Here is a 55,787-nt window from a genome sequence, read left to right as displayed (position 1 = left end):
CCATGGGTCTGGCGGGCCTGCAGGCGCACACGGCGGATTTCGTCGGCCACCTGGTCCAAGGGGCCGCTGATGAGGATTTCATCCGCGGTGCCCAGGTAGGCCCCCCAGTAGATGTCCAGGCCCTGATTGCGCAGGTGGCGGTAGGAGTCCTCGGCGTCGAGCATCACCACCAGGCTGTCGGCGGAACCGGCCTGCCCCGCTGCCAGGCGGCGTCCGGTGGTGATTTCCACGGAGCGGCCAATGCGGTTCAGCGGCACTTTGTGCCGGGCCGTCAGGGCCTGGACACTGGTGACGCCGGGGATCACTTCGTACTCGAACGACGCCGTACCGCTGGCCAGGATCTGCTGCAGGATGCGCAGGGTGCTGTCGTACAGCGCCGGATCGCCCCAGGCCAGAAAAGCGCCGGTTTCACCGTCCGCCAGTTCCTGGTTGATCAGCCGCTCGAAGACCTGCTGCTTGTCGCGGTTCAGGGTCTGCACACTGGCCTGGTAGTCCACGTCGCCGCGCTCGCGCTCGGGGTTCTGCGCCTCGACGTAACGAAAGGGCCGCTCGGTGAGGTAGCGCTCGCACAGCTCGCGCCGCAGGTCGATCAGGGAATCCTTGCTCGGCCCCTTGTCCATGAGGAACACCACGTCGCTGCGGTTCAGCGCCTTGATCGCCTGGATCGTGATGTAGTCGGGGTTGCCGGCGCCGATGCCGATCACCAGGAGGGTTTTCATGGGCTTGCTCTCGCTGTTTTGCCAGCGGGCCAGTATGCGGCGCTTTGGCCTGATGAGAAATGCTTCTGTAGCCCTCTGGGGCGGCGGGCATCGGCGCGGCGAAAGGTGGCCTGGGGCCGTTGCATGTCCGGCTGGAGATGGCCAGGCAAGGCCCCCCGGGCCTTTGCGCAGCCTCGCGGGCTCGGCAGCGGCTACCGGGATGGCGTCGGGGGGCCGGGCAGGCGCAGGCGCCAGCGGCCGGCGTGGCTCAGGTCGAGCCGGGACAGGGGCTCGATGTCGATCTGGTTGAAGCTGGCCAGCGGCGCCTGCAGCACCTGCACCAGCACGGCGCGGATGACGAACGGATGGCTCACCGCCAGCCAGTGGCCCGGGCGCTGCGCCATGACCTCCAGCCATTGCGACACGCGCTGGCACAACCGGGCCAGGGATTCGCCTCCCGGTGGCGCCAGCTGCGGGTCCCTGAGCCAGGCCTGCAGCGCCTCGGGTTCACGCTCTTGCAGTTCATCGATGCGCAGCCCCTGCCAGGCGCCGAAATCACAGTCGCGCAAGGCGTCCTGCACCTCATGCTCGGCGCTGAACAGCTGGGCGCTCTGGCGGGTACGCAGCTCGGGCCCGCACAACACCCGGATGCTGCGCTTGAAATCACCGGCGCGGCTCAGGGCCTGGGCTTGCCAGTCCAGCTCCAGGGGTTCGTCCCGGGGAAAACGCGCCAGCTTCTGGGCGGCGGTACGGGCATGGCAGATCAGGGTCAGACGGGTGGCCTGCACGGTGTTTACTCTGGCGTTATCGATTGGCAAACCTACACGGGCCGGGCAGATGCAACATCTTTGCTGCAACCGCCTCCAAGGTTCATTGCAAAACAGCACGCAGGTGCCTGTCCGGTGCGGTCGCGCCACTGTATTCGGCCTGCTCGGCGTAAGCCAGACCCTGTTGCGATCGCTCCCCTACGTCCCGCACCGCGGCTTCCCGCCCCGCCAACAACAGATTCCCACCTGAAACCGCCCCATTTCAGGGCAATTTGATATCAGAGGAAAATTCACTAGACATGTAGCGTCTATTACATAAATATCCATTTCGCCATTTTATGAAATAAAAACGACATCACTTTCCAAGGCACCCCGATGCCCTCTCTCAGAGACCTGATCACCGACCCCGCCCTCGACCTCACGCCCTCCGAGCGCAAGGTCGTGCGGGCCCTGCTCGATCACTACCCGCGCAACGGGCTGGGGCCGATGTCACGCCTGGCGGAACACGCCGGGGTCAGCGATCCGACCATCGTGCGCCTGGTGAAGAAGCTCGGTTTCAGCGGCTACGGCGAATTCCAGGAAGCCCTGCTCAGTGACATGGATGACCGCCTGCGGTCCCCCAGCACCCTGCTGCGCCCGCGTTCGCAAGTGGCCCAGGGCGATACCTGGGGCCGCTACCTGGCCGACAGCCAGCGCGTACTGCAGGACACCCAGGCCCTGACCCAGCCCGAAGACATCCGCGTGCTCATGGACTGGCTGCTGGACAGCCGGCATTCGGTGTACTGCTTCGGCGGCCGCTTCAGCAGCTTCCTCGCCCTCTACCTGTTCAACCACCTGCGGCTGATGCGCCCGGGCTGTTTCTTCCTTGACGACAACGCCCAACTGCCGGACCGCCTGTTCGATGTCCAGCGCCAGGACCTGGTGCTGCTGTTCGACTACCGCCGCTACCAGTCCCAGGCCATGCGCGTGGCCAGTGCGGTCAAGGCACGCAACGCCCGGGTGGTGCTGTTCACCGATATCTATGCCTCGCCGCTGCGGGAGCTGGCGGACCTGGTCATCAGTGCACCGGTGGAATCCTTGTCGCCATTCGACACCCTGGTGCCGGCGCTGGCCCAGGTCGAGGCGCTGGTCGCCTGCCTGACCCCGCGCAGCCCTCATCTTGATCAACGCCTGGAGGGCATCGATGCCCTGCGGGCGGAATTTGCTACCCATGTGCTGGAGGAAAAATAAGGATGTTCAGCCTGCCCCACCGTTCGCCCCGGGACCTGCCCTTCGTCGTCGACCACACTGCCCTGCTGCTGGTGGACATGCAGCGGGCGTGGCTTGAACCGCAGTTCGACCCGCACCTGCAAGGGCCCGAGGGCGAGGCCTTTCTCAAGCGCGCACGAGAGCGGGTGATCCCCAACCAGCAACGGCTGCTGGCGGCGGTGCGCGAGGCGCGGCAGAACGTGCTGCACACCATTATCGAAAGCCTGACCGCCGATGGCCGTGACCGCTCCCTGGACCACAAGCTGTCGGACATGCACCTGCCCAAGGGCAGCCCCCAGGCGGCGATCATTGCCGAGCTCGAGCCGGTGGAAAACGAGATCGTGCTGCCCAAGACCTCCTCCGGGGTGTTCAACTCCACCAACATCGACTACGTGCTGCGCAACCTGGAAACCCGCCACCTGATCATCGCCGGGATCGTCACCGACCAGTGCGTGGACATGGCCGTGCGCGACGCCGCCGACCGCGGCTACCTGGTGACCCTGGTGGAAGATGCCTGCGCCACCTACGGCGATACCCGGCACCAGGCCTGCCTCAACGCAATCAAGGGCTACTGCTGGATCACCGACACCGACACCGTGCTCGGCCGCCTGCGGGAGATCCGCGGATGAGCCGCGGCCAGGGCATCGAGGCCCTGACCCCGGTGGCCATGACCAGCATCGTCACCACCGACCTGATCGGCGTCACCCGTGGCCGCTCCTTTCCCAGCGATGAGCTGGAGCGCTACAAGGTCGGCGGCTGCGGCTGGGTGCCGGCCAACAGCGCGCTGACGCCCCAGGACCTGATCGCCGAGGACAACCCCTGGGGCGCCTATGGCGACCTGCGGCTGATCCCCGACCTGGACAGCCGGGTCAGTGTCGGCGCCGGGCCGGATGCCAGCGCGGCGCCGCTGGATTTCATCCACGCCGACATCTGCGAGACCGACGGCACGCCCTGGGCGGCCTGCCCGCGCACCCTGCTGCGCAAGGAAATCGAGCGCTACCGCGAGCTGGGCATCCAGATCACCGCGGCCTTCGAGCATGAATTCAACCTCGACACCGGCACCGGCCAGCGCGAGCACCTGGCCTTCTCCCTGGAAGCCCAGCGCCAGGGCGCGGCCTTCGGTGGCTGGCTGCTGGCGGCGTTGCGAGCCGCCGGCGCCGAACCGGAAATGTTCCTCCCCGAATACGGCAAGCAGCAGTACGAGATCACCTGCCGGCCGACCCAGGGCCTGGCCGCTGCCGACCGGGCGGTGAACGTGCGCGAGATCACCCGGGAAATCGCCCGGCAACTGGGGCACCGGGTCAGCTTCGCGCCCAAGACTGCCGACGACGCGGTGTGCAACGGGGTGCACCTGCACCTGAGCCTGCAAAACCTGGACGGCGAGCCACTGCTCTACGACCCCCACGCGGTGAGTGGCGACGACCTGTCGAGCCTGGGCCAGCACTGGGCCGCCGGGGTGCTCAGGCACCTGCCGGCGCTGTGCGCCTTCACCGCGCCGACGCCGATTTCCTACCAGCGCCTGCAGCCCCATCACTGGAGCGCCTCCTACGCCTGCCTGGGCCTGCGCAACCGCGAAGCCTCGCTGCGCATCTGCCCGACCCTGAGCCTGAGCGGCAAGCCGGTGGCGCCGCAGTACAACCTGGAGTTCCGCGCCCTGGATGCCACCGCCTCGCCGCACCTGGCCATGGCGGTCATCCTGATGGCCGGGCGCCTGGGCCTCGAACAGCAACGGGTGCTCAATGCGGTGACCGACAAGGCCCCCTCGGACCTGAGCGCCGAGCAACGCCTGGCCAGTGGCATCGTGCCGCTGCCGGGCTCCCTGCCCCAGGCCCTGGAATGCCTGCGCGGCAACACTGAACTGCTGCAGTTCCTGCCCCAGGACCTGCTGGCCACCTACTTCGCCGTCAAACAAAAGGAAGTGTCCCTGACCGAGCACCTGACCGCTGCCCAACTCTGTGAGCACTATGGACACCTGTACTAAATCCGCCGAGCTGGGGTTCTACACCGAGCCGGCCTACCGCCTGATCCGTGAAGACTCCGAGCACCCGCTGATTCTGGTGTGCGAACACGCCAGCCACTACATTCCACCGGCCCTGCACGACCTGGGCCTGGACCCGCTGGCGGCCCGCGAACACATCGCCTGGGACCCGGGCGCCCTGGAACTGGCCCAAAGCCTCTCCCAGGCCCTGGGCGCGACCCTGATCGCGGCCAATTACTCGCGCCTGCTGATCGACCTCAACCGGCCGCGCCACGCCCCCGACAGCATCCCGCTGCAAAGCGAGATCTATCAGGTGCCGGGCAACCAGCAGCTGGACGAGGCCACTCGCGAGTACCGCCGCCAGCAGCTGTTCACGCCGTTTCACCAGCGCCTGCAAAGGATCATCGACCGGCGCCTGGCCCAGGGCCGTGAAGTGCGGGTGGTGGGGATCCACAGCTTCACCCCGGTCTACTACGGGCAGCCGCGCGCGCTGGAAATCGGCGTGCTGTATGGCAGCGCCACCGACTACGCGGCGCGGATCCTCGAAGGGCTGTGGAGGCTGCCGATCAAGGTGGCGGGCAACCAGCCCTACGAGATCGATCCGTTGAGCGACATGACCGTGCCGGTGCACGGCGACGCCCGTGGCCTGGCGTCGGTATTGATCGAGGTGCGCAACGATCTGCTGCGTACCCCTGAAGCGGTGCAGCACTGGAGCGATACACTGGCGCCGCTGCTGTAGCCGCGGGCGAGAGGAAGGTTTCACCGGCGCGCCCCGAAGGACTCACCCGGCGCGCCAAAACGCTGTTTGCAGGACCGGTACAACAACTAGAAAAACCGCTGTGGTGTGTCTTTAAACCCTGCCAGGTTCAAACACGAAAGCGCGGCCCGAGGTGTCAATGACGACCCGCAGGGCCCCGCCTTTACCCACTTACACAGGCTCAAGGAGAACGGCTTCATGGAGATTGAAGAATTCGGCTACAAACAGGAACTCAAGCGCGGGCTGAGCCTGCGTGACCTGGTGGTCTACGGGATGATTTTCATGATTCCCATCGCCCCGTTCGGGGTCTACGGCTACGTCAACCAGGAAGCCCCGGGCATGGTGCCCCTGGCCTACATCATCGGCATGGTGGCGATGGTCTTCACCGCCCTGAGCTACGGCGCCATGGCCCGCGCCTTTCCCATCGCCGGTTCGGTGTATTCCTACGCCCAGCGCGGCCTCAACCCCCATGTGGGCTTTCTTGCCGGCTGGCTGATGCTCCTGGACTACCTGCTGATCCCGCCGCTGCTCTACGTCTACGCGGCCATGGCGCTCAACCACCTGTACCCGGAAGTGCCCAAGGTCGGCTTCATCCTGGCGTTCCTGGTCAGCGCCACCTTCGTCAACCTGCGCGGCATCACCTTCACCGCGCGGATGAACATCCTGTTCCTGCTGGCGCAACTGGCGGTCCTGGGGATCTTCCTGTTCTACGCCTGGAATGCCCTGCACGGTGGCGCCGGCAACGGCCAGCTGACCCTGGCGCCGCTGTACAACCCGGAGAACTTCCACTTCGGCATGCTGATGCAGGGCGTGTCCATCGCGGTGCTGTCGTTCCTCGGCTTCGATGCCATCTCCACGCTCGCCGAAGAGGTCAAGGGCGACCCGGGCCGCAGCGTCGGCCGCGCCGCGCTGATCACCCTGGTGGTGATGGGCGCGATCTTCGTGGTACAGACCTGGATCGCCACCGACCTGGCCGCCGGCATGGGCTTCAAGTCCGCCGACACCGCCTTCTATGAAATCGCCGAACTGGCCGCCGGCAGCTGGCTGGCGACCCTCACCGGGGTGGCCACGGCGCTGGCCTGGGGCGTGGCGGTGGCCATCACCTCGCAGGCCGCGGTATCGCGCCTGCTGTTCGGCATGGCCCGCGACGGCAAGCTGCCCAAGGTGCTGGCCAAGGTCCACCCCAAGCACAACACCCCGCACATCAGCATCTACCTGGTGGCGGTGCTGTCGCTGCTGATCTGCTACCTGTTCATCAACTCGGTGGACACCCTGACCTCCCTGGTCAACTTCGGCGCCCTGAGCGGCTTCATGCTGCTGCACATCACCGTGATCAATTTCTACTGGCGCCGGCAGAAGTCCGGCCAGGTGGTGCGCCACCTGATCTGCCCGGTGATCGGCTTCGTGATCGTCAGCGCCATCATGTACAACATGGGCGTGGATGCGCAGAAACTCGGCGCCATCTGGATCCTTGCCGGGCTGGTCTACCTGTTCCTGCTGAACAAGCTGGGCAGCGGTGCCGCCCTGCCCGACCCGCTCAAGCACTAGTTGCACCCGCGCGGCGCCCCAGGGCGTCGCGCCAACCCCGGCGCTGCCAGCAAGAGCGGCCCGGGGACTGGCCGCCGGATGCCGCGGCCATGGAACTGCGTGGTAACCGACAGTGATGTCTGGCCAGTGCCTGCCCCCCCGGGGCAAGCGGCCCTTGATACAGGAGTACACCCATGCTGGCCTTGCGTCCGGTGGCGTTATCCGATCTGCCCCAACTGCGGCGCCTGGCCCGCGAACGCCTGCTGGGCGTGACCTCCCTGGTGGATGACGAAACCTGCCTGCGGGACAAGATCCTCGATTCCCTGGCCTCCTTCGCCAAGAGCGAGGCCAGCCAGGGCCCGGAGAACTATTTCCTGGTGCTCGAGGACCTCGACAGTGGCCAGTTGCGCGGCTGCTCGGACATCCTCGCCACTGCCGGTTTTGCCAGCCCGTTCTACAGCCTGCGCAACCGCCCGTTCATCAGCAGTTCCCGGGAGCTGAACATCCAGCACGGGGTGCCTACCCTGTCGCTGTGCCACGACCTCAGCGAACAGACCCTGCTGCGCAGCTTCCATGTCGACCCGCCGCTGGGCGGTACGCCACTGGCCCAGCTCACCTCCCGCGGGCGGTTGCTGTTCATCGCCGCCCACCCCCGGCGCTTCGCCGACAGCTGCATCAGCGAGATCGTCGGCTACAGCGACGCCAACGGCGAGTCGCCGTTCTGGCAAGCCGTGGGCCAGCACTTCTTCGACCTGCCCTATGTCGAGGCCGAGCGCCTGTGCGCCCTGCAGGGCCGCGGCTTTCTCGCCGAACTGATGCCCCAGTACCCGCTGTACATCCCGATGCTGGCGCAGGCGGCCCAGGACTGCATCGGCCAGGTTCACCCGGATGCCCGGGAGGCCTGCCAGATCCTGATCGACGAAGGCTTCGCGCCGACCCAGTACGTCGACCTGTTCGATGCCGGGCCGACCCTGCAGGGGCGCAGCCACCAACTGCGCTCGATCGCCCAGAGCCGGGTCGCCACCAGCTACCCCAGCCCCCAGAGCGGCCAGGGCCAGCAGTGGCTGCTGAGCAACGAGCGGCTGCAGGGCTTTCGCGCCATAGTCGCGGCGCTGGACACCGCCCCGGGCGCTGAAATCGGCCTCGACCCGGCCATGTTCCAGGCCCTGCAACTGGCGCCGGGCGAGCCGGTACGGAGCGTTGCCTTATGAACCGGCCCCTGTTGCCCCCCTGCCCGGCGTCATTGCCAGGAGCCCGCCAATGATCGTCCGTCCGATCCGCGTCACCGATCTGCCGGCGGTCTTGAGCCTGCTCGAAGGCAGCTGTCGCGAACTGAACAACCTGTCCACCGACCCCGAGCGCCTGGCCCATCGGGTGCGCTGGGCGCAGCGAGCCTTCGCCAACCAGGTGGAGCGGGCCGATGCCGACTACCTGTTCGTCATGGAGGATGACGAGCAGCAGGTGATAGGGGTCTGCGGCCTGAGCGGCGCCATCGGCCTGCGCGAGCCCTGCTACAACTACCGGGTCGGCACCACCCACGGCAGCGCCCCGGTGCTGGGCATCGAAAAGCACATCCCGACCCTGTTCCTGTGCAACGAGATGACCGGGCAGTCGCTGCTGTGCTCGCTGTTCCTGCGCCGCGATCACCGCCAGGGCTACACCGGCCGCCTGCTGTCCACCGCGCGCCTGCTGTTTGTCGCCGAATTCCCCCGGCTGTTCGGCGACAAGCTGGTGGCCGAACTGCGCGGCCAGCTCGACAGCCAGGGCCGCTCGCCGTTCTGGGACAGCCTGGGGCGGCACTTCTTCAAGATGGGTTTCCAGCAGGCCAATCGCCTGTCCAGCCACGGCAGCAAATCCTTCATCGCCGAACTGATGCCGCGCCAGCCGCTGTACACCTGCCTGCTCAGCCCCCAGGCACAGGCCGCCATCGGCCAGGCCCACGCCAGCACCGAACAGGCGGTGAGCATCCTGCGCGACGAAGGCTTCAGCCATCAGGGCTGCATCGACATCTTCGATGGCGGGCCGCTGATCGAGGCCGAGGTGGCGAAGGTCCGCAGCGTGCGCGAAAGCCAGACCCTGCCCCTGCTGGTGGGCACTCCGGACGCACAGGCGCCGGTGTGGCTGATCCACAACCGGCGCCTGGAAAGCTGCCGCATCACCGCCGCCCCCGGGCGCCTGGTTTCGGGTTGCCTGCTGGTGGACCGGCTGACCGCCAAGCGCCTGCAACTGCAGCCGGGCGACTCGGTACGGGCGGTGCCGCTGCTGGCCTGCGAGTCACGCACGGCCCTGCACGCACAGCGGCACCTGGCCCCGCAAAGCGCCCTGCTCCTGTAGCCGCTGCCGCAGGCTCGGGCCGCGCTCGGAAGAACGGCCCGCAGGGGCGCGAAATCTCGAGACCGCTGAGGCGCTCGACATGAGACTGCCAAGCAAGGCCCTGCGGGCCTTTGTGCAGCCTCGCGGGCTCGGCAGCGGCTACAGAGGCGTCAGGGCGATGAATCCGGTAACACCTGGCGGCAGGCGCAACGTTGACGAACGCCGGGGCGGATGTTCATATGCCGCCCAGTTTCAGGTGCCTCCTGCCGCCGTGCAGGAGGTGAAACGGGAAACCGGTGCGCCCCTTTTCGGGCAAGTCCGGTGCTGCCCCCGCAACGGTAAGCGAGTGCTGCATTCAACAGGCCACTGTACCCAAGGTATGGGAAGGCGAATGCCGCCAGACTCGCAAGCCCGGAGACCGGCCTGTGACGTCTGTTTGGCAATCCTGCGGTGGGCGGGCATGGGCCGGTATGGTCGCGTGCCCGTGGCCGATACCCTCTCCTGCGTGCTTCCCGAAGACACTTTCGAGAAGACCAACAATGACAACACCTGACACTTTCCTTGCACGCGACTGGCGTGCACCTGGCCGCACCATGAGCGGCGCCCTGCTCGGCTGCCTGTTCAGCCCCCTGCTGCTGGCGGACGACAGCCCCCTGACGCTGGACCGGCAATTTGTTTCCGCCCCCTCGGTGGAGTCCACCACGGTGGCCGAAATGGCCCGGTACGGCAGCAAGGTGGAGATCATCGACCGCCAGCAGATCGAACGCGCCGGCCCCAGCAGCGACATCACCCGGGTCCTGCAGATGTACGTGCCGGGGCTGTATGTGGCGCCCAAGAATGGCCCCTTCGACTACGGCACCTATTCCCTGCTGGGCGGGCGCAACGACGACACCCTGATCCTGCTGGACGGCGTGCGCCTGAACAACCGCCTGTACGGCGGCCTGTACCTGGATACCCTGCCGGCCAACGCCATCGAGCGCATCGAGGTGCTCAAGGGTGGCCAGAGCCTGCTGTTCGGTACACAGGCGGTGTCCGGGGTGATCAACATCGTCACACGCAGCCCGCAGACCCGCGACGTCTCCGGCGAGGTCAACCTGGGCCTGGACAGTTTCATGGGCAGGAGCGGCGACGCCCGCGCCGAGCAGATCCTCAGCAACGGCCTGGGCGAGCTCGGGCTGTTGGCCTATGTCAGCCACAACGTCTCCGATGGCTACCAGCCATTTCGCAACAGCGCCTACAACGCCAACACCCGGGACAAGAAACGCAGCTATGAAGTGACCACCTTCGGCGCCAAGGCGATCCAGGGCCTTGGCGACGCTTCGCGGCTGGAACTGTTCTACCAGTACAGCGACGCCAACCTGGATTTCGCCCGCCCGGTGAACAACCGGAAAACCACCAACGACCGCATCCAGCAGATCGCCACCGCGACCTTCGAGCAGCGCCTGGACGAAGGCTTCAGCTACTTCGTCAAGGGCCATGTCAACGACTGGGACACCCGCTACACCAGGATCGACAGCCTCGACGACGCCAGCCTCAAGGTGCGCAACCACAACGACTACTGGGGCTTCACCGACTGGGGCCTGCAGGCCGAGGGCAAGGCCGAGCTGGACGGCGGCCACGTGCTGGTATTGGGCACCGACAACCAATGGTTCAAGGGCCAGGACGACGTGCTCAAGATCGATAACAAGCAGGCCCAGGCCAATGCCCTGTACACCCAACTGCGCCCGGTGTTCGACGCCCTGCCCGACTGGCACCCGAGCCTGGGCGTGCGCCACGAGAAAATCAGCGGCGGCGAGAGCGCCACCGTGGGCATGCTCACCTCGCTCTACGACCTGACGCCCCACTGGCAACTGCGCGGCCAGTACGGCAGCGCCTTCAAGCTGCCCAACGCCGAGCAGCTGTACGCCAACGAGGACTACGAAAAAGGCAACCCCGACCTCAAGCCGGAAAAGAGCCTCAATGCCGAGCTCGGCCTGGACTACAAGGGCAGCCTGCTGGCCGGCGAATTCAACGCCAGCGTCAGCGCCTTCCACCGCAAGATCGACGACCTGATCACCCTCGACGCCAACGATGTCTGGAGCAACGGCCAGGGCCGGATCAAGGTGCGCGGCATCGAACTCGACGGGCGCTGGCAGTTCAGCCCGCAATGGACCCTGCAGGCGGACATGACCCGCAACCTGGTGGAGTCGCGCAACGGCGTGACCCTGAGCAACATCCCCGGTTTCTTCGCCCGTTCGCGGCTGGGCTTCGAAGCCCCGGACCGGATGTGGGGCGTGGGTGGTGCGGTCCGCTACATCGGCCAGATCGACAGCCCAAAGAACGTCGACTACGGCCACTATTCGGTGGTCGACGCCGATGCCTATCGCTACCTGGATACGGCCCAGCAGCACCGCCTGAGCCTACTGGTGGAGAACCTGTTCGACCGCGACTACAGCACCAGCATGACCAGCACCTCGCCCTCGGTGGACAACCTGGGGCGCCCCTTCACCACCGAAGTGCGCTACACCTACCGCTTCTGAGGCCGACCGACATGCATGAGAACTATCAACGGGTGCTGTTCGTCGGCCCCGGCCTGCACGGCGGCGCCCTCGGCGAAGCCTTTCGCAAGGAGCTCGAGGCCCTGCGCGGCGACGGCGCCGACACCCGGGTGATCGACACCCTGGACGGCTTCGACAGCCTCTGGGCGGCGCTGGGCGAAGCCCTGCCCGAGGACGGCGCGAAGCTGCTGGTGGTGGACCTGGAACCCAGCTCCGACAGTGCCTACCTGGACTGGCTGCGCGATGAGCTGGGGCGCCTGGCCCAGGCCCACCCCCAGGCACCGCGGCTGTGGATCACCGCCCAGGCCCTGGGCCGGCGCGGGCTGGACGCGGCCCTGGCCTGCGCCAGCATCGGCCAGCGCGAGCGCCACCTGGCCTGCGACAACGTCAACGCGGTGCAGAGCGACCCGGACTGGTCGCGGGTGCCGCCCCATGCCCGCCAGGTGTTCCTGTGCACCGGCCCGCGCTGCGTGCGGCGCGGCGCCCTGGCGCTGTGGAAGACCCTGCGCCGCGAACTGCTGCGCCTGGAGCACATGGAGACGCCCGGTGGCGTGCTGCTGACCCGCACCGCCTGCCAGTTCCCGTGCAACCTGGGGCCGGTACTCACCGTGCACCCGGACGGCTGCTGGTACCGGGTGCGCGATGACGGCGAGGTGCTGCGCCTGGTCCAGCAGCACCTGGTCCAGGGCGAACCGGTGGCGGATCTACGGATTCCCGCGCCCTACGGAGGAACCGCGGATGCCTAGCAGACTGCTCGGCCTGCTGCTGTGGCTGGCGGCCCTGCCGGCCCTGGCGCACAGCTACCAGAACTGTGGCCGGACCTGGACGGTGGACGGCCCGCCCCAGCGCATCGTCGCCCTCAACCAGCACAGCGCCGACCTGCTGCTGGCCCTGGGTGCCGGGCCGTCGATGATCGGCGTCGCCTATCTGGACGACGATGGCCAGGCCCAGGCCGAAGGGCTTTACCACGGCGTGCCGGTCATCGCTCGCCAGTACCCGTCGGCAGAAGTGCTCTACAGCCTGAAACCCGACCTGGTGGTGGGCGGCTTCGCCTCGGCCTTCCCGGAAAACTTCAGCTCCCGGCAACGCCTGGGGGCCATAGGCGTGGGCAGCTACCTGCTGGAATCGGCCTGCGCCGGGCATGACCAGGACTACTTCGGGCATATCCGCCGCGACCTGCTGACCCTGGGCCGGCTGCTGCGCCAGGAGGCCCGCGCGCAGCAACTGGTGGGCCAGATGGATGCCGACCTGGAGGCCGCCGCGGCCCTGTACCGCGGGCGCCCGACGCCTTCGGTGTTCTACCTGGACAGCGAAGTCAACGGCCTGGCCAGCCAGGGCCAGCGCGGGTTTGTCGGCGTGCTGCTGCAAGCGGCCGGTGCGCGCAACAGCTTTGCCGCCATCGACCGCCCGCGCCTGACCGTGGACAGCGAGACCCTGCTGGCCAACGACCCCGACGCCATGCTCCTGGCCGACGCCCTGTGGTCACCGGCCCGGCGCAAACGCCAGCTGCTGCACAGCGACCCTGTGCTGTCGCGATTGCGCGCAGTGCGCGAAGACCGGCTGATCGACATCCCCTTCGCCCGACTGGTGCCGGGCATCGCCAGCGGCCGCACCGCCCTGGAACTGGCCCGGCGCCTGCACCCCACCCACGACTGACCCCCACCCCCGCAGGAGCCGGCTTGCCGGCGAAGGGAACACCCCCGACCCCGCGGCGTACCCACAGACGCCTTCGCGGGACACAAGGAACAGCGGCTACAGGGAGTTGAGCAAACGCCTGGACGGCTGCTCCGGCGGGTGGCAGGTGACGTTGTTGCGGCCGCAGGTCTTGGCCGCATACAGGGCCTGGTCGGCATCGTTGAGCCAGCCCATGGCGTCGTCGTGCAGGGGGTTGAAGGCCGCCAGGCCGATGCTCAGGCTGACCTGCAGCGCCGGGCTCTGTTCATAGCCCAGGGCCCCAAAACGACCGCGCAGGGCCTCCATCAGTTCGGCGGCATGGGCCAGGGGCACGTCCGGCAGGATCACGCAGAACTCGTCGCCGCCATAACGCCCGGCCTGGTCGCTGACCCGCAGGTTCTGGCGCAGCAGCTTGCTCAACTGGCGCAGCACCACATCCCCGGCCACATGGCCGTAGGTGTCATTGATGGCCTTGAAGTGGTCGATGTCGATCAGGGCGATGGCGCCACCATGGGCCTGGCGCTTGCAGCGCTGGAACTCGATCTCCAACTGGTCCTTCCAGGCGCCATGGTTGAGCAGCCCGGTCAGGCTGTCGGTGCGGCTCAGGGCCAGCAGCTCGCGCTTGTGCCGGCCCAGGGTCACCGCCTGCTGATAGCAGATGTAGCCCAGGGCCAGCGGGTACAGGGTCAGCATCGGCAGGCAGGCATACACCTGCTCGGGGGTGGTCTGGGCGACAAACGCCGGCCCGAACAGCCACAGGGCAACGCCCATGCCCAGCACTTGGGCCGCACTGCCGGCGAGGAAGAAACGTAACCCGCCCAGGGCCATGTTGTTCATGGCCATCATCCCCAGGGTGGTGGCCAGCGGCAGCGGATTGAAGTGCATGGCGCCGACCCAGAAGCCCCCCAGCAGCGAATCCACCAGCAGGTTGCGGTACTCGGCACGAAACGGCACCCGGGCCAGCCGCGCCCATTGGTAGGCCAGGTGCGGCCAGGCAAATGCATTGAACAGCATGAAGCCCCAGACCCAGGGCGCCGGTTGCAGGGGCGCCATCCCCGCGGCCACGCAGAAAAACCCCAGGGCCAGGCCCAGGGTCCGTGACCGATAAAGCCTCCTGGCCAATGACAGTCCCTTCCCTCTGGTGTCCTGCGCAGGGAGCAAGTCGCCTCCGATCAGCAATGGGTAAAGGTGGAACGAGCGGGTGGCAAGCAACCGGTGAAAGTCTATCAGTCGCGTTTCAAAGCGCCATCACTGCCAACGCCCAGTTTCGGCCTGCCAGCGCCAGCAGGTGGGGAATATTTGGCTATAACTGAGGGGCGGCCGATAACCGACTTCGCAGTGGCGAGCACGGCGCGCGCCGCCCCTGAGCCGATCCACCCTGCCCCTGGAGGCCGCCGATGCTGGTGATCCTGGTCCTGCTGCTTCTTGCCGCACTCTGGTGCTACCGCACCTACCCGCGCATCGGCCACCTGCTGTACGACGCCAGCGTGGCCCTGGAAGCACGCCTGTACCGGCTGCAGAAAGTCCCGGTGCAGATCGGCGAAGAGACCCTGATGACCTACCAGGGCGGCCCGGCCCAGGCGCCGGTGATCCTGCTGCTGCACGGCCTGAGCGCGGACAAGAGCATCTGGCTGCGTTTTGCCCGGCACTTCAACCGCGACTACCGGTTGCTGATCCCGGACCTGGGCGGCCATGGCGAAACCGCCTATGCCGCCCACCAGGACTACCGCGTTCCGGCCCAGGCCCAGCGCCTTTTGCGCTTGCTCGACGCCTGCGGCATCCAGCGGGTGCAGGTGATCGGCAACTCCATGGGCGGCTATATCGCCGCCTGGCTGGCCGCCCATGCCCCGCAACGGATCAGCGGCCTGGCGCTGTTCGACCCGGCCGGCGTCGAAGCCCCCGAGACCAGCGACCTGCAGCACCTGCTAGAACAGGGCAAGAACCCCTTCCTGGTCCGCTCCCGCGCCGACTTCCAGCACTTCTACAGCCTGACCATGGCCGCCCCGCCCTGGGTGCCCGAAGCAGTGCTGGCGGCCATCGCCGAACGCTATCAGGCGCGCCGCGGGCAACTGGCGCGGATCTTCGCCGAGCTCCAGGCCAGCCCGCCCATGGAGCCCGAGCTGGCGAAGATCCAGGCCCCGACCCTGCTGCTCTGGGGCCGCGAGGACCGCCTGCTGCACCCCAGCAGCGCCCAGGTCTGGGCCAAGGGCCTGCCCCAGGCCCAGGTGCAACTCTGGGAGGGCATCGGGCATATGCCCATGGTCGAACGCCCGGTGCGCAGTGCCCGGCTGTACCAGCAGTTCCTGGAACGCCAGCGGCACTGACAGCGGCCCGCTCATGCATTCATTTGCAGAATGAAGTTCAGAGGAAACTTCGTTTGTCAGCCTCGGGCAGGCCCAGCAGAATCGAGGCCGACCCGCCCTTTCACGCCTCGCCCCTCTGCCACGGGAAGCCTGTTCATGAGCAACCAGCACTTCGTCAGCCCGGACCTGATCCGCCAGGGATTTTCCCGGGCGATGTCGGACATGTACCGCGAGGAGGTGCCGCTCTACGGCGCCCTGATGGATCTGGTGGCCGAAGTCAACGCCCAGGTCCTGGAGCGGCAGCCGGCGCTTGCCCGGCACCTGCAGAGCAGCGGCGAGTTGCAGCGCCTGGACCTGGAGCGCCACGGCGCGATCCGCGTCGGCAGCGCCGCCGAGCTGGCGACCCTGGCCCGGCTGTTCGCGGTGATGGGCATGCAGCCGGTGGGCTACTACGACCTGACCCCCGCCGGGGTGCCGGTGCATTCCACGGCCTTTCGCGCGGTGCACGAAGCGGCCCTGCAAGTCAGCCCGTTCCGGGTCTTCACCTCGCTGCTGCGCCTGGAGCTGATCGACAACCCGGAGCTGCGCAGCTTTGCCGAACAGGTCCTGGCCCGGCGCCAGATCTTCACCCCCCAGGTGCTGGAACTGATCCAGCAGGCCGAGGCTGCCGGAGGCCTGGACGCCGAAGACGCCGAGCGCTTTATCCGCCAGGCCCTGGAAACCTTCCGCTGGCACCACCACGCCACGGTGACCGCCGCCCAGTACGCCAGCCTCAGCGCCCAGCACCGGCTGATCGCCGACGTGGTGGCCTTCAAGGGCCCGCACATCAACCACCTGACCCCGCGTACCCTGGACATCGATGAAGTGCAACGGCTGATGCCTGACCGCGGCATCACCCCCAAGGCGGTGATCGAAGGCCCACCACGCCGGGAATGCCCGATCCTGCTGCGCCAGACCAGCTTCAAGGCCCTGGAGGAATCCGTGGCCTTCACCGACCAGGTCCAGAGCCAGGGCAGCCACAGCGCGCGTTTCGGCGAGATCGAACAGCGCGGCGCGGCGCTGACCCCCAAGGGCCGCGAGCTCTACGACCGCCTGCTGAACGCCGCCCGCGACGCCCTGGGCGACTTCCCCAACGAAGCCAATGCCCAACGCTACAACCAACTGATGCAAGAGCACTTCAGGAAATTTCCCGACAGCCACCCAGCCATGCGCGAACAGGGCCTGGCCTACTTTCGCTACTTCGTCAGCGAAACCGGGCTGGCCGCGCGCAACCAGCCCCAGCGGCCCACCACCCTGGCAGCGCTGCTGGCGGCCGGGCACCTGAGCGCCGAACCCCTGGTGTATGAAGATTTCCTGCCGGTCAGCGCCGCCGGGATCTTCCAGTCCAACCTGGGGGACGACAGCCAGAGCCACTACGCCGGGCAATCCAACCGCCAGGCGTTCGAAGCCGCCCTGGGCCGCCCCACCCTCGACGAACTGCAGCTCTACGCCCAGACCCAGCAGCGCTCCCTGGAGCACTGCGCCGCCACCCTGGGCCTGCCGGCGCTCTAAGGCGCAGGGCAGGCCCGCGGGCCGATGCCGGCCTTGCAGCCGGTGCGCTGCCCCCATGGTCATGGACCCGTCGCGGCGTTATTCTGCCGCCACTTGCGCCCCCATCAGCGGCGCGCCACCACCAGGGATGGACACGGCGAATGAGATTCGCGATCGGCCTGTTTTTATGCGCGGCACTCGGCGGCGCACTCACCACCCACGCCGCAGAAACCGTCAACGACATCACCCAGCTCAACCCCATAGTGGTGGACCAGGTGGTGCGCCCCACCCGCCTGGAGCAGATCGTCCAGCTGGTGGCCGGGCACCCCGGCCCCATCGCCATTGGTGGCGGGCGCTACAGCATGGGCGGCCAGACCGCCACCGAACAGGCCTTGCAGATCGACATGCGCGGCTTCAACCGGGTGCTCGACTTCTCCAAGGAACGCAAGGAAATCACCGTGCAGCCGGGCATCACCTGGCGCGCCGTGCAGGACTACATCGACCCCCACGACCTGTCCGTGAGCATCATGCAGAGCTACGCCAACTTCACCGTCGGCGGCGCCCTGAGCGTCAACGCCCATGGCCGCTACATCGGCTACGGCCCGCTGGTGAGCTCGGTGAAATCCATCAAGCTGGTGCTGGCCGACGGCCAAGTGGTGGACGCCAGCCCGCAGCACAACCGCGACCTGTTCTACGGCGCCATCGGCGGCTACGGCGGCCTGGGGGTGATCGTCCAAGCCACCCTGCAACTGAGCGACAACGTGCGCCTGCTGCGTAGCGTCGACGAGATGCCCCTGGGGGACTACCGCCCCTACTTCCAGGCCCGGATCCAGAACAACCCCAAGGTCATCCTGCACAACGCCGTGCTCTACCCCGACCAGTACCAGACCCTGCGCGCGGTTTCCTACAGCCAGACCGACCTGCCGGTCACGGTCAAGGAACGCCTCACCCCCCTGGACCAGAACTACTGGAAAGAACAGAAGGCCCTGAAAGTGGTGAGCCAGTGGCCCGGCGGCAAGACCCTGCGCCAGGAAGTGATCGACCCCCTGGTGCTGAAAAAACCGCAAGTGTCCTGGCGCAACCACGAAGCCAGCCTCGATGTGCGTGAACTGGAACCCGACTCCCGGGCCAAGCGCACCTACGTGCTGCAGGAATACTTCGTGCCCCCCGACCAGCTGGAAAGCTTCGTCCAGGAGATGGGCGCGACCCTGCGGGCGCACAAGGTCAACGTGATCAACCTGTCGATCCGCCACGCCAAGGCCGACCCCGGCACCCTGCTGGCCTGGGCCAAGACCGAGGTCTTCGCCCTGGTGCTGTACTACCAGCAGAGCACCGCGCCAGAGGAACGGGAAAAAGTCGGCGTATGGACCCGCGCCCTGGTGGACAGGGCCATCGAGCGCGGCGGCAGCTACTACCTGCCGTACCAGATCCACGCCACGGCCCAGCAGTTTCGCGCGGCCTATCCACGGGCCGGGGAGTTCCTGGCGCTGAAGGCCCGGGTCGATCCGCAGAACAAGTTCCGCAACAAGTTGTGGGATGCCTATGGGCTGGGGGCCACAGGGGATGGGGCTGCCCAACCTTAAGGCCGGGGGCCATCAATGGGCCGCGGAGCGCAGTGGCGCCAATACCTTGCGTTGCTGCAGGTAAATCACTCCGTCACCGTCGAAGGCCAGCACCTTGTCGGTGGTCAGGGCGCTGGCGTCGCCGTCCTCGTACTTGAGCCAGCCCTCATCCCACAAGTCGCCACTTTCATGACGCACCTGCACAAAGAAATAAGGCGGCTCGGAGCGGGTGATCTCAATGTAATGCCCACCATCGGCCCCCCCCTGCCACCGCGCATCAGGGTGCTCGGCCAATGCATGGGCCGGCGTCGTGGAGAAGCCGTTCTTGAACACGACCACCGCCAGCAATACCAGCGCCAGTACGCCCACCGACATGAGCAAACGTTTTAACCAGATCAATCCAGGATCTCCGCTATCATTCACCGCCCTCGACCTGTCCCGGTCGGGCAATCGCGCATTCTGTTGAAGGCCCGCGCACTGTGCAATAACAAGCGCAGTGGCCGCTTGCCATCCAGGCCGGCCGCCCCCCCGGAAAGCCGGCTGGACGCCTCTTGAACCCGCAGTACCAAGGAAAGGATTGGCCATGCGTATCACCCTCAACACCCTCCATGTAGAAGCCGACCATAGCCTGTGGGTCAACTTCAGCAGTGCGTTCGGCGAAGGCCGGGGCCAATGGCTGGGCACGCCGCCACAGACGGGCCAGGTGCATGAGGTGGAGTTGAGCTTGGAGGACGATTTTGTCTGGGATCACAACCTGTGGGCCGCGACCCAGGACAGGCCACGCATCAGCCGGGAACAGGCGGGGCTGCGGGTCACCGGGCAGTTGCTGCCCCGGGAAGACGAGGCTGTCGCGGCGCTGGCCATAGGTCCGAACATCGTCCTGCTGTCGCTGCAGGGTGGCCACGCGCAGCCAGGCGGCTTCGTCAGCCTGCTTGCACGCCAGGTCAGCTTGAGTCCGGTGGCACTGTAGAGCGAGCACGGCAGGCTCGCGCCGGAGCATCCAGCCAGGGTCGATTCAGGGTGATGTACAGCGGGAAAGTCGCAGGACGCGACAGGGAAAGGTGTTCGCCCAGTGCTCTGGCCTTGGCAATCCTTGCACCGGTAAAGAGCCCTTGCACCGGGCGAACGGTTGGCATTCTAGTGCAACTGGCGGGGAAAGTCCGTGGGCAGATTCTGAATAAAACTGCACAGTGCAGTTAACCCGATTGCCCATTGCCTCCCCCGCTCAGTCCTGCCCCCTCAGCCTTCGTGGGCAGTGCTGACCTGCAGGATGTCGGTGTAGGTCACCAGCACGCTCTGGCCCACCTTGAGGTCCTTGAGGCGCTGCTGGACTTCGGGTTTCTCCACGCTCACCACTTTCTTGTTGCCCGCCGGGCCTTCGAAGGTCAGCTGGTTTTTCTTCAAGTCGATGGCGGTGATCTTCAACTGCACCTGCACCTGGCGATAGGCCGCGCCGCCGGGGTTGGGGTTGTCTGCGGTAGCGCGGACCACGCCGCTGGCTTCGCTGGAATCGGGCTTGCCCTTTTCAACATCGGTGTCGAGCACCGCCACCACCGAGTGGGTGACCGTGACCTTGACCTGATCGCCGACCTTGAGGTGGCCCAGGTCCTTGGCCTGATCGCTCAATTGCACATGCACCGGCTTGCCCCCGGCGCCTTCGAGCACCACCTGGTGCTTGGCGGCGTCCACCGACAGGACCTTGGTCACCACCTGGTCGGCCTCGATGGCCCCGGACAGCGGGATATCGGCGGCGTGTGCGGCAAGGCTGGCGGTGCCCAGCACAGTGGCCAGGGCGATGGCGCGGGCCAGGGTATTGAGGGTTTTCATCATGAACATTCCTTGTGGTTGAGAAACACACTGACTTTCAGTCAGGCCCTTGAGCATAGACGCCCTGCCAGCTTTCACCGGGGGGATGGGTGCAAGCGTCGCGGCGCCCTCAATAACCGGTCATCTCCAGGTAGCCGCTGCCACTGTGGCTGCCAGCGAATTGCAGCGGCCCTTCCCAGTAGGGAATGCTCAGGTTCATCCAGGCCTGGGGGTTCAGGGCCCGAGTGGTGATATCCAGGCCCTTGGCGGGGATCTTCAGTTGCCAGGTGGTGGGCAGGCTGCGGCCCTGGACCCTGGACTGGGCCAGCGGCAGCAACTGGATCTGCTCCTTGCCCAGGCTCTGGGTGTGGCCATCGGTGCTGATCCAGGTGCCGGTGATATAGGGCGCCTTGTCCCGCTCGCGAACCCGGAACAGCATCAGCCGCTCGCCGCTGTCCAGGTGCAGAGAGAACCAGTCCCAGCCGCTCTGGTCGGCGCCCAGGGGCTGGCTGCTCCATTCCCGGTCGAGCCAGGCCGGGCCGCTGACCTGATAGCGCTGGCCATCGATCTGCAACTCCCCCGCGGCCTGGAAGAACGGCTGGCTGTAGTAGTAGGAGGCCTGCCCCTGGTCGGACTTGCGGCTGTAGCCGCCCTCGCCCTGCAGCACCAGCGGCCGGCTGCTGGAAAGCTGCAGGCGATAGGCGAACCCCGGCCCCGCGGCCTGCACCTGCATCCGCGCCAGGGGGTCGCCGGCGCTGTTCAGGGTGCTCAACTGCCAGTCGTCGATCCAGGCCTGGAACGGCTGCGCGATCACCCCGGCCTGGCCGACGCCACCCCGGGCATAGCGCTCGGCGGCGTGGTGGCTCTGGGCCGACGTGGCCGCTGCATGGCCCAGCCACACCAGCGGCGCGCCCCAGCCCGGCTGTTCGGGAGCGGCCCGCAGGGCACTGCGAAACAGCGTCCACTGCACGCCGAAGCGGCGGCCCTGGGCGTCGCTCAGGTCTGCCGTGAGGTACCACCACTCGATGCGAAACCCGTCATGGGCACCGTGGTCGGCAGGAAAGCTGAAACTGCGCCCCGGCAGCACCGGGGTGAAGGCCGCGGCCTCGCTGCCCAGGCCGGCGAAACCCTGGGGCGGCTCGGCGGGCTGTTCACAACCGGCCAGCAGCGCCAGCAGCAACCCCGCCAGGGCCCGGCCCAACACATCAGTCTTCATGGGCAAAAGTCCTCAGCAGGTCCGCCGGTTGCGCGCGGTACAAACGCAGCAGCGGCCAGGCCGATGCCAACAGAGTCGCCAGCATGGCAAGGCCCAAAAGTTGCAGAAGCTGCCCGGGGAACACCCGCAACGGCAGGCGCCAACCAAAGGCCTGGACATTGATCACGCTGTCCAGGCACCAGGCCAGGAGGATGCCCAGCGGCAGCGCCAGGACCAGGGTGAGCAAGGCCAGCAGCCAGGTCTGCCCGAGGTTCAGCAGCATCAGTTGACGCCGCCCCACCCCCAGGGCCCAGAGCGGCGCCAGCTGGCCCAGCCGGCTCTGGCTCTGGGTCAGCAGGCTGATGAACAGCGCCACCCCGGACACCCCCAGGGTCAGGCTGTTGAGGGCGGCGGTGGCGGCGAAGGTGCGTTCGAAGACCTGCTGAGACCAGCCCTTGAGCCGGGCCTGATCGATGATCCGGCTGTCGTCCAGGGCGAACTGCTGTTGCAAGGCGCCGACCAGCCCGGGCATCGCTCCCGGCGCCAGGCGCAGGTTGAAACGGCTCGGCGTCAGCGCTGGCCAATGCGCCAGCAAGTGCCCGGCATTCACCAGCAGGTGGCCCTTGGGGTTGCCATAGTCGGCGTAGATCCCCACCACCCGGGGCGCCCACTGCCCGACGGGCACCGGCAGGCTCAGGCGGTCGCCGGGGCGCACCTTCAGGCGTCGGGCCAGCTGTTCACTGAGCATCAGGGTGTCCTGGCTCGCCAGTTGTGCCCAGGGCTCGGCGCCGTCGCTTTCCAGGAGCGGCCAGTGCTGGCGGTAGCTGGGATGGTCGATCACCCCATACAGGTCCGCCGGCCAACCCTGCACCTGCAACGCCACCTGCCAGCTGGGCAGCACAGCGGCCACCTGGGCCTGTTGCGGCAACCAGTCCAGCAACTGCCGGGCCTGCTCCGGGCTCTGCGGATTGACATACAACTCGGCGCTCAGGCGTTGCTCCAGCCAGTCGTTGAAGGTTTCGCGAAACCCTGCCGTCATGCTGCCGGCGCCGATATTCGCCGCCAGCGCCAGCAGCAGCGCCATCAGGGCCAGGCTCAGGGCCGGCAGTTGCTGGCGGCAATCGGCAAGAAACCACTGCCCCAGCACCCCACGCCGGCGCCCGAGCAAGGCCCCCAGCACCGCATCGAGCAGCACCGGCAGGCCCAGGGCCGCCGCCAGCAGCAAGGCCGCCATCAGCACAAAGCCGCTGGCCAGGCTGTCGCCCCACTGCCACGCCGCCAGGGCCAGCAGCAGCGCCACTACGGCCACCGCACCCTGGCGGCGCAGCCAGCGGGCATGGGCCTGATGCCAGGCCTGGGGGTTGGCCAGGGCCAGCAGCGGCAGGCGCGCCGCCCGCAGCAGGCTGGCGGCGCCGGCCAGCAAGGCCCCCAACAGGCTCAGGCCGATACCGCTGAACCACCACCCGGGGCTGAGGTTCAACTGCCCCGCCACCTCGGCGCCGTACAAGCCGCGCAGGCTGGCAGCCACGTCCGGCAGCAGCAGCCCGGCCAGCAGGTAGCCGCTGATGACCCCCGCCACTCCACCCAGCAGCGCCAGGGCCCCCAGTTCCAGAATCAGGCTGAAGATCAGCAGCCGCGCACTGACCCCGCAGGCGCGCAAGGTCCGCAGCAGGCCACGACGCTGCTCCAGGGCCAGGCCGATGGCGGCATGCACGATAAACAGCCCGACCACGAAGGACAGGAAACCCAAGGCATCCAGGTTCAGGTGAAAGCTCTCGGTCAGGCGCGCCAGGGTGTTTTCCGATTCGCCCGAATGCAGCACCAGTTGCCCCGCCAGCTCGGCCGGCAAGGGCGGCGCGCGGGCGGCAAAGTCCCGGGGCAGCAGCAGGCGGCTCAGTTGCCCCGGCTGGTCCAGTACCTGCTGGGCAAAGCCGATGTCCATCAGCAGCAGCCCCAGGGCCATGTCCGCCTGCACCTGCAACGGCGGCAGCAGCCGGCCATTGCTGGCCCGGGGCTGCTGGCCCTCGCGGTAGCCGAGGCTGGCCAGGGTCTCTGGGGCAACCCAGGTACGCCCCGGCGGGCTGAAGAATTCCACCACCTGCTGCATCGCCAGTGGCTTGCCGGCCACTGCGGAACCGGCGGGCAAGGACAAAGGCTCGATGCCCATCAGTTGCAGGCGCAGCGCCTCGAAGCCCTGCAACTGCACCCGCCCTTGCAGCACCGGCGACACCGGCCAGCCGGCCCGGCGCAGGTCGACGAACCATTGCTGGGCAAAGCTTGCGCCAGTGGCCGTGCCCAGGCTGGCCTGGGGTTCACCGCCAATCAACTGGCTGGCCCGGGCATAGCTGTCCCGGGCCTGGCTGTTGAGGGCCAGGACCCCAGTCAGCAGGCTGGTGGCCAGCCACAAACCGGTGAGCACACTGAAGAACTGCACCGGGTGCTGGCGCCAGTGGCTCAACAGCGCCTGCAAGGTGCCACGCAGCACCCGCATCTCAGGCCCCGCCCGCTGCGGCCAGGCGGCCACGCTGCAGGACCACGGTGTGTTGCAAACGGCTGGCCACGCGCTGGCTGTGGGTCACCATCAGCAAACTGGTGGGGCTGTCGGCCAGCAGTTCCAGCAGCAAATCCAGCACCTGGTCACTGGTGGTTTCATCGAGGCTGCCGGTGGGTTCATCGGCCAGCAACAGCCCCGGCCTCGACGCCAGGGCCCGGCCCAAAGCGACCCGCTGCTGCTGGCCGCCGGACAACTGTTCGGGGTAGCGGCGCAGCAAGTCCCCCAGGCCCAGGCGCTCCACCAACTGCGCCTGCCAGCGCGGATCGAAGCGCCCGGCCAGGCGCGCCTGGAAGCCCAGGTTGTCCTCGACCCGCAAGCTGCCGATCAGGTTGAACTGCTGGAACACCAGGCCGACTTCGGTGCGGCGCCAGTTGGCCAACTGGCTTTCGCTCATGCGCTCCAGGCGCTGGACGCCGATGCGAATACTGCCGGCATCCACCCTGTCCAGCCCGGCCACCAGGTGCAGCAAGGTGCTCTTGCCGCTGCCGGATTCGCCCATCAGCGCCAGGCTGCTGCCCTGCCCCAGGTGCAAATCGACACCCTGCAGCACCGCCAGCGGCCCCTGGGGGGTGGCATAGCTCTTGAACACTCCTTGTACTTCCAGCATGGGCTGACTCGTCCGACCTGAAGGGGGCTCAAGGATAACCCGTGTCGCCCATGGCACCAGCGCAAACCTGCAGCGCTGCAACCGATGAGCCAGGGCGCGCCCCTATCGCCCAGCGGCCACGGAATATAGTATTGCGGCCCTTTTGTTCATTGCAGGAAGCACCCATGACCTACACCAGGGCCCAATTGCAGTACCGGCTGTACATCGCCGCAGGCGCACTGTTGTTTACCGGTGCCTTGATCTCGACCTTTTTCTCGACCCTGAAAATGCTCCATTGGCGCCTGGACAGCTACACCGCCATGGCGCGCACCATCAACCGCCCGATCGAGCAGTTCACCCTCATGGTCTGGGAAAACACCCGCCCCCTGAACTGGCTCTGGGACAACAGCCCGACCCCCGACTTCATCCGCCTGAGCAACTCCGTGCACTGGAAGTTTCTGCTGATCTACCTGCTGATCTTCGTCGGCGCCGCCCTGTTCACCTCAGGCCGGATGCTGATGCGCAAGGTCGAGGAAGTGGAACCGCTGATCGAGGCCCAGCTCAACGCCCCGGTCGAGGAAGGCGTACCCGCCAAGACCCTGCAACAGTTGGAGGACTCGACCCTGGTGGGCAAAGCGCCGTCGTTCTTCAGCCAGACCCGCCTGCTGGTGGTCTGGCCCCTGGGCGGTGCAGCGGTCTACCTGGGCCTGCTGTGGATGCTGCGCATCATCTGAGCCCCGCGCGGCGCATCGATTTGGCCGCCCCCCCTTGCCACCACTAGCCCAGCAACTGGCTGAGCACGGCCCGCAATTTGCCCGGCTTCACCGGTTTGTTGAGCAGCGGCGCGCCCAGTTGCTGCAAGGCGCGGCGGCACTGGTCGCTGCGGTCGGCGGTGATGATCACCGCCGGCAGCGGTTGTTGGAAATGCTCGCGCAAGCGCCTGACCACCTGGCAGCCGGTGACCCCGTGATCCAGGTGAAAGTCCGCCAGGATCAACTCCGGCGCCCGGCCCTGCAGCACCTCCAGGGCCGCGGCCTGATCGGTGGCGGTCAGCACCTCGCAGCCCCACTGGCCGAGCAGCGCGGCCATGCTTTCAAGAATGCTCAACTCGTTGTCCAGCACCAGCAGGCGCCGCCCCGGCAGCGGGTTGCCGGTGCCCGGCTGCGGCGCCTGCTGGCTCAAGGGCAAGGGCACCCGGGCCGCCAGTGGTACCTCGATGCTGAACCGCGAACCGTGCCCCGGCCGCGACGCTACCTGCACCCGATAGCCGAGGATCTTGGCGATGCGCTCGACAATCGCCAGCCCCAGGCCCACCCCTTTGCGGTCGGCGGCGCGGCCTACATCCAGCTGGTTGAATTCAAGGAAAATCGACTCCAGGCGGTCGGCGGCAATGCCGCGCCCGGTGTCCCACACCTCCAGCCGCAACTGGTCGCCGCGACGGCGCGCCGCCAGCAGGATGCTGCCGCGCTCGGTGTAGCGGCAGGCATTGCTGAGGAAGTTGCGCAGGATCCGCGTCATCAGCCGCAAGTCGGTGAACAGGGCAAAGTCACCGAAGCGCACTCGCAGCCCCAGCCCCGCCGCCTCGGCCACCGACTGGAACTCGGAAACCAGGGGCGCGAGCATTTCATCCAGGCGGTAGGTGGCCAGGTCCGGCTTCACCGCCGCCTGATCGAGCCTGGAAATATCCAGCAGGTCGGTGAGCAGGTCCTCGGCGCCTTCCAGGGCCTGGTGGGTGCGTTCCACCAGCAGTTGCTCCGGGGCCGGCAGGCTGCGCTCGCGCAGGGTGGAAATCAGCAGGCGTGCGGCATTCAGAGGTTGCAGCAGGTCGTGGCTGGCGGCGGCCAGGTACTTGTCCTTGCTGCGGTTGGCCGCCTCGGCGGCGTCCCGGGCCTCGCGCAGGTCGCGCTCGATGCGCTCGCGCCGGGCGATCTGCTGCTGCAGGTTGCGGTTGGCGTCCAGCAACTCATCGGTGCGCGCCGCCACCCGCTGCTCCAGCTGGTCGTTGAGCTGTTCCAGGTGCTGCTGGGCCAGCTTGCGCTCGGTGATGTCGGCGACGAACCCTTCCACCAGCCCGTCCTGGTCGGGCTTGAGCAACAGGTTCATCAGCACATCGATGCTGCTGCCGTCCTTGCGCCGCAGCTGGGTTTCGTAACCCAGCAGGCTGCGCTGGTTCTGCAACTGCTCGCCGATGGCCGCCAGTTCCCCGGCGCCGCCCACGAACAGATTGCCCGCCAGGTCGGCCAGGGAAAACAGCACTTCCTGGGGGTCCTGATACCCCAGCATGCGCGCCAGGGCCGGGTTGGCGGCACGCATGCCGGCCTGCAGGCTGGCCTGGAAGATGCCGTGCACCGCGTTCTCGAACAGCCACTTGTAGCGGTTGCGCTCGGTTTCCAGGTCTTCCAGGCGTGCCGCCAGTTCCGGGTAATGGCTCTTGCGCGCCGAGTGGTTGCCCAGCCCCAGGAGCCCGGCCAGGGCCCGTTGCTGTTCGTCAGAGGGCCTCGCCATAGACCACCTCGACATCACGCTGGCTGGATTCACGAGGGTTGGTGAGGATGCATGGGTCGCCCATTGCGTGCTGCGAGAGGAACGGAATATCGCTGCTGCTGACCCCATGCAGGCCCAGGGTCTCGTGGAAGCCGATGGCGCGCTTGAGGGCGATCAGGTGCTCCACCAGGCGCCCGCAGATCTGCCGCTGGTTGAGCCCGCGGCAGTCGATGCCGAAAGTCTCGGCAATCACCTTGAAGCGCTCCGGCGCCGCGCTGTAGTTGAAGGCCACCACATGCTCCACCAGCACCGCGTTGCACAGCCCGTGAGGCAGGTCGAGAAAGCCCCCCAGGCTGTGGGACATGGCATGCACCGCGCCGAGGATCGCGTTGGAAAACGCCAGCCCGGCCTGCATGCTGCCGAGCATGATCTTCTCGCGCAGGGCGATGTCCGAGGGGTTGGCGATCATCTGCACCAGGTTGCCGTTGATCAGGCGCATGGCTTCCAGGGCGTGGGGATCGGTCAGCGGCCCGTGGCCGGTGGAAACGAAAGCCTCGATGGCATGCACCAGGGCGTCGATGCCGGTGCAGGCGGACAGGAAGGGGTCCATGCCCTGGGTGGTTTCCGGGTCGATCAGCGACACATCAGGGACCACCGCCTTGCTGACGATGGAGAACTTCATCCGCTCCTGCTGGTTGGAGATGATCACGAACTGCGAGACATCCGCCGAGGTGCCCGCGGTGGTCGGGATCATGATCAGCGGGGGGCTGGGCATGCGGATGGTGTCCACCCCCTCGAACTCGAGGATACTGCGCCCGTGGGCGGCGACGATGCCGATGCCCTTGCCGCAATCCATGGGGCTGCCGCCACCGACCGCGACGATCACATCGCAGGCGTTTTCCCGGTAGATCTGCGCGCCGTGCATCACCTCCTCCACCCGCGGGTTGGGCGACACCGCGCTGTACAGGCAGTACTCGACGCCCTGGGCCAGCAGGCTGGCCTCGACATCGGCGACCCAGCCGGCGGCGATCACCCCGGGGTCGGTGACCACCAGCACCTTGCGCGCACCGAAGGTCTTCGCATAGTTGCCGACGTTGTGCCGGCAACCGGCGCCAAAGATGATTTCCGGAGAGACGAACTTGCGCAGCAGACTGAGATTCTGGCCCATGGGGGAAGCCTGTTTTCTTATTGTTCTGGAGAAGAACGCCAGCCTAAAGCATCCGTTGCTGAAAGCAATCCGACCATTGGGTGGTGGTGATCCGGCCCGGAGTGCCGGCGAGGGCGATCTGGCGGCCCCCAACGCACTGTAGGAGCCGGCTTGCCGGCGAAGGCGGTCTTGCGGGCCCCTTCGCCAGCAAGCTGGCTCCTACGGTGTGCGGCGTGCGGGTCAGAGCTGGATGTCCATGCCGTCATGCGCCACTTCGATGCCGCGGCGGGTCAGTTCGGCGCGCTCGGGGGAGTCCTCGTCGAGGATCGGGTTGGTGTTGTTGATGTGGATCAGCACCTTGCGCGCCCGAGGAAAGCGCTCCAGCACCTCAAGCATGCCGCCGGGGCCGCTTTGCGCCAGATGGCCCATTTCGCTGCCCAGCTTGTCGCCGACGCCACAGACGCGCATTTCATCGTCGCGCCACAAGGTGCCGTCCACCAGCAGGCAATCGGCGCGCTCCATCCACCCCAGCAGGGCCTCATCCACCTGCCCCAGACCCGGGGCATAGAACAGGCTGGCGCCGCTGCGCCGGTCCTCGATGAACAGGCCGATATTGTCCCCCGGGTGCGGGTTGCCGCGATGGGGCGAATACGGCGGCGCGCTGCTGCGCAGGGCAATCGCCCGCAGGGCGATGTCCGGGCAGGCCGGCAGGCTGAATTCCCGGCCATCGAGGTGGATGGGCTGCCACTGCAAGCCGCCGTTCCAGTGGCTGAGCATGTTGAACAGGGGGAAGCCGCTGCACAGGTCCTGGTGGACCATCTCGGTGCACCAGACCTGATGCGGGCAGCCTTCGCGCAGGCTGAGCAGGCCGGTGCAATGGTCGATCTGGCTGTCCAGCAGGATCACCCCGGCCAGGGCGGTGTCCCGAAGCTGTCGGGCCGGTTGCAGCACCGGAAAGGACTCCAGCTGCTGGCGAATGTCCGGGGAGGCGTTGCACAGGATCCACTCGCTGCCATGGTCGCTCAGGGCGATGGACGACTGGGTGCGGCGCCGGGCCCGCAGCGTGCCGTTGCGCACGCCGGCACAGTTACGGCAGTTGCAGTTCCACTGGGGAAAACCGCCGCCCGCCGCGGACCCGAGAATGCGGATATGCATGAGGTGCTCCTGAAGGGCAAAAGGCTCCGGCCGACACCAGTACCGGCCGGAGCGGGACGGCTCAGCGGTTGGCGAAGTACATGGTCACTTCAAAGCCGATACGCAGGTCGGTGTACGCGGGTTTATGCCACATGGGGTCAAGCCTCTTGTTGTCCCGGGGGATTCCGGTAAAGGCATTAATGCACGGGGAGCGCGGGGGCCGAATGCTACTTTGGGACGAACCGGCGGGTGCGTTGGTAGGGGGAAATGGGGGTGGGCTTGCGGGCCTCTTCGCCAGCAAGCTGGCTCCTACAGGGTTGGCGGTGCTGCGCCCACAACGCACACGGGGAGGTGCCCACCCATGAGCCCTCCCCGTGTCCGTCCCGCACAAGCGCGGCGGCACCCAACCACCGCGCCTGTTGTTGCCCTTAGAAGAAGCCCAGGGGATTGATGTCGTAGCTCACCAGCAGGTTCTTGGTCTGCTGGTAGTGGTCGAGCATCATCTTGTGGGTCTCGCGGCCCACCCCGGATTTCTTGTAGCCACCGAACGCGGCGTGGGCCGGGTACAGGTGGTAGCAGTTGGTCCACACGCGGCCGGCCTTGATCGCCCGGCCCATGCGGTAGGCGCGGTTGATGTCGCGGGTCCACAGCCCGGCGCCCAGGCCGAACTCGCTGTCGTTGGCGATCGCCAGGGCCTCGGCTTCGTCCTTGAAGGTGGTCACGCCCACCACCGGGCCGAAGATCTCTTCCTGGAACACGCGCATCTTGTTGTGGCCCTTGAGCAGGGTCGGCTGGATGTAATAGCCGCTGGCCAGGTCACCTTCCAACAGCTCGGCGGCGCCACCGGTGAGCAGCTCGGCGCCCTCCTCCTGGGCGATCTGCAGGTAGGAGAGGATCTTCTCGTACTGCTGCTGCGACGCCTGGGCGCCGACCATGGTCTCGGTGTCCAGCGGGTTGCCGCGCTTGATCTTGACGATCTTCTTCATCACCTCGGCCATGAACGGCTCGTAGATCGACTCCTGGACCAGGGCCCGGGATGGGCAGGTGCAGACTTCACCCTGGTTGAAGAACGCCAGCACCAGGCCTTCGGCGGCCTTTTCGATGAACTTGGGTTCGGCCTGCATGATGTCTTCGAAGAAGATGTTCGGCGACTTGCCGCCCAGTTCCACGGTGGACGGAATGATGTTCTCGGCGGCGCACTTCATGATGTGCGAGCCCACCGGAGTCGAGCCGGTGAAGGCGATCTTGGCGATGCGCTTGCTGGTGGCAAGGGCCTCGCCGGCTTCGCGGCCAAAGCCCTGGACGATGTTCAGCACCCCGGCCGGCAGCAGGTCGGCGATCAGCTCGGCGAAGACCATGATCGACAGCGGGGTCTGCTCGGCGGGCTTGAGCACCACGCAGTTGCCGGCGGCCAGGGCCGGGGCCAGCTTCCAGGCGGCCATCAGCAGCGGGAAGTTCCACGGGATGATCTGCCCGACCACGCCCAGGGGTTCGTGGAAATGGTAGGCGGTGGTCAGTTCGTTGATCTCTGCGGCGCCGCCTTCCTGGGCACGGATGCAACCGGCGAAGTAGCGAAAATGATCGGCGGCCAGGGGCACGTCGGCGTTGAGGGTTTCGCGCACGGCCTTGCCGTTGTCCCAGGTTTCGCTGACCGCGAGGATCTCCAGGTTCTGCTCGATGCGGTCGGCGATCTTCAGCAGCACCAGCGAACGGTCCTGGGCGCTGGTCTTGCCCCAGGCATCGGCGGCGGCATGGGCGGCGTCCAGGGCCTTGTCGATGTCCGCGGCAGTGGAGCGCGGGAATTCGGCGATCACCTCACCGTTGACCGGCGAGGTGTTGCTGAAGTACTGGCCGTCCACCGGCGGCACGAACTGGCCACCGATGAAATTGCCGTAGCGTGGCTTGAAGGACACGACGGCGCCTGGGGTTCCGGGTTGTGCGTAGATCATGCTGGGCCTCTGCTGGTCGATGCCTGTCCACGACAGGCGATGGCTCGATGGTAGAGAGCCCCGCGTGCCGGACGAATGCATCGTTGGCAGGGGGGCTCTCGTCATTTGGTCGTAGGTTGATTGCCCTGTGCGGGAGCCGGCTTGCCGATGAAGGCGCTCTTGCGGGCCTCTTCGCCAGCAAGCTGGCGCCTACGATCAGCGTTTGCTCACCAGGTCCTTGGGCAGCTTGAAGGTCCAGAGCATGCCGCCCTGGTTGAAGTCCTTGACCCGCTTGGCCACCTCGCCGCCCCACAGCGGCACCGCGCCGCCCCAGCCGGAGAGCACCGAGACGTACTGCTCGCCGTCCATTTCCCAGGTCACGGGCGAGCCCAGGACCCCGGAGCCGGTCTGGAATTCCCAGACCTTCTCGCCGGTCTTGGCGTTGAACGCCTGGAGGAAGCCCTCAGGCGTGCCGGTGAACACCAGGTTGCCCTTGGTGGTCAGCACCCCGCCCCACAGCGGCGCGAAGTTCTTGTGGCGCCAGACTTCCTTGCCGCTGATCGGGTCGATGGCCCGCAGCACGCCGATGTAATCCTCGTTCAGCGGCTTGATGGTGAAGCCCGCGCCGAGGAACGCCGCGCCCTTCTTGTAGGCGATGCCTTCGTTCCAGATGTCCATGCCCCATTCGTTGGACGGCACATAGAACAGCCCGGTGTCGCGGTTGTAGGCCATGGGCATCCAGTTCTTGGCGCCGAGGAAGGCCGGGGCGACGAACACCGAGCTGCCCTTGGCTTCGCTACCCGGGGCGCCAGGGCGGCTGGCCTCGTTGTAGATCGGCCGGCCGTTCTTATCCAGGCCAGTGGCCCAGGTGATCTTGTCGACAAAGGGGAAGCCGCGGATGAACTTGCCGTTGGTGCGATCGAGCACGTAGAAGAAGCCGTTGCGGTCGGCGGTGGCGGCGGCCTTGATCTCCTTGCCGCCCTCCTTGTAGTTGAAGGAGATCAGCTCGTTGACGCCGTCGAAGTCCCAGCCGTCGTGGGGGGTGCTCTGGAAGTGCCACTTGATGGTGCCGTCGTCCGGGTTCAGGGCCAGGCGCGACGAGGAATACAGGTTGTCGCCAGGGCGCAGGTGGGAGTTCCACGGCGCCGGGTTGCCGGTGCCGAACAGCAGCAGGTTGGTTTCCGGGTCGTAGTAGCCGCCAAGCCACGGCGCCGCGCCGCCGGTCTTCCACAGGTCGCCCGGCCAGGTCTTGCCCGCCTCGCCACCGGAAATGCCGTTCTCGATGGCCTTGCCGTCCTTGTACACATAGCCCATGTGGCCTTCCACGGTGGGGCGCATCCACAGCAGCTCGCCGTTTTTCGGGTCGTAGGCCTGGATCTTGCCGACCACGCCGAACTCGCCGCCGGCGACCCCGGTGATCAGCTTGCCGTTGACCATCATCGGCGCCGCGCTGATGGAGTAACCCTCTTTGTGATCGGCGACCTTCTTGCTCCACACCACCTTGCCGGTGTCCTTGTTCAGGGCCACCAGCTTGGCGTCCAGGGTGCCGAAGAACACCAGGTCGCCGTACAGCGCCACGCCGCGGTTGATCACGTCGCAGCACGGGCGGATGTCGTCCGGCAGGCGCGCGTCGTACTGCCAGAGCTTCTTGCCGGTGCGCGCGTCCACCGCGAACACCCGCGAGTAGGAACCGGTCATGTACATCACCCCGTCCTTGATCAGCGGCTGGGCCTGCTGGCCGCGCTGCTTCTCGCCGCCGAAGGAGAAGGCCCAGACCGGCCGCAGCTCCTTGACGTTATCGACGTTGAGCATGTCCAGCGGGCTGTAGCGCTGGCCCTGGACGCCCAGGCCGTTGGTGACGATCTGCTGCGGGTTCTTCGGGTCCTGGAGGATCTCTTCATCGGTGACGGCGGCCAGGGCCGCGCTGGACAGCAGCATGGCGCTGAGCACCAGGCTCACGGCGAAAAAGGGACGACGTGGGGGTTGGGTCATGACGGCTACCTCGGCGGTTATTGTTGTTCCCGGGAAATTTTCCCGGTCTGCCGGGAATTCTTGGTCCCGGCCTGCCTGCCAACAATTGCCCGCAGTGCGGAGTTTTCTAGTTCCTTGGTACAGGAGCGGCCGCCGACGCCTACAAAGCCCCACCCGATCTCCCTGCCTACCGTAGGAGCTGGCTTGCCAGCGAAGGGGCCCAGCAAGACCGCCATCGCCGGCAAGCCGGCGCCTACAAAGCCCCGCACGCTCTCCCTGCCCACCGTAGGAGCTGGCTTGCCAGCGAAGGGGCCCGCAAGACCGCCATCGTCGGCCAGCCGGCTCCTACAGGCCGTCGATACGCTGCAGGCGCTGGCGTTCGTAACGCGGGTACAGGTGGCTGACGCTGCGGATCAGCTCATAGCGGGTCAGGCTGATGCCGGCAAAACGCTCGGGGATCGGGCGGCGGATCATCTCCGCCATGTCGTCGCCCTGGGCCGCGCCGTCGCGCATCAACCCGTCCAGCCAGCCCAGGTAGTCCCGCATCTGGGCAAAGGGCGCCATATCGCTGGCCACCGGGCCATGGCCTGGCACGATCAGTTTCCACGGCAGGGCCTGCAAGGTGTCCAGATCCTTGAGCCAGACCCCGAGCCCCGGGCTGTTGGGGGTGGTCAGCGCGCGCTCGTAGAACACCAGGTCACCGGCAAACAGCACCCCGGTGTTCTCGTCGAGAATCGCCAGATCAGCGCCGGTGTGCCCACTCAGGCCCAGCAAGCGCAAGCGATGCCCGCCCACCTCAAGCACCCCGGGCTCAAGCACCTGGGTCGGCAGCACCACCTCGGTGCCGCGCATCCAGTCGCCGACCATGCGGTACATGTTCTCGGCCATGGCCTCGCCCTGCTGGCGCAGCAGGTCGCCGGTGCCGGCCAGGGCGCCGATGGGTACATCGCCAAAGGCCTGGTTGCCCAGCACATGGTCGGGGTGATGGTGGGTCAGCAGCAGTTGGATGACCGGCTTGTCGGTGGTGGCGGCTATCGCCCGGCGCAAGGCTTCGCCGTAGCGTTTCGACGGCCCGCTGTCGATCACCACCACCCCGCTGTCGGTGACGATGAAGCCGGTGTTGACGATGTTGCCGCCATTGGCCTTGGCGAAATTGTCGGTGCTGCCTTCCAGCAGCCAGGTGCCCGCGGCGATCTGCCGGGGCTTGAGTGGATAGTCCAGGTCGGCCCGGGCCGGCAGGCCCAGGCACAGCAGCAACAGCAGGATCCAACGCATGGCGCGCCTCGGCTCGGGTGGGTCAAAGGATGCGGTCAGGGCAGCCTGGCCTCGAACTGGTTGCCGCTGTTGTCGCGCAACAGCAAGCGGGTCTGCCCCGGCCCCTGGATATCGAACCCCAGGTTGGGGTTTTCGCTGACCGCCGGGAACAGTTCGAGGCTGGCCAGGCGCTGATCGTTCTGGTCGCGCAATTCGGCGTGGTTGAGGAAAAACTCAGGGACGCCGCTGACCAGGCCGTTGTCCATTGGATGGGACACCTGCAAGCGCAGGCGGCTGGCATCCCCCCTGGGATAACGCCCGCCCAGCACCTCGCCGATGTGCTCTTCCCAGCCGGGCTGGGTGCGCACCACGCTGGGCGCGGTACAGCCGCCGCCCGCGGCATCGATCAGGGTCGAACCCACGTGCCACAGGCCATCGCGGGTCAGCACCGCGGCGCGCAGCGGCGTGGCCTGCTCGATACGGATGCGGATCGACAGCCAGGGCAGCACCCGCTCCCCCGGTTCGAAATCGACGATGCGCGGCAAGGGGTTGAGCTCGGCCCAGGCAAGGATGCGCACCACCTCGCCGCCAAAGGCCCGGGCGTCGATCTCCAGCGGCACCTGCCGCGCATCCTCGGCAAAGGGCGGCGCCAGCAGCTTGACCCGGTCATCGAAGACGAACGCCGCCTCCCCCAGCAATTGCTTGTGGTAGAAGGCCCACATCACCGAGGGCACCGGGTCCGGGCCCGGGGCCTGCGGATCGGCGGCCAGCACCGGGGTCGCCAAGGGCAGCCAGCACGCCAGCAGACAGGTCGCTCGCCAGTTCATCGCAGCTCCTATTGATACATCTGTGGGACCTCGTAACGCAGGCCATAACGGGCGTACAGCGCCTGCAGGCGACCGTCGCGGATCAGCCCTTCCAGGGCCTCTTCCACGGCATAGGCCAGCTGGCGGTTGCTTTCATGCACCGCCATGCCGATCTCCCACACCTGCTTGCCCATGTTCGGGTAGGCGTTTTCCGCCAGGGCCAACTGCGGATCAGCGGCCTGATGCAACTGCCAGTCGATCTCGCCGCGCATGGCCATCACCGCGTCCACCTGCCCGGCCCGCAAGGCGCCGAACGCCTGTTGCACGCTGGGGTAATGGTGGGTCTTGGCACTGAGCATGCCATTGAACACCGAGGTCAGGTAGAACGACGGCACGCTGTCCACTTCGACGCCAATGGGGTGCTCCTGGAACACCGCGACACTGGCCACCGCATCCAGCCGGCGGCGGTCGAATGCCACCTGCCAGCGCTCCTCCTGATAGGGGCCGAACATCACCACGTGATCGTTGGCCAGCTCCCCCAGTTCGTTGCGCTTTTGCGCGTAGTCGTGGTCGTAGGGCACGCGCATCATCAGGTCGGCCAACTGCTGGTGGCGCAGCGGGCTGCCGCGCCAGATGTAGTCGCGCAAATCGTCGTCAAGTTTCTCCCCGGGGGGCGCCCAGATCAGTTGCAAGCGCACCCCCAGGGCCTCGGCCAGGGCTTGCGCCAGCTCCACGTCGACGCCTCGGGGCTGGCCCTGGTCCTCGAAGCTGTAGGGGGCAAAATCCTCGTACACCGCCACCTTCAGTTCACCGGAGGCGATCATCGTGTCGTAGTTGCGCACCTCGGCCTGGGCCGTGGCGCAACACAGCAGCAGGCCAACCAGGAACAGGGCGAAGCGGCCCATGGCGATCACTCCTCGACGCGCACGCTGTCCAGGTAGGTGCGCACCGCCCACAGGGCTTCCTGGCTCAGGTAATCGGCCATCTTCGGCATGTACACCCGGCCATCGCGCACCGCGCCGTGGCGCACCCGCTCGACGAACCATTCATCCCCGGCTTCGCCGGCGTCGAGCATGCGCAGGTCTGGAGCGATACCGCCGGACTTGGCTTCCAGGCCATGGCAGGCGGCGCAGTTCTGGTTGTAGGCCGAAGCGCCGATTTCCACCGCCTTGTCGTGCTCGGGCGAGGTGCGGTACGGGTTGACTGCGGCCCAGCCGTCGCCATCGACGCTCACCCCGGCATCCTTGATCGGCGTCAGGCCCTTGGTTTCCACCGCCTGGGGCACCACGTTGCCATGGGCCCATACGGCACCGGTGGCCAAGGCACCGGTCAGCAGCCCTACCGCGAGCAAGGCGTTGCGTTTTGTTGTCATTGTTATGCCCTCAAGATTGCACGCAAGACCTCAGCTACAGAGGCCATGGCGCCATCTTAGAAACAGCCGGCGGGCGGCCGTATGCTGCTTTGGTGGCCGCGCCCTACTCCCTTGGTAGTAGGGCTTGTGGCGCGGGCCTAAATCAGGTGCCGCCCGGGAACTATTCCCGGCAAGGGCGGGACTTTTTCCGTATCTCAAAGCGCCTCGCGCGGCAGACCCTAGTCAGGCCAAAACCTCCACTGGGAACCGCAACCATGACAATAAGATCGCTACCCGCCCTCTCCCCCCTGAGCCTTGCCGTCCAGGCCCTGCTGCTGGCCGGCAGCCTGTCCCTGGGCGCGGCGGCCACAGCGGCCACCGCCCCGGCGGCACCTGCCGGCAAGAACGTGACCTGGGAAGACATCGCCAACGACCACCTGACCACCAAGGACGTACTGCAGTACGGCATGGGCACCAACGCCCAGCGCTGGAGCCCGCTGGCCCAGGTCAACGACAAGAACGTGTTCAAGCTGACCCCGGCCTGGTCCTACTCCTTCGGCGACGAGAAGCAGCGCGGCCAGGAATCCCAGGCCATCGTCAGCGACGGCGTGGTCTACGTCACCGGCTCCTACTCCCGGGTGTTCGCCCTGGACGCCAAGAGCGGCAAGCGCCTGTGGACCTACAACCACCGCCTGCCGGACAACATTCGCCCGTGCTGCGACGTGGTCAACCGCGGCGCGGCGATCTACGGCGACAAGATCTACTTCGGCACCCTCGACGCCCGGGTCATCGCCCTGGACAAGAACACCGGCAAGGTGGTGTGGAACAAGAAGTTCGGCGACCACAGCGCCGGCTACACCATGACCGGCGCCCCGGTGCTGATCAAGGACAAGACCAGCGGCAAGGTGCTGCTGATCCACGGCAGCTCGGGCGATGAATTCGGCGTGGTCGGCCAGCTGTTCGCCCGCGACCCGGAGACCGGCGAAGAGGTGTGGATGCGGCCCTTCGTCGAAGGCCACATGGGCCGCCTGAACGGCAAGGACAGCACCCCCACCGGCGACGTCAAGGCGCCGTCCTGGCCCGACGACAAGACCACCGAAACCGGCAAGGTCGAAGCCTGGAGCCACGGCGGCGGCGCCCCTTGGCAGAGCGCCAGCTTCGATGCCGAAACCAACACCATCATCGTCGGCGCCGGCAACCCCGGGCCGTGGAACACCTGGGCGCGCACCGCCAAAGACGGCAACCCCCACGACTACGACAGCCTGTACACCTCGGGCCAGGTCGGCGTCGACCCGAGCACCGGCGAAGTGAAATGGTTCTACCAGCACACGCCGAACGACGCCTGGGACTTCTCCGGCAACAACGAACTGGTGCTGTTCGACTACAAGGGCAAGGACGGCAAGGTGGTCAAGGCCACCGGCCACGCCGACCGCAACGGCTTCTTCTACGTGGTGGACCGCAACAACGGCAAATTGCAGAACGCCTTCCCCTTCGTCGACAACATCACCTGGGCCAGCCACATCGACCTCAAGACCGGGCGCCCGGTGGAAAACGAAGGCCAGCGTCCAGCCAAGCCGCTGCCGGGTGAAACCAAGGGCAAGCCGGTGGAAGTCTCGCCGCCGTTCCTGGGTGGCAAGAACTGGAACCCCATGGCCTACAGCCAGGACACCGGGCTGTTCTACATCCCCGGCAACCAGTGGAAGGAGGAGTACTGGACCGAGGAAGTGAACTACAAGAAAGGCTCGGCCTACCTGGGCATGGGGTTCCGTATCAAGCGCATGTACGACGACCACGTCGGCACCCTGCGCGCCATGGACCCGACCACCGGCAAGCTGGTCTGGGAGCACAAGGAACACCTGCCGCTGTGGGCTGGCGTCCTGGCGACCAAGGGCAACCTGGTGTTCACCGGCACCGGCGACGGCTTCTTCAAGGCCTTCGACGCCAAGACCGGCAAGGAGCTGTGGAAATTCCAGACCGGCAGCGGCATCGTCTCGCCGCCCATCACCTGGGAACAGGATGGCGAGCAATACATCGGCGTGACCGTGGGCTACGGCGGCGCGGTGCCGCTGTGGGGCGGCGACATGGCCGAACTGACCAAGCCGGTGGCCCAAGGCGGCTCGTTCTGGGTGTTCAAGATCCCGAGCTGGGATAACAAGACCGCCCAACGCTGATCATCCCCGCCTTGTCTGTGGCGAGGGAGCCCGCTCCCTCGCCACACCCGCCTTCACTCCAGCCTGGAGAACCGCACCATGAACTACCTGCCACTGGCCCTGCTGCTGAGCCTCTCCCCCGCCTTGGCCATGAATGTCGACGACGACGGCAACGATGTACCGCTGACCGTCAACGGCTGCCTGATCGCCGAATCCAGCCAATGCCCCGGCGCCAACCTGCGTGGCGCTAACCTCGCCAACCAGGACCTGCGCAAGATGAACCTGGCCGGCGCCGACCTCTCCGGCGCCGACCTGCGCCACGCCCAACTGGACCTGGCCAACCTGGAAAAGGCCCGCCTGCAAGGCGCCAACCTGACCCGCGCCAGCCTGCAACAGAGCAACCTGCGGCTGGCGGACTTCACCGACGCCAAGCTGATGGCGATCCAGGGCTGGGGCCTGTTTGCCCAGGGCGCGCAATTCGAGAACGCCAACCTCAGCGCGGCCTATCTGCAATTTGCCCGGCTGTCCGGGGCCAAACTGCACCAGGCCAACCTGCAAGCGGCGGATCTGGAGATGGCCTGGTTGAGCAAGGCGGATCTGCAAGGGGCCAATCTGAGTGATGCCAATCTGCAGGAGGCCAAGTTTGGCGAGAGCAATCTGGAACGCGCCGATTTGCGCGGGGCGCGGCAGCATTATGGGAATTTTCAGGATGCCAATATGGAGGGGTGCCGGGGGTGTCCGGGGAGTTGGGATAAGTGAGGGGGCTGTGTACATATCCGTTGCTGCGGTCACGGCCACTTAGGGTTTCGCTCTTACAGCGACTCACTTTTGAAAATCCGGAATGCCGGCCCAGACAAAAGGTGAGCAAAACGCTTCTGCCCCTCCACTCGGTGCCTCGCCTAGGCTCGGCATGCCCTCACTCCGGCATTGCTCCGTGGGCCGCCGCCACAGGCCATCCATGGCCGGGTGGCGGCTAACCCGGCATCCCTGCCGGGTTACCCACGGCTCAATGCCTGCGTTCGGCCATCGTGTCTAAGGGGGCAAGCAGATCAAAAGCAAAAGCAAAAGCAAAAGCAAAATCTGACGGCGGCGTTGCGGCCGGCCTGAAGATGGAATGGGGTGTCCCTCCCCCCTCCCCCCGTAGGAGCTGGCTTGCCAGCGAAGGCGTCCGCAAGATCACCGCCCCATCCTAGGCCCTCTTCGCCGGCAAGCCGGCTCCTACGAAAAGCGCGTAAAACGCGCTTGGCTTTTGCTCTTGATCTTGATCTTCAGGCCCCTTCCCAGCAGGCCGAGCGTAGGCGTTGCGTAGGGGGCAGCTCGGCAGGGATGCCGAAGCGAGGGAACACCGAGCCTCAGCGAGGGGCCCATGGAGGGGCAAGCGTTTTTGCTTACTTTTTGCTGGGCCGGCACTCCGGCGTTTGAAAAAAGTGAGTCGCCGTAAGGGCGAAACCCTAAGTGGCCGTTACCGCAGCAATGGATATGTACCCAAACCCCAAACCATCAAGACGAAACCACCAGCAGCCACACCCACAGCAACGGATATACACCCCACCCCCTCACCACAAAAAGCCCCCAACATCCCCCACCACTACCGGAAAACACCTTCAGCCAACCACTCAGGAAAGTCCCGCATACCATGCAAAACCCGCCATACGTCGATGTAGTCATCGCGTTCAACGTAGAACACCAGATAGGGACAGCGCTTCAGCGGCAAGCAAAGCACCCCCGGCAGATCCAGCTCGTGGGCGTAGCGAGACATACCCAAGGCCGGATGGCGGCCGATATGAAGATAGGCCTTTTCCAAAGCATCGATAAAACCGAGCGCAGCCTGCTCGGCCTGTTGGTCAAGCTAGTCGCTGATAGCGCCTCCCACGTCATGGCTGGCAAGGGCACGTGGCATGACCGGCTTGGCTTTCATCCTCGCGCCTTGTGAACCCTGGCACGCAGGGATTCGAAATAGTCACCCTGCACAGCAGTGCCCGGCGCCGATTGAGCACCGGCCAACAACAGGCCACGCAGATGTTGCCGATCCTGATCCTTGCGAATCAGCTCACACACATATTCACTGCTGGTGCTGTAGCCGCGCTGGCTGACTTGATCATCGACAAAGGACTTGAGAGCGTCCGGTAGGGAGATGTTCATGGTGCTCATGGCTTTGTCCGCTTTTGACAAAATTTGCCAAACCATACCCCCTCACCCCGCCACCCGCACCACCCCCATATCAATCCCCAAATGCACCAACTCCGCATGGGAGCTGACCTGCAGCTTGCTCTTGAGCAAGGTCAGGTGGTTGGACACAGTCTTGGCGCTGATGCACAGCTGCTCGGCAATCACCCGCGCCGGGGTGCCCTTGGCCAGCATCACGAAGATCTCCAGCTCGCGCTGGGTCATGCTCTGCAAACGCGGGTCGCTGCTGTTCTGCGCCGGTGTGCAGGCCAGTTGGGTGGCCAGGGGCTGTTCGATGTAGGCGTGCCCGGCCAGCACACGGTGCACCGCTTCGATCAGCACCTGGGGCGCGGAGTTCTTGGTCAGGTAGCCCGAGGCTCCCGCCTCCAGGGCCTGGCGCACCAGGGGCAGTTCGTCGTGCATGCTGAAAAACAGCACCCGCAGCTGCGGCAGGCGCTGGCGCAGGCGGCGGGTGGTCTCCAGGCCGCTGATGCCCGGCAGGCCGAAATCCATGATCACCAGGTTTGGCACTTCTTCGACCACTCGGGTCAGGGCCTCTTCGCCGCTGGCCGCTTCACGCACCTGCATCGCCGGCAACACCGCGCGCAGCAGGCTGGCGTAACCCTGGCGGACCACGGCGTGGTCATCCACCAACAAGATGTTCATCAGGCCTCCATGGGCATGTTCAGGGGCATGTTCAAGGCCAGCGCCCAACCGGCACCGGGACGGCTGAGGATGTGCAGTTCGCCGCCCAGGCTGCGGGCCCGCTCGGCCATCGAGTGCAGGCCGACGCCGGGGCGCTGGGGCTGGCGCGCGCCGCAACCGTTGTCGCGCACCAGCAGGCGCAGGCCCCGGGCGCTGCGTTGCAGGCGCACCCGTACCTGGCTGGCGTCGGCGTGCCGGGCGACATTGGTCAGCGCTTCTTGCAGCAGGCGGTAGAGGTGGGTCTTGCTGGCGCTGGGCAACGCTGGCAGGTCGGCGCCGACCCGCAATTGGCAGTCGATGCCCTGGCTGTCCTGCCATTGGCTCACCAGCAAACCGAAGGCTTCGGCCAGCGGCAGGTGCTGCAGCACCACCGGGTACAGGTCCTGCACCAGGGCGCGAAAGCCTTGCTGCAAGCGCTCGCAGTTGAGCTCCAGGGCCTGGGCCGTGTGCTCCACCACCGTGGGCTGGTTGCTGACCATGCGCAGCAGGCAGACCTGGGCGCGGATGCCCGCCAGGTATTGCCCGAGGTCGTCGTGCAGGGTCTGCGCCAGGTAGGTGCGCTCGCGCTCCTGCACCGCCAGCAAGGCCTGGGTCAGTTGCGCGTTGTCGGCGCGGGTCTGTTCCAGGGTCGCGGTCATGCGGTTGAAGTGCCCGGCCAGTTGCCGCGCTTCCGGCAGGCCGGCTTCGCGCAGGCGCACCGCCAGTTGCCCGCCGGACACCTGCTGCAAGGCCCGCAGCAGGTCATCCAGCAGGCCCATGCCACGGCGCACCGCCCAGCGGATGGTCAGCAGGCTCAGGAACAGGGCCAGGCCGCACAGGCTCAACAGCTGTTGCAGGGAATCCCAGACTTCGTCGATCTCATCGCGCGCGTCCACGGCGATCAGCACTCGGCGGCCGTCGCCCAGGTCCAGCTCGCGGGCGCTGTGGCGGCGCTCGCTGAACAGCTGGCGGCCGAGCCAGGCGTCCAGCCCGGCCTCTTCCGGCATGCGGGCCGCCTCGTCCGCCGCCAGCCAGTGCACCCGTACATGGCGCAGGCTCTGGGTCAGGTGCGGTTGCAGGCCCGCCGGGTTGCGCGCGGCGCTGTCGCTGAGGTATTCCACCACCGCCTCGGCGGACTGCAACTCACGCTCGACATCGGCCACCGCCTGGTGCAGCAGCAAGGCGGCGCAGGCCAGGGTCACCACGGCAAAGAATGCCGTAACCCACAGGTTGATCCGCCACAGTGCCGACATGCCTAGCGCCCCGGCACCAACGGCAGCGCTTGGGGCAGCACCGGGCGCGGGCCGTGCAGACGGTCGACGCCGATCAGGCTGAGGATCAGCAGCAAGGGCAGGAGCAGCACTTTGATGATGCGCATGAGCATCTCTCTCAAGGTTCGGGCTCAGGGCTCGGGGCGGGTTCAGGCCAGGGTCGGGGCCGCTGGGACCATGCTAAGACCGCCGCACCCGCGCCGGGCTACTACCTTGGTACTGCCCGGGCGCTACTTTCTGCATATTTCCCCGCCCCGGTACTCTTCCTATGCTGGCGCCACCTGCCGTGGAGTGCCTTATGCACCAGCCTGCCCCGCTTATCCCGACCTGCCTGCTGGCCCTGGCCTCGGTCCTGTTGCCCCTGGCCGCGAGCCAGGCCAGCGAGGACCCCTTGCAGGTGCGCATCGGCTACCTGGGCTATCGCCCCGACCCCGGCCCGCTGCTGTCCAACATCATTCCCGAGCCAGCCGACGCCGGGCTGCAGGGCGCGCAGCTGGCGATTGTCGACAGCAACAGCACCGGGCGCTTTCTCAAGCAGCAGTTCCAGCTCGACAGCGCCAGCGTCGACAGCCCCGAGGCGCTGCTGCAAGCCGCCAAGGCCCAGCACGACCTGGGCCTGCGGCTGTTCGTGGTGAATGCCCCGGCGGCCAGCCTGCGCGAGTTGTCCGCCGCCCTGCCCGACAGCCTCTTGTTCAACGCCGGCAGCCCCGACGACCGCCTGCGCAGCAGCCAGTGCCTGGGCAACGTGCTGCACAGCCTGCCCGGCCGGGCGATGCTGGCCGACGCCCTGGTGCAGTTCATGGTGCTGCGCAAATGGCAGCGGGCCTTGCTGATCATCGGCCAGACCGAGGATGACCGGGCCTACGCCGATGCCCTGCGCCGGGCCACCCAGCGCTTCGGCGTGAAGATCGTCGAGGAAAAACCCTGGACCTTCGACAACGACCAGCGCCGCAGCGCCCAGGCCGACATGCCGCTGTTCACCCAGACCGCCGAATACGACGTGGTGCTGGTGGCCGACGAGCGCGGCGACTTCGGCGAGTACCTGCCCTACCAGACCTGGTACCCGCGCCCGGTGGCCGGCACCCAGGGCCTGACCCCCACCGGCTGGCACAAGAGCGTGGAAACCTTCGGCGCCGCGCAACTGCAAAAGCGCTTCGAAGCCCAGGCCGGACGCTGGATGAACGACCGCGACTTCGCCGCCTGGATGGCCGTGCGCAGCGTCGCCAGCGCGGTGAGCAAACTGCGCCAGGCCGAGCCTCGGGCCCTGCAGACCCTGCTGCTCAGCGACCAGTTGCCCCTGGACGGGTTCAAGGGCCGCAAGCTCAGCTACCGGCCGTGGAACGGCGAACTGCGCCAGCCGATTCCCCTGGTGCAGCCCCGGGCCCTGGTCAGCACCTCGCCCCAGGACGGCTTCCTGCACCCCTTCAACGAAATGGACAGCCTGGGCTACGACCGCCCCGAAGTGACCTGCCGCTACCCCTGATCCGATAACCACAACAACAAGGAATCCGCCATGCGCCGCCCTCTTCTCTGCCGCTCCGTCCTGTGCGCGGGCCTGCTGCTCGCCGCCGGGCACGCCATGGCCGCCACGGCCTGGGTCTCCAATGAAAAGGACAACAGCCTGAGCCTGATCGACCTGCAGACCCTGGAAGTCACCCAGACCCTGCCGGTGGGCCAGCGCCCGCGCGGGCTGCTGCTGTCCCATGACAACAAGCTGCTGTACATCTGCGCCAGCGACTCGGACCGGGTCCAGGTGATGGACGTGGCGACCCGCAAGATCGTCAAGGAGCTGCCCTCCGGCAAGGACCCCGAGCAGTTCGCCCTGCACCCCAACAACCGCTGGCTGTACGTGTCCAACGAGGACGATGCGCTGGTCACGGTGATCGACACCGAGACCGCCAAGGTCCTCGGCCAGATCAACGTCGGGGTCGAGCCCGAAGGCATGGCGGTGAGCCCCGACGGCAAGTGGGCGGTGAACACCAGCGAAACCACCAACATGCTGCACTGGATCGACACCAGCACCCAGACCCTGGCCGACAGCACCCTGGTGGACCAGCGCCCGCGCTTCGTCGAGTTCAACCAGGACGGCTCAAGGCTTTGGGCCTCGGCGGAAATCGGCGGCACCGTGACCATCCTCGACGTGGCCACGCGCCAGGTGCTCAAGACCCTGAACTTCAAGATCAAGGGCGTGCACCCGGACAAGGTGCAGCCGGTGGGCATCAAGCTCAGCGCCGACGGCAAGTACGCCTTCGTCGCCCTGGGCCCGGCCAACCATGTGGCGGTGATCGACGCCAAGACCTACGAAATCCTCGACTACCTGCTGGTGGGGCGCCGGGTCTGGCAACTGGCATTCACCCCGGACCAGAGCCAGTTGCTGGCCACCAACGGGGTCAGCGGCGATGTTTCGGTGATCGATGTGAACAGCCTCAAGGTGCTCAAGTCGGTGAAGGTCGGGCGCTATCCCTGGGGCGTGGTGGTGACCCCATGAACGCCCTGGAGGTCAGCCAGCTGAGCTTCGCCTATGGCCCGCGCCAGGCCCTCGATCAGGTCAGCCTGAGCCTGGCTCCCGGGCGCTTCGCCGCGCTCTTGGGCCCCAACGGCGCCGGCAAGTCGACCCTGATCGCCCTGCTCACAAGGCTCTACGACCTGCAGCAGGGCGACATCCGCGTCGGCGGCTGCTCGCTGCGCAACGCCGCCCGCGCCGCCCTGCGCCAGCTCGGCGTGGTGTTCCAGCAAAGCACCCTGGACCTGGACCTGAGCGTGGAGCAGAACCTGCACTACCACGCCGCGCTGCACGGTTTGTCGCGGCGCCAGGGGCAGGCGCGGATCGACGCCGAACTGGCGCGCCAGGGCTTGAGCGAACGGCGCCGGGACAGTGTCCGCGCCCTCAATGGCGGCCACCGCCGACGGGTGGAGATCGCCCGCGCCCTGCTGCATGAACCGCGCCTGCTGCTGCTCGATGAAGCCAGCGCCGGCCTCGACCCCGCCAGCCGCCTGGCGCTCAACCGGCACATTCGCCAGCTGTGCCAGGAACAGCGTCTGAGCGTGCTCTGGACCACCCACCTGCTGGATGAGGTGCAGGCCGACGACCAGTTGCTGATCCTGCATCAGGGGCGCCTGGTGGCCAGTGGCGTGGCCGGCACCATCAGCCAGGAACAGGGCGGCGACCTGGGCACAGCCTTCGCCCGCCTGACCCAGAATCCCCAGCCACGCCCGGCCCCGATCGGAGAACCGCTCGCATGAACGCCTACTGGCAATGCCTGCGCGGCATCGTGCTGCGCGAATGGCTGCGCTTCGTGCTGCAGCGCACGCGTTTTCTCAGCGCCCTGGTGCGCCCGCTACTGTGGCTGCTGGTGTTCGCCGCCGGCTTTCGCGCGGCCCTGGGCATCGCCATCATCGAGCCCTACAGCACCTACATTCCCTACGAGGTCTACATCGTCCCGGGGCTGGGCTGCATGATCCTGCTGTTCAACGGCATGCAGGGCTCGCTGTCGATGGTCTACGACCGGGAAATGGGCAGCATGCGCGTGCTGCTCACCAGCCCCCTGCCCCGAGCCTTCCTGCTGGCCAGCAAGCTGCTGGCCACCTCGCTGATCTCGCTGCTGCAGGTCTACGCCTTCCTCGCCGTGGCCTGGCTGTATGGCGTGCAACCGCCGGCCATGGGCCTGCTGGCCGCGCTGCCGGCGCTGCTGCTGGTGGCCCTGATGCTCAGCGCCCTGGGGCTGCTGCTGTCCAACGCCATCCGCCAGTTGGAGAACTTTGCCGGGGTGATGAACTTCGTGATCTTCCCGCTGTTCTTTTTGTCCTCGGCGCTATACCCGCTGTGGAAGATGCTCGAAGCCAGCCCCTGGCTGTACTGGCTGTGCGCCCTCAACCCCTTCACCCACGCCGTGGAACTGGTGCGCTTCGCCCTGTACGAACGCCTCAACCTGCTGGCCCTGGCGGTGTGCCTGGGCCTGACCCTGGTGTTCTCCCTGCTGGCGGTGCTGACCTTCAACCCCCAGCACGCCGCCCTGCGCAAAAGCACCTGAGCCACCATCCTGCCACCCACCTCCACCCAACGTAGGAGCTGGCTTGCCAGCGAAGAGGCCCGCAATCCCAACGCCAGACCCCAGGCCCCTTTCGCCGGCAAGCCGGCTCCTACACAGCGCTTGCCCATGGGCGATCTACGACTTTGGTACTGCTTTTGCTGTCGATGGTCGCATTCACAAAAGCCCCTGCCCTGGCATGTAATGGGCCTATAACAAAAAGGATAAAAGCCTTATGCCCCGTGCCTTAGAGACCCTGGCCGCGCTAACCCTGAGCCTGGCGCTGGGCGCCGCCCATGCCGCTGCCCCGCTGTTTTCCGCCGAGGGCTATCGCACCAGCCTGTACCGCAGCCCGACCCCGCTGCAGATCGACCAGGGCCGGATCATCGACACCCCGGGCCTGCAAGAGCTGCTCAAGGAGCAACCGGCGCCCCTGCTGATCGACGTCTACCGTCGGCAATGGCTGCAGGGACGCTTCATCGACAGCGAGCCCCACGCCAACCTCCCCGGCAGCCACTGGCTGGCCAACACCGGCGACGGCGAACTGAGCCCCGAGTGGCAGGCCTATTTCGCCGGCAACCTGCAACGGCTGAGCCACGCCGACCCGCAGCGCGCCCTGGTGTTCTATTGCCGTGCCGATTGCTGGCTGAGCTGGAACGCGGTAAAACGCGCGGCAGCCCTGGGCTATAAGAACATCTACTGGTACCGCGACGGCCTGGATGCCTGGGAGGCCGCCGGCCTGCCCGTGGAGGCGGCCCGGCCGCAACCCTTTCCCTGAGCGCCGCAGCACGGCGTTGCCGCCCCCATAACCACAATAACGAGGTGAAAGGCCATGTATAAAATTCTGATAGCCGACGATCACCCACTGTTTCGCGAAGCCATCCACAACGTCATCAGCGACGGATTTCCCGGCAGCGAGGTGATGGAAACCGCCGACCTGGACAGCGCCCTGGCCCTGACCCAGGAACACGACGACCTCGACCTGATCCTGCTGGACCTGAACATGCCCGGCATGCACGGCCTCAACGGCCTGATCACCCTGCGCAACGAAGCGCCGACCATTCCGGTGGTGATCGTTTCCGCCGAGCAGGACAAGCAGATCGTGCTCCAGGCCATCACCTACGGCGCCGTCGGCTTCATCACCAAATCCTCGGCGCGCTCGCAGATGACCGACGCCATCGAACAGATCCTCAACGGCAACGTGTACCTGCCGCCGGACATCATCCGCACCCAGAAAAACCAACCGGGGCGGCGCAGCAGCGAGACCCCGAGCTTCCCCCCGGAACTGCTGCAGGCCCTGACCCGCAAACAGCTCTTGGTGCTCGAACGCATGACCAAGGGCGAATCCAACAAGCAGATCGCCTACACCCTGGACATTGCCGAAACCACGGTGAAGGCCCACGTCTCGGCGATTCTGCGCAAGCTCAACGTGCACAACCGGGTGCAAGCGATCCTGAGTGCCGGGGACATCGATTTCGGTGCCTACCTGCGCCGCTGAATTGCGCTGATCGTGCACCGACCCTGTAGGAGCCGGCTTGCCGGCGAAGGCGATCTTGCGGGCCCCTTCGCTGGCAAGCCAGCTCCTACGGTTGTCAGGGATGCCGCGTTGGGCTCAGCAGGTGGCTGATGGCGGTCTTGAGTTTCATCGGGCGCACGGGTTTGTGCATCAGGGTGTGGCCCAGCTGCCGCAGTTGCTGTTTGAGCTCGTTGCTGTAGTTGGCAGTGATCATCATCGCCGGGATCGCCAGGGCGCGACGGGCGTTGATTCGCGCTACCGCATCGATGCCGTTCTGTTGCTGGTCCAGGTGGTAGTCGGCAATCAGCAGGTCGGCCTCGGCGCGGTAGTCGTCGACCTGGCGCGCCAGGTCTTCTTCGGACAAGGCGGTGATCACCTGGCAGCCCCAGCCTTCAAGCAAGGTGCGCATGCCGGCGCAGATCGCCGCGTCGTTATCCAGCACCCAGATCCGCGCCCCCTGCAAACGCTCCAGCAGGGCGTCGCCCAGCTCCGGGCGCGGCGCTGGCAAGGGCGCGCTGGCGCTGATCGGCACCTGCACGCTGAACACCGAGCCGCGCCCCGGCCAGGAGCGCACGCCAATGCGGTGCCCGAGAATCCCGGCAATCTTCTCGACGATGGCCAGCCCCAGGCCCAGGCCGCGATCCTGGTCCGGGCGCTGTTCTTCGCCACGCTTGAACTCCTGGAAGATTTCCTCCAGGCGTTCGGCGGCGATACCCATGCCGCTGTCCCAGACTTCGATCGACAGCCAGCGCCCCTGGCGCCGACAGCCCAGCACCACCCGGCCCTGGCGGGTGTAGCGGATGGCGTTGCTCAACAGGTTGCGCAGAATCCGCGCCAGCAGCTGGATGTCGCTGCGCACCAGCGCCGAGCAGGCCACGAAGTGCAGTTCCAGGCCTTCGCTGCGGGCCACCTGGGCGTACTCGGCGGCGAGGTTTTCCAGCAGTTCGCTCAAGGCAAAGGGCGCGATATCGGCCTTGATCACCCCGGCATCGAGCTTGGAAATGTCCACCAGGGTGCCCAGCAGGTTTTCCACGTCTTCCAGGGAGTTGCTGACATTGCGCACCAGGGCGCTGCTGGCCTGGGGATCGCGACGCTCCAGCAAGGCGCTGGTGAACAGCCGCGCGGCGTTCAGGGGTTGCAGCAGGTCATGGCTGACCGCGGCGAGGAACTTGGTCTTCGACAGGTTGGCCCGTTCGGCCTCGGCCTTGGCCTCGCGCAGCCGCGATTCAACCCGGCTGCGCTCTTCGATTTCGCGCAGCAGCTGCTGGTTGAGGGTGGTCAGCTCGGCGGTGCGTTCGCGCACCCGCAGCTCCAGGTTCTGGTAGGCCTGATGCAGCGCCTCGGCGGTGCGCCGGCGCTCGGTGATGTCGCGGATCAGCACGAAGATCCCCACCACCTCGCCATTGGCCAGGCGGTTGGGCACGTAGGAGCGCAGCATGTAGCGCTCCTGATTGTTGATGTTGGTCTCGGCGAATTCGAAGGTCACGCTCTCCCCGGCCAGGGCCCGTTCCACATAGCTTTCCAGGCGCTGGTAGTGCTGCTCGCTGTGCACCTCGCGCAGGCTCTGGCCGAGCATCACGCCGCGGGGCCAGCAGTACCATTCCTCGTAGACCTTGTTGGTGAACTCATACACCAGATCAGCATTGAGGTAGGCGATCAGCGCCGGCACATGGTCGGTGATCAGGCGGATCCAGCGTTCGCTTTCGCTCAGGGCCTCGGCGTGCTGGTAGCGCTCGGTGATGTCGGTGAAGGTGTTGACGAAACCACCGGTGGGCAGCGGATGGGTGCGGATCTCCAGCACCCGGCCATCGCTCAGGCGTTGCTCGCATTCGTGGATCGGCCGGCCGTTGGCGTCGCGGCTGTCGGGGCTCAGCAGGCGCAGTTCGCTGTCGCCGATGACCTCGGCAAACAAGCGATGCGCGGCCACCGGGGCCAGCCCGCTGAGCTCCAGGAAGCGCCGGTTCCACAACTCCAGCACGCCCTCGGCGCTGACCATGGCCACGCCCTGGGACAGGTTGTCCACCGCCCGTTGCAGCAGGTGGGACTTTTGCGCCACCGCCTGTTCCCGGCGCAGGGTTTCGCTGTGCTTGACCTCGGTGATGTCGGTGAACAGGATCACCCGCCCGCCTTCCCGGGTCGGCCGCTCGCTGACCTGCAGCCAGCGGCCGTTATGCAGGCGATACAGCAACTGCTCGTCACCGCCACTGCGCGGTTCTTCGCTGAACAACCCGGTGCTGGTCAGCAACCTGCGCACTTCCGAGAGGCGCATGCCGGCCATGATCCGTACCCGGCTGTGGCTCCAGAAGGCACGGAAGCGGCTGTTGAACAGGACGATGCGCTGCTCCTGGTCGAACAGCACGAAGGCGTCGGAAATGCTCTCGATGGCATCGATCAGGTGCTGGTGTGCCGTCTCGGCCCGCAGCCGCGCTTCGCTGAGCAAATGGTTGCCGGCCTTGAGCTCGGCCATGGCCTGGTTCAGGGCGTCGGTGCGTTCGCGCACCTGCTCGGCCAGCACCACCGAATGCTGGAACGCCGCATAGGGGTCATTGCCCCGGGTGATGCCCGATTCGACCCGTTCGATCAGCGCGCTGTTGATCCGCCGCAGCTTGCGGTTCTCGCGCTGCAGGTCATCGAGCTGCACTTGCAGCTCAGCGGCGGGCCGGAGTTCGACTGCGGGCAATGGCGACCCCGGTGAAGGTCTGGTTGATGTGCATGCCATTGAACTGTTCTCCGTAGGTGTTGAAACCCATCACCCGCTGTTCCCGCAAAAAGGCCCCGATCTGCTCCAGGCTGCCCTGCCCCTCCAGCTCCAGGCGGCGCAAAAAACAGTCGCAGCCAATGGTCAGCAACAGCCCGCCGAGGCGCTGCTGCAAGCCGTCGAACAGCTGTTGCAGGTTGGGCAACAAGGGGCCGGGGGTCATGGCGGTGAGGACGATGCCGTTTTCCACCGCGCAGTAGAAACTCAGGCTCAGGTCCGGGTGCACCTGCTGCACCGCGCGCACGTAATAGTGCTGGTTGATGCGCACCGCCAGGGGGTGGGCGGCGAACACCCGATGGTCGAGCTGCGCCAGGGGCACGCCGATCAGCCGCGCGTACTCCTCGGCGGCGGGCTCGGCGTTGAGTTCATAGACCCGGCGCAAGGTACTGTCGGCGCCGGTGACCACCAGTTTTTCTTCCCGGGGCTGGATGTGGTGGGTGGTGAACACCTCGAAATCCAGCCAGGTGTTGACCAGCACCACCACCGCCGCGCCGCTGTGGAACTCGCCGCCGTAATACACGTGGGTGTGGGTCAGGTAGTTGTCATCGCCGGCCGAACCGCCGAAATGCGGAATGTCCCCCAGGGCCGCGCTGAGGGCGGCCAGGACCATTTCTTCGCGGCTCGACAGGCCGTCCAGCAGGGTCAGGGCGAAGCTGTTGCCCTTGATCGGCGCCAGGGTGTTGCTGCGGCAGCGGCCCACCAGGCGTTCGACCATCTGCTGGGCGTCGATCAGGCTGAAGTGCTCCATCTGGTCGATCAGTTCGGCGGCGATGGAAAAGTGCCGGTGATCGAAGCCGATGGCGGTCACGCAATTGCGTCCGTAGCCCAGGGGGGTGATTTCCCCGGCGCTGGTGCAGCCCACCAGGGGGATGCCGCCAAAGCTCTGCTGCAGGGCCGGGCCGAGGGTGTGCAGGGGGTATTCGGCGGAACAGAAGAACAGCACGAAGCCCAGGTGCGGATGCAGCAACTGGCTGGCCAGGTCCTGGGCCACCTGCTGCGGATCGACGGCCTGGGACATGGCGCTGACCACGCCCTCGCTCTGGGCTTGCTGCATCGTCGCCTCCGGCGCGGGTTGTCTGAGCAATGAGTGTACGAAGCCGGCCCCGGGGCACGAATGCTACTTGGGTAGCGGGTAGCCGGTTCCATGGGTGTAGGCGCTGGCTTGCTAGCGAAGGCGTCGGCCGGGCCGGTGCAAGGCTGGCGGGCCTTTTCGCCGGCAAGCCGGCTCCTACGGGAAATGCGCCAATGCGGAAAACAGGCGGGGAATGCGGGGCGCGACCTGCGTAGGAGCTGGCTTGCCAGCGAAGGCGTCGGCCGGCCTGGTGCAAGACTTGAGGGCCTATTCGCCGGCAAGCCGGCTCCTACGGGGAAGGCGCCGTCGCGGAAAATAAGCGGGGAATACGGGGCGCCGGCCCGGGCGCGATGCGCACGCCAGGGCCGGCGCTGGGGTTACCAGGTCAGCACGGCTCCCACGGCAAAGGTGTCGGTGTTTTCGTTCTGCGCGGTGGTGTGGTGGCCGTCGATCTCGAACTGGTTGTACTCGGCCACCAGCTTGAGGTTGTCGTTGATGTCGTGGAACAGCGCCACGCCCCGGGTCTGGTAGTCGGCGCCGCTGCCGACCACGCCGTTGCCATCGTCCTTTGTCTTGCCGTAGGACAGCGCCAGGCGGTTCTTGCCCACCTTGTACGAGCCCTGCAGCAGGTAGCCCTTGCTGTCGACATTGCGCAGGGTGGCCTCGCCGGCATTGTTGGTGAAGAACGGATTGATGCCCTTGGCCTGGAACCCGGAACCGGTCAGCGACAACCCGCCCATCTTGGCCTGCAGGCCATAGCCCAGGCCCTTGGAGGTCACCGACTGCACGTTGGGGTCGGTATTGTCGGAGGTCTGGTAGCTGCCGTTGAGCCAGCTGTAGAACTTGGCCCCGCCCAGGTCGAACTGGTAGGTGACCTCGCTCTCGGTGCGCGGGTTCTTCTGGTAGGCCTTGCCCAGGGCGCTGCTGTCGTTGGTGTCCACCGGGTCGAGGATGCCCAGCGCCACCCGTAGGCCGTCCATCACCGGGCTGCGGTAAGTGATCTGCGACGACGGAAAGGGATAGGGGTAACCGCTGCCGATGTTGCCGAACGACACCCCGCCGCCGTCCACCAGCCCCAGGCTGTCGCTGACCTGGCCGTACCCGGCAAGCATTTCATCGAGCAGGATGTTGGAACGGGCGAACAGGCCGAAGTCCTTGCCGATCAGCACCTCGCCCCACTCCGGGTTGGCCACGGTGCCGTAGAACTGGCGCACGTCGATGGCGGTGTCGGTGCCGTTGGTCTCGCTGTCGTTGATGGTCACCCAGAACGAGGCCCGGGCGCCGAGCTTGAGGTCGTCCACCTGCTTGCCCATGTTGAAACCCAGGTAGTTGGGCAGAAAGCCCATCTTCACCCGCGCCTGACGGCGGTCGTACTGCTCGCCGGCGCGGTCGACCTTGCTGTTGACGTAGAAGGCGTTGATGTAGCCGTCGGTGGAAAAGGTGGTCTGGTCCTTGTCGTACAGCATGATCTCGGCTTCGGCGACAGAGCCCAGGCCAAGGGTCGACAGGCCGACAAGCAGGGCCGGAATCAGAGGGTACTGGCAGTTCTTATTGTTATGCATGGCGCGCTCCGCAAACGGGGGACGAAATGTCGGAGGCGATTATCGAAACGCGCCAAGGCCGCCCATAGGCTGCCTTGGGGGCAAGTTCACGGTGCTTTGGAGGGGCTGGCAGGGACCGGCAAATCCGATCCACGACCGGCCCGCTACCGGGCCCACTACCTGGAGTAACACCAAGGGCTCATGGACCCGGGTGCGAAGGGATGAAGTCCTTAGTCGTCGCCCGTTCAGTCGTCGCCCGCCAGGGCCCGCAGCCGCGCCAGTTCGGCGGCGGCCAGGGGAATACCTTCTTGCAGGGACTTGGCTCGGGTGCGGTAGCGCCGATCCCCCGGCATGCGCTCCAGGCCCACGGCCTGCATCTGCCGCACCAGTTCGCCGCTGCGCTGGGCAAAACGCCCGCCGCCCAGGTGGTTGGGGTCGATGACGATCAGCAGTTGCCCGGTCCAGGGCGTTTGCGCCCCGGGGTGTTGCGACCAGTCGAACTCGAAGGAGAAGTTGCCGCCAGTGAGCGCCGCCGCCAGCAGCTCCACCATCATCGACAGCGCCGAGCCCTTGTGCCCGCCAAAGGGCAGCAAGGCGCCACCGTCGAGAATCGCTGCCGGGTCGCAAGTGGGCTGGCCGTCGCGGTCCACCCCCATGCACGGTGGCAACTGCTGGCCCTGGCGCTTGGCGATCTGCACATCGCCGTGGGCGATGGCGCTGGTAGCCAGGTCGAAAACGATGGGCTCGGCGCCTTCGCGGGGTGCGGCAAAGGCAATCGGGTTGGTGCCGAACAGCGGGCGCTGGGCGCCGTGGGGCACCACGCAGGTCATGCTGTTGACCAGGCTCAGGGCCACCAGGCCTTCTTCGGCGAAGGGCTCGACATCCGGCCACAGGGCGGCGAAATGGTGGGAATTGCGAATCGCCAGGACCGCGATCCCGGCGCTGCGGGCCTTGCTCAACAGCAGCGCGCGGGCCGCCGCCAGGGCCGGCTGGGCAAAGCCGCCGCCGGCGTCCACCGCCACCACGCCGGGGGCCACATCCTCCACTTGCGGCAGCGCCTGCCCATTCACCCAGCCACTGGCCAGGGACGACAGGTAACCGGGAATGCGGAACACCCCGTGGCTGTGGGAACCGTCGCGCTCGGCGCGGGCGCAGTTGTCGGCCAGCACCCGGGCCACTTCGGCAGAGGTGCCGTGGCGAAGAAAAATGCGTTGCAGCAAGTCGGTCAAGGCAGGCAGGTCGAGGTACTCGACGGGTGCCTGCGCCAGGGTCGCCTGGTTCGCTTCGGTCATTGCAGCTCCATTGGAATTGTTATTGGAAGGTGCCTGACTATCGCGTCACGCCAGTTAACTGTCAAATGTTGACTTCATGACAGAAAACATTCATTTTCCATTGTCAACGGCCCACAAGAATGAAAACAACCATGAGCCAACCCATCAAGCAACGCCTTGAAAGCAGCCTGTCCAGCGCCACCGCGTCGGGCCGGGCGAT

Annotated in this window: 51 protein-coding genes and 1 riboswitch (2 of these 52 only partly in view); of the genes, 24 read left to right on the top strand and 27 right to left on the bottom strand. The window is 66.6% G+C overall.

The features are described from left to right. On the bottom strand, positions 1-719 hold the 5' portion of the coding sequence (gene cobF / locus AC1RMG_RS01355; protein WP_015635042.1) for a precorrin-6A synthase (deacetylating). 43 nt of this gene lie to the left of the window's left edge; 719 of the gene's 762 nt are visible here — the first part of the coding sequence; the start codon lies at positions 717-719; its stop codon lies beyond the left edge, outside the window. 191 nt (positions 720-910) lie between these two features. After that, positions 911-1,486 (bottom strand): histidine phosphatase family protein, encoded by a 576-nt coding sequence (locus AC1RMG_RS01350; protein ID WP_493168070.1) that lies wholly within the window; start codon positions 1,484-1,486, stop codon positions 911-913. A gap of 354 nt (positions 1,487-1,840) precedes the next feature. Between AC1RMG_RS01350 and AC1RMG_RS01345 the strand changes: the two genes are divergently transcribed. The 10 genes from AC1RMG_RS01345 (at position 1,841) to AC1RMG_RS01300 (ending at position 13,481) form a co-directional block, all read left to right on the top strand. Then, complete coding sequence (locus AC1RMG_RS01345; RefSeq protein WP_011060545.1) at positions 1,841-2,695, top strand: MurR/RpiR family transcriptional regulator; 855 nt, start codon at positions 1,841-1,843, stop codon at positions 2,693-2,695. Positions 2,696-2,697: 2 nt separating this feature from the next. Then, positions 2,698-3,342 carry a cysteine hydrolase family protein gene (locus AC1RMG_RS01340; protein ID WP_011060544.1) on the top strand — a complete coding sequence of 215 codons (645 nt, stop codon included), beginning with the start codon at positions 2,698-2,700 and terminating at the stop codon, positions 3,340-3,342. Then, on the top strand, positions 3,339-4,694 hold the full coding sequence (locus AC1RMG_RS01335; protein WP_493168068.1) for a type I glutamate--ammonia ligase: 1,356 nt from the start codon (positions 3,339-3,341) through the stop codon (positions 4,692-4,694). Before AC1RMG_RS01340 ends, AC1RMG_RS01335 begins: the two co-directional genes overlap by 4 nt. Beyond that, positions 4,678-5,430, top strand: coding sequence for an N-formylglutamate amidohydrolase (locus AC1RMG_RS01330; RefSeq protein WP_011060542.1), 753 nt, complete (start codon positions 4,678-4,680; stop codon positions 5,428-5,430). The genes AC1RMG_RS01335 and AC1RMG_RS01330 overlap by 17 nt, the downstream gene beginning before the upstream one ends. A 216-nt stretch (positions 5,431-5,646) precedes the next feature. After that, complete coding sequence (locus AC1RMG_RS01325; protein WP_011060541.1) at positions 5,647-6,996, top strand: APC family permease; 1,350 nt, start codon at positions 5,647-5,649, stop codon at positions 6,994-6,996. A 173-nt stretch (positions 6,997-7,169) separates the two neighbouring features. After that, positions 7,170-8,186: an arginine N-succinyltransferase gene (locus AC1RMG_RS01320; RefSeq protein ID WP_493168066.1), complete on the top strand. Its 1,017-nt coding sequence runs from the start codon at positions 7,170-7,172 to the stop codon at positions 8,184-8,186. 49 nt (positions 8,187-8,235) lie between these two features. After that, a complete protein-coding gene (locus AC1RMG_RS01315; protein ID WP_401019325.1) occupies positions 8,236-9,309 on the top strand; it encodes an arginine N-succinyltransferase in 1,074 nt (357 codons plus the stop codon). Positions 9,310-9,525: 216 nt separating this feature from the next. Then, positions 9,526-9,729, top strand: a riboswitch (cobalamin riboswitch). A 152-nt stretch (positions 9,730-9,881) separates the two neighbouring features. Next, entirely contained in the window at positions 9,882-11,807 is a 1,926-nt protein-coding gene (locus tag AC1RMG_RS01310; RefSeq protein ID WP_210458827.1) for a TonB-dependent receptor plug domain-containing protein, read from the top strand. A gap of 11 nt (positions 11,808-11,818) precedes the next feature. Beyond that, a complete protein-coding gene (locus tag AC1RMG_RS01305; RefSeq protein WP_053150508.1) occupies positions 11,819-12,571 on the top strand; it encodes a (2Fe-2S) ferredoxin domain-containing protein in 753 nt (250 codons plus the stop codon). Next, a complete protein-coding gene (locus AC1RMG_RS01300) occupies positions 12,564-13,481 on the top strand; it encodes an ABC transporter substrate-binding protein (RefSeq protein WP_015635034.1) in 918 nt (305 codons plus the stop codon). Before AC1RMG_RS01305 ends, AC1RMG_RS01300 begins: the two co-directional genes overlap by 8 nt. A gap of 96 nt (positions 13,482-13,577) precedes the next feature. Here the strand turns inward: AC1RMG_RS01300 and AC1RMG_RS01295 are convergent, their stop codons facing one another. After that, positions 13,578-14,660 (bottom strand): diguanylate cyclase, encoded by a 1,083-nt coding sequence (locus AC1RMG_RS01295; protein WP_050783808.1) that lies wholly within the window; start codon positions 14,658-14,660, stop codon positions 13,578-13,580. A gap of 236 nt (positions 14,661-14,896) precedes the next feature. Between AC1RMG_RS01295 and AC1RMG_RS01290 the strand changes: the two genes are divergently transcribed. From AC1RMG_RS01290 to AC1RMG_RS01280, 3 genes are all read left to right on the top strand, one after another. Next, entirely contained in the window at positions 14,897-15,823 is a 927-nt protein-coding gene (locus AC1RMG_RS01290; RefSeq protein ID WP_011060534.1) for an alpha/beta fold hydrolase, read from the top strand. A 135-nt stretch (positions 15,824-15,958) separates the two neighbouring features. Further along, a complete protein-coding gene (hglS, locus tag AC1RMG_RS01285; protein WP_493168062.1) occupies positions 15,959-17,353 on the top strand; it encodes a 2-oxoadipate dioxygenase/decarboxylase HglS in 1,395 nt (464 codons plus the stop codon). 140 nt (positions 17,354-17,493) lie between these two features. Continuing rightward, positions 17,494-18,915 carry an FAD-binding oxidoreductase gene (locus AC1RMG_RS01280; RefSeq protein WP_493168060.1) on the top strand — a complete coding sequence of 474 codons (1,422 nt, stop codon included), beginning with the start codon at positions 17,494-17,496 and terminating at the stop codon, positions 18,913-18,915. A gap of 12 nt (positions 18,916-18,927) precedes the next feature. On the opposite strand, the gene AC1RMG_RS01275 is transcribed toward AC1RMG_RS01280, so the two are convergent. After that, entirely contained in the window at positions 18,928-19,293 is a 366-nt protein-coding gene (locus AC1RMG_RS01275; RefSeq protein WP_368995639.1) for a hypothetical protein, read from the bottom strand. 184 nt (positions 19,294-19,477) lie between these two features. Here AC1RMG_RS01275 and AC1RMG_RS01270 point away from each other — a divergent pair, with 184 nt between their 5' ends. Continuing rightward, positions 19,478-19,864 carry a hypothetical protein gene (locus AC1RMG_RS01270; protein ID WP_053150494.1) on the top strand — a complete coding sequence of 129 codons (387 nt, stop codon included), beginning with the start codon at positions 19,478-19,480 and terminating at the stop codon, positions 19,862-19,864. A 269-nt stretch (positions 19,865-20,133) separates the two neighbouring features. Here the strand turns inward: AC1RMG_RS01270 and AC1RMG_RS01265 are convergent, their stop codons facing one another. From AC1RMG_RS01265 to AC1RMG_RS01250, 4 genes are all read right to left on the bottom strand, one after another. Next, positions 20,134-20,721, bottom strand: a complete 588-nt coding sequence (locus AC1RMG_RS01265) for a hypothetical protein (protein WP_026020035.1) — start codon at positions 20,719-20,721, stop codon at positions 20,134-20,136. Positions 20,722-20,830: 109 nt separating this feature from the next. Continuing rightward, positions 20,831-21,916: a lipocalin-like domain-containing protein gene (locus AC1RMG_RS01260; protein ID WP_019093658.1), complete on the bottom strand. Its 1,086-nt coding sequence runs from the start codon at positions 21,914-21,916 to the stop codon at positions 20,831-20,833. Then, on the bottom strand, positions 21,906-24,386 hold the full coding sequence (locus tag AC1RMG_RS01255) for an ABC transporter permease (protein WP_493168057.1): 2,481 nt from the start codon (positions 24,384-24,386) through the stop codon (positions 21,906-21,908). The genes AC1RMG_RS01260 and AC1RMG_RS01255 overlap by 11 nt, the downstream gene beginning before the upstream one ends. 1 nt (position 24,387) lies before the next feature. Beyond that, positions 24,388-25,056, bottom strand: a complete 669-nt coding sequence (locus AC1RMG_RS01250) for an ABC transporter ATP-binding protein (RefSeq protein ID WP_125063907.1) — start codon at positions 25,054-25,056, stop codon at positions 24,388-24,390. 164 nt (positions 25,057-25,220) lie between these two features. Between AC1RMG_RS01250 and AC1RMG_RS01245 the strand changes: the two genes are divergently transcribed. Continuing rightward, positions 25,221-25,769, top strand: a complete 549-nt coding sequence (locus AC1RMG_RS01245; RefSeq protein ID WP_401019308.1) for a YniB family protein — start codon at positions 25,221-25,223, stop codon at positions 25,767-25,769. Positions 25,770-25,812: 43 nt separating this feature from the next. Here the strand turns inward: AC1RMG_RS01245 and AC1RMG_RS01240 are convergent, their stop codons facing one another. The 10 genes from AC1RMG_RS01240 to pedF all read right to left on the bottom strand — a co-directional run bounded on the left by AC1RMG_RS01240 (position 25,813) and on the right by pedF (position 37,131). Next, on the bottom strand, positions 25,813-27,540 hold the full coding sequence (locus tag AC1RMG_RS01240) for a PAS domain-containing hybrid sensor histidine kinase/response regulator (protein WP_015635023.1): 1,728 nt from the start codon (positions 27,538-27,540) through the stop codon (positions 25,813-25,815). Then, positions 27,524-28,687 carry an alcohol dehydrogenase-like regulatory protein ErcA gene (ercA, locus tag AC1RMG_RS01235; RefSeq protein ID WP_011060523.1) on the bottom strand — a complete coding sequence of 388 codons (1,164 nt, stop codon included), beginning with the start codon at positions 28,685-28,687 and terminating at the stop codon, positions 27,524-27,526. The genes AC1RMG_RS01240 and ercA overlap by 17 nt, the downstream gene beginning before the upstream one ends. A gap of 219 nt (positions 28,688-28,906) precedes the next feature. Next, complete coding sequence (pqqB, locus tag AC1RMG_RS01230) at positions 28,907-29,821, bottom strand: pyrroloquinoline quinone biosynthesis protein PqqB (protein WP_493168054.1); 915 nt, start codon at positions 29,819-29,821, stop codon at positions 28,907-28,909. Positions 29,822-29,882: 61 nt separating this feature from the next. Beyond that, positions 29,883-29,954 carry a pyrroloquinoline quinone precursor peptide PqqA gene (pqqA, locus tag AC1RMG_RS01225; RefSeq protein WP_011060521.1) on the bottom strand — a complete coding sequence of 24 codons (72 nt, stop codon included), beginning with the start codon at positions 29,952-29,954 and terminating at the stop codon, positions 29,883-29,885. Between the two features lie 274 nt (positions 29,955-30,228). Next, positions 30,229-31,749, bottom strand: a complete 1,521-nt coding sequence (gene exaC, locus AC1RMG_RS01220) for an acetaldehyde dehydrogenase ExaC (RefSeq protein WP_015635021.1) — start codon at positions 31,747-31,749, stop codon at positions 30,229-30,231. Between the two features lie 195 nt (positions 31,750-31,944). Beyond that, positions 31,945-33,720 carry a PQQ-dependent alcohol dehydrogenase PedH gene (gene pedH / locus AC1RMG_RS01215; protein WP_123430379.1) on the bottom strand — a complete coding sequence of 592 codons (1,776 nt, stop codon included), beginning with the start codon at positions 33,718-33,720 and terminating at the stop codon, positions 31,945-31,947. Positions 33,721-34,044: 324 nt separating this feature from the next. Further along, entirely contained in the window at positions 34,045-34,974 is a 930-nt protein-coding gene (locus tag AC1RMG_RS01210) for a quinoprotein relay system zinc metallohydrolase 1 (protein ID WP_401019298.1), read from the bottom strand. A 35-nt stretch (positions 34,975-35,009) separates the two neighbouring features. Beyond that, entirely contained in the window at positions 35,010-35,780 is a 771-nt protein-coding gene (locus AC1RMG_RS01205) for a quinoprotein dehydrogenase-associated SoxYZ-like carrier (RefSeq protein ID WP_493168051.1), read from the bottom strand. A gap of 8 nt (positions 35,781-35,788) precedes the next feature. Next, on the bottom strand, positions 35,789-36,664 hold the full coding sequence (locus tag AC1RMG_RS01200; protein ID WP_125063683.1) for a transporter substrate-binding domain-containing protein: 876 nt from the start codon (positions 36,662-36,664) through the stop codon (positions 35,789-35,791). A gap of 5 nt (positions 36,665-36,669) precedes the next feature. After that, entirely contained in the window at positions 36,670-37,131 is a 462-nt protein-coding gene (pedF, locus tag AC1RMG_RS01195; protein WP_011060515.1) for a cytochrome c-550 PedF, read from the bottom strand. Between the two features lie 254 nt (positions 37,132-37,385). Between pedF and exaA the strand changes: the two genes are divergently transcribed. Then, a complete protein-coding gene (exaA, locus tag AC1RMG_RS01190; RefSeq protein WP_311168214.1) occupies positions 37,386-39,281 on the top strand; it encodes a quinoprotein ethanol dehydrogenase in 1,896 nt (631 codons plus the stop codon). A 78-nt stretch (positions 39,282-39,359) separates the two neighbouring features. Beyond that, on the top strand, positions 39,360-40,019 hold the full coding sequence (locus tag AC1RMG_RS01185; protein WP_493168048.1) for a pentapeptide repeat-containing protein: 660 nt from the start codon (positions 39,360-39,362) through the stop codon (positions 40,017-40,019). An 829-nt stretch (positions 40,020-40,848) separates the two neighbouring features. On the opposite strand, the gene AC1RMG_RS01180 is transcribed toward AC1RMG_RS01185, so the two are convergent. From AC1RMG_RS01180 to AC1RMG_RS01160, 5 genes are all read right to left on the bottom strand, one after another. Beyond that, on the bottom strand, positions 40,849-41,073 hold the full coding sequence (locus AC1RMG_RS01180; RefSeq protein ID WP_230493603.1) for a type II toxin-antitoxin system RelE/ParE family toxin: 225 nt from the start codon (positions 41,071-41,073) through the stop codon (positions 40,849-40,851). Between the two features lie 101 nt (positions 41,074-41,174). Beyond that, positions 41,175-41,411 carry a ribbon-helix-helix domain-containing protein gene (locus AC1RMG_RS01175; RefSeq protein WP_041752124.1) on the bottom strand — a complete coding sequence of 79 codons (237 nt, stop codon included), beginning with the start codon at positions 41,409-41,411 and terminating at the stop codon, positions 41,175-41,177. 42 nt (positions 41,412-41,453) lie between these two features. Next, complete coding sequence (locus AC1RMG_RS01170; protein ID WP_493168045.1) at positions 41,454-42,092, bottom strand: response regulator; 639 nt, start codon at positions 42,090-42,092, stop codon at positions 41,454-41,456. After that, on the bottom strand, positions 42,092-43,363 hold the full coding sequence (locus AC1RMG_RS01165; RefSeq protein WP_065363539.1) for a sensor histidine kinase: 1,272 nt from the start codon (positions 43,361-43,363) through the stop codon (positions 42,092-42,094). Before AC1RMG_RS01165 ends, AC1RMG_RS01170 begins: the two co-directional genes overlap by 1 nt. Positions 43,364-43,365: 2 nt before the next feature. Continuing rightward, positions 43,366-43,488 (bottom strand): hypothetical protein, encoded by a 123-nt coding sequence (locus tag AC1RMG_RS01160; RefSeq protein WP_259699551.1) that lies wholly within the window; start codon positions 43,486-43,488, stop codon positions 43,366-43,368. Between the two features lie 191 nt (positions 43,489-43,679). On the opposite strand from AC1RMG_RS01160, the gene AC1RMG_RS01155 reads away from it, so the two are divergent. The 6 genes from AC1RMG_RS01155 to AC1RMG_RS01130 all read left to right on the top strand — a co-directional run bounded on the left by AC1RMG_RS01155 (position 43,680) and on the right by AC1RMG_RS01130 (position 48,907). Next, entirely contained in the window at positions 43,680-44,864 is a 1,185-nt protein-coding gene (locus AC1RMG_RS01155; RefSeq protein WP_493168042.1) for an ABC transporter substrate-binding protein, read from the top strand. 30 nt (positions 44,865-44,894) lie between these two features. After that, positions 44,895-45,869, top strand: a complete 975-nt coding sequence (locus AC1RMG_RS01150) for a YVTN family beta-propeller repeat protein (RefSeq protein ID WP_377707577.1) — start codon at positions 44,895-44,897, stop codon at positions 45,867-45,869. After that, a complete protein-coding gene (locus AC1RMG_RS01145; protein ID WP_103408176.1) occupies positions 45,866-46,624 on the top strand; it encodes an ABC transporter ATP-binding protein in 759 nt (252 codons plus the stop codon). The genes AC1RMG_RS01150 and AC1RMG_RS01145 overlap by 4 nt, the downstream gene beginning before the upstream one ends. Then, positions 46,621-47,412, top strand: coding sequence for an ABC transporter permease (locus tag AC1RMG_RS01140; protein WP_493168040.1), 792 nt, complete (start codon positions 46,621-46,623; stop codon positions 47,410-47,412). Before AC1RMG_RS01145 ends, AC1RMG_RS01140 begins: the two co-directional genes overlap by 4 nt. A 232-nt stretch (positions 47,413-47,644) precedes the next feature. Next, complete coding sequence (locus AC1RMG_RS01135) at positions 47,645-48,187, top strand: PQQ-dependent catabolism-associated CXXCW motif protein (RefSeq protein WP_011060505.1); 543 nt, start codon at positions 47,645-47,647, stop codon at positions 48,185-48,187. Between the two features lie 54 nt (positions 48,188-48,241). After that, entirely contained in the window at positions 48,242-48,907 is a 666-nt protein-coding gene (locus AC1RMG_RS01130) for a response regulator (RefSeq protein ID WP_493168038.1), read from the top strand. A gap of 94 nt (positions 48,908-49,001) precedes the next feature. Here the strand turns inward: AC1RMG_RS01130 and nahK are convergent, their stop codons facing one another. From nahK to AC1RMG_RS01110, 4 genes are all read right to left on the bottom strand, one after another. Further along, the gene (nahK, locus tag AC1RMG_RS01125) at positions 49,002-51,644 is read right to left on the bottom strand and encodes a hybrid sensor histidine kinase/response regulator NahK/ErcS' (RefSeq protein ID WP_493168036.1); all 2,643 of its coding nucleotides are present in this window, start codon (positions 51,642-51,644) and stop codon (positions 49,002-49,004) included. Further along, positions 51,574-52,737: a nitric oxide-sensing protein NosP gene (gene nosP / locus AC1RMG_RS01120; protein WP_103408173.1), complete on the bottom strand. Its 1,164-nt coding sequence runs from the start codon at positions 52,735-52,737 to the stop codon at positions 51,574-51,576. Before nosP ends, nahK begins: the two co-directional genes overlap by 71 nt. A 395-nt stretch (positions 52,738-53,132) precedes the next feature. Beyond that, entirely contained in the window at positions 53,133-54,317 is a 1,185-nt protein-coding gene (locus AC1RMG_RS01115; RefSeq protein ID WP_493168033.1) for a porin, read from the bottom strand. Positions 54,318-54,541: 224 nt separating this feature from the next. Beyond that, a complete protein-coding gene (locus tag AC1RMG_RS01110) occupies positions 54,542-55,588 on the bottom strand; it encodes an Ldh family oxidoreductase (protein WP_493168031.1) in 1,047 nt (348 codons plus the stop codon). A gap of 131 nt (positions 55,589-55,719) precedes the next feature. On the opposite strand from AC1RMG_RS01110, the gene AC1RMG_RS01105 reads away from it, so the two are divergent. Further along, a protein-coding gene (locus tag AC1RMG_RS01105) for a MurR/RpiR family transcriptional regulator (protein ID WP_047285528.1) crosses the window boundary here: on the top strand, positions 55,720-55,787 show its 5' portion. Its footprint extends 808 nt past the window's final position; only the first 68 of its 876 coding nucleotides appear in the window; the start codon lies at positions 55,720-55,722; its stop codon lies off the right edge, out of view.

The organism is Pseudomonas sp. GW822-FHT04H02, assembly GCF_058800645.1.
Note: the sequence above shows the minus strand (reverse complement) of the source record. Positions and strands in the feature narration are given on the sequence as shown.

What these genes read in the sequence shown, in the direction of transcription:
- AC1RMG_RS01345 (WP_011060545.1), top strand. Translation starts at nt 1,841, where the DNA reads ATGCCCTCTCTCAGAGACCTGATCACCGACCCCGCCCTCGACCTCACG.
- AC1RMG_RS01340 (WP_011060544.1), top strand. Translation starts at nt 2,698, where the DNA reads ATGTTCAGCCTGCCCCACCGTTCGCCCCGGGACCTGCCCTTCGTCGTC.
- AC1RMG_RS01335 (WP_493168068.1), top strand. Translation starts at nt 3,339, where the DNA reads ATGAGCCGCGGCCAGGGCATCGAGGCCCTGACCCCGGTGGCCATGACC.
- AC1RMG_RS01330 (WP_011060542.1), top strand. Translation starts at nt 4,678, where the DNA reads ATGGACACCTGTACTAAATCCGCCGAGCTGGGGTTCTACACCGAGCCG.
- AC1RMG_RS01325 (WP_011060541.1), top strand. Translation starts at nt 5,647, where the DNA reads ATGGAGATTGAAGAATTCGGCTACAAACAGGAACTCAAGCGCGGGCTG.
- AC1RMG_RS01320 (WP_493168066.1), top strand. Translation starts at nt 7,170, where the DNA reads ATGCTGGCCTTGCGTCCGGTGGCGTTATCCGATCTGCCCCAACTGCGG.
- AC1RMG_RS01315 (WP_401019325.1), top strand. Translation starts at nt 8,236, where the DNA reads ATGATCGTCCGTCCGATCCGCGTCACCGATCTGCCGGCGGTCTTGAGC.
- AC1RMG_RS01310 (WP_210458827.1), top strand. Translation starts at nt 9,882, where the DNA reads ATGAGCGGCGCCCTGCTCGGCTGCCTGTTCAGCCCCCTGCTGCTGGCG.
- AC1RMG_RS01305 (WP_053150508.1), top strand. Translation starts at nt 11,819, where the DNA reads ATGCATGAGAACTATCAACGGGTGCTGTTCGTCGGCCCCGGCCTGCAC.
- AC1RMG_RS01300 (WP_015635034.1), top strand. Translation starts at nt 12,564, where the DNA reads ATGCCTAGCAGACTGCTCGGCCTGCTGCTGTGGCTGGCGGCCCTGCCG.
- AC1RMG_RS01290 (WP_011060534.1), top strand. Translation starts at nt 14,897, where the DNA reads ATGCTGGTGATCCTGGTCCTGCTGCTTCTTGCCGCACTCTGGTGCTAC.
- hglS (WP_493168062.1), top strand. Translation starts at nt 15,959, where the DNA reads ATGAGCAACCAGCACTTCGTCAGCCCGGACCTGATCCGCCAGGGATTT.
- AC1RMG_RS01280 (WP_493168060.1), top strand. Translation starts at nt 17,494, where the DNA reads ATGAGATTCGCGATCGGCCTGTTTTTATGCGCGGCACTCGGCGGCGCA.
- AC1RMG_RS01270 (WP_053150494.1), top strand. Translation starts at nt 19,478, where the DNA reads ATGCGTATCACCCTCAACACCCTCCATGTAGAAGCCGACCATAGCCTG.
- AC1RMG_RS01265 (WP_026020035.1), bottom strand. Translation starts at nt 20,721, where the DNA reads ATGAAAACCCTCAATACCCTGGCCCGCGCCATCGCCCTGGCCACTGTG.
- AC1RMG_RS01260 (WP_019093658.1), bottom strand. Translation starts at nt 21,916, where the DNA reads ATGAAGACTGATGTGTTGGGCCGGGCCCTGGCGGGGTTGCTGCTGGCG.
- AC1RMG_RS01255 (WP_493168057.1), bottom strand. Translation starts at nt 24,386, where the DNA reads ATGCGGGTGCTGCGTGGCACCTTGCAGGCGCTGTTGAGCCACTGGCGC.
- AC1RMG_RS01250 (WP_125063907.1), bottom strand. Translation starts at nt 25,056, where the DNA reads ATGCTGGAAGTACAAGGAGTGTTCAAGAGCTATGCCACCCCCCAGGGG.
- AC1RMG_RS01245 (WP_401019308.1), top strand. Translation starts at nt 25,221, where the DNA reads ATGACCTACACCAGGGCCCAATTGCAGTACCGGCTGTACATCGCCGCA.
- AC1RMG_RS01240 (WP_015635023.1), bottom strand. Translation starts at nt 27,540, where the DNA reads ATGGCGAGGCCCTCTGACGAACAGCAACGGGCCCTGGCCGGGCTCCTG.
- ercA (WP_011060523.1), bottom strand. Translation starts at nt 28,687, where the DNA reads ATGGGCCAGAATCTCAGTCTGCTGCGCAAGTTCGTCTCTCCGGAAATC.
- pqqB (WP_493168054.1), bottom strand. Translation starts at nt 29,821, where the DNA reads ATGCATATCCGCATTCTCGGGTCCGCGGCGGGCGGCGGTTTTCCCCAG.
- exaC (WP_015635021.1), bottom strand. Translation starts at nt 31,749, where the DNA reads ATGATCTACGCACAACCCGGAACCCCAGGCGCCGTCGTGTCCTTCAAG.
- pedH (WP_123430379.1), bottom strand. Translation starts at nt 33,720, where the DNA reads ATGACCCAACCCCCACGTCGTCCCTTTTTCGCCGTGAGCCTGGTGCTC.
- AC1RMG_RS01210 (WP_401019298.1), bottom strand. Translation starts at nt 34,974, where the DNA reads ATGCGTTGGATCCTGCTGTTGCTGCTGTGCCTGGGCCTGCCGGCCCGG.
- AC1RMG_RS01205 (WP_493168051.1), bottom strand. Translation starts at nt 35,780, where the DNA reads ATGAACTGGCGAGCGACCTGTCTGCTGGCGTGCTGGCTGCCCTTGGCG.
- AC1RMG_RS01200 (WP_125063683.1), bottom strand. Translation starts at nt 36,664, where the DNA reads ATGGGCCGCTTCGCCCTGTTCCTGGTTGGCCTGCTGCTGTGTTGCGCC.
- pedF (WP_011060515.1), bottom strand. Translation starts at nt 37,131, where the DNA reads ATGACAACAAAACGCAACGCCTTGCTCGCGGTAGGGCTGCTGACCGGT.
- exaA (WP_311168214.1), top strand. Translation starts at nt 37,386, where the DNA reads ATGACAATAAGATCGCTACCCGCCCTCTCCCCCCTGAGCCTTGCCGTC.
- AC1RMG_RS01185 (WP_493168048.1), top strand. Translation starts at nt 39,360, where the DNA reads ATGAACTACCTGCCACTGGCCCTGCTGCTGAGCCTCTCCCCCGCCTTG.
- AC1RMG_RS01175 (WP_041752124.1), bottom strand. Translation starts at nt 41,411, where the DNA reads ATGAGCACCATGAACATCTCCCTACCGGACGCTCTCAAGTCCTTTGTC.
- AC1RMG_RS01170 (WP_493168045.1), bottom strand. Translation starts at nt 42,092, where the DNA reads ATGAACATCTTGTTGGTGGATGACCACGCCGTGGTCCGCCAGGGTTAC.
- AC1RMG_RS01165 (WP_065363539.1), bottom strand. Translation starts at nt 43,363, where the DNA reads ATGTCGGCACTGTGGCGGATCAACCTGTGGGTTACGGCATTCTTTGCC.
- AC1RMG_RS01160 (WP_259699551.1), bottom strand. Translation starts at nt 43,488, where the DNA reads ATGCGCATCATCAAAGTGCTGCTCCTGCCCTTGCTGCTGATCCTCAGC.
- AC1RMG_RS01155 (WP_493168042.1), top strand. Translation starts at nt 43,680, where the DNA reads ATGCACCAGCCTGCCCCGCTTATCCCGACCTGCCTGCTGGCCCTGGCC.
- AC1RMG_RS01150 (WP_377707577.1), top strand. Translation starts at nt 44,895, where the DNA reads ATGCGCCGCCCTCTTCTCTGCCGCTCCGTCCTGTGCGCGGGCCTGCTG.
- AC1RMG_RS01145 (WP_103408176.1), top strand. Translation starts at nt 45,866, where the DNA reads ATGAACGCCCTGGAGGTCAGCCAGCTGAGCTTCGCCTATGGCCCGCGC.
- AC1RMG_RS01140 (WP_493168040.1), top strand. Translation starts at nt 46,621, where the DNA reads ATGAACGCCTACTGGCAATGCCTGCGCGGCATCGTGCTGCGCGAATGG.
- AC1RMG_RS01135 (WP_011060505.1), top strand. Translation starts at nt 47,645, where the DNA reads ATGCCCCGTGCCTTAGAGACCCTGGCCGCGCTAACCCTGAGCCTGGCG.
- AC1RMG_RS01130 (WP_493168038.1), top strand. Translation starts at nt 48,242, where the DNA reads ATGTATAAAATTCTGATAGCCGACGATCACCCACTGTTTCGCGAAGCC.
- nahK (WP_493168036.1), bottom strand. Translation starts at nt 51,644, where the DNA reads ATGGCATGCACATCAACCAGACCTTCACCGGGGTCGCCATTGCCCGCA.
- nosP (WP_103408173.1), bottom strand. Translation starts at nt 52,737, where the DNA reads ATGCAGCAAGCCCAGAGCGAGGGCGTGGTCAGCGCCATGTCCCAGGCC.
- AC1RMG_RS01115 (WP_493168033.1), bottom strand. Translation starts at nt 54,317, where the DNA reads ATGCATAACAATAAGAACTGCCAGTACCCTCTGATTCCGGCCCTGCTT.
- AC1RMG_RS01110 (WP_493168031.1), bottom strand. Translation starts at nt 55,588, where the DNA reads ATGACCGAAGCGAACCAGGCGACCCTGGCGCAGGCACCCGTCGAGTAC.